General features: G+C 33.6%; 56 protein-coding genes and 2 tRNA genes (1 of these 58 running past the window's edge). 30 read left to right on the forward strand and 28 right to left on the reverse strand.

Going from position 1 to position 57,671, the window contains the following annotated elements; all coding sequences use genetic code 11:
- Nucleotides 1-16 precede the first annotated feature (16 nt).
- The 3 genes from OH814_RS10895 to OH814_RS10905 form a co-directional block, all read right to left on the reverse strand.
- A complete protein-coding gene (locus tag OH814_RS10895; protein ID WP_115620014.1) occupies nucleotides 17-247 on the reverse strand; it encodes a hypothetical protein in 231 nt (76 codons plus the stop codon).
- A gap of 75 nt (nucleotides 248-322) precedes the next feature.
- Nucleotides 323-913, reverse strand: a complete 591-nt coding sequence (locus tag OH814_RS10900) for an HD domain-containing protein (protein ID WP_308828169.1) — start codon at nucleotides 911-913, stop codon at nucleotides 323-325.
- The gene (locus OH814_RS10905) at nucleotides 891-1,586 is read right to left on the reverse strand and encodes a hypothetical protein (RefSeq protein ID WP_308828170.1); all 696 of its coding nucleotides are present in this window, start codon (nucleotides 1,584-1,586) and stop codon (nucleotides 891-893) included. Before OH814_RS10905 ends, OH814_RS10900 begins: the two co-directional genes overlap by 23 nt.
- A gap of 296 nt (nucleotides 1,587-1,882) precedes the next feature.
- Here OH814_RS10905 and OH814_RS10910 point away from each other — a divergent pair, with 296 nt between their 5' ends.
- The 10 genes from OH814_RS10910 to OH814_RS10955 all read left to right on the forward strand — a co-directional run bounded on the left by OH814_RS10910 (nucleotide 1,883) and on the right by OH814_RS10955 (nucleotide 10,689).
- Complete coding sequence (locus OH814_RS10910) at nucleotides 1,883-2,212, forward strand: PadR family transcriptional regulator (protein WP_066681456.1); 330 nt, start codon at nucleotides 1,883-1,885, stop codon at nucleotides 2,210-2,212.
- Nucleotides 2,213-2,223: 11 nt separating this feature from the next.
- Entirely contained in the window at nucleotides 2,224-3,951 is a 1,728-nt protein-coding gene (locus OH814_RS10915; RefSeq protein WP_308828171.1) for a PspC domain-containing protein, read from the forward strand.
- 312 nt (nucleotides 3,952-4,263) lie between these two features.
- Entirely contained in the window at nucleotides 4,264-4,863 is a 600-nt protein-coding gene (locus OH814_RS10920; protein ID WP_308828172.1) for a 1-acyl-sn-glycerol-3-phosphate acyltransferase, read from the forward strand.
- 154 nt (nucleotides 4,864-5,017) lie between these two features.
- Nucleotides 5,018-5,452, forward strand: a complete 435-nt coding sequence (locus OH814_RS10925; RefSeq protein ID WP_308828173.1) for a PaaI family thioesterase — start codon at nucleotides 5,018-5,020, stop codon at nucleotides 5,450-5,452.
- A 117-nt stretch (nucleotides 5,453-5,569) separates the two neighbouring features.
- Complete coding sequence (locus OH814_RS10930) at nucleotides 5,570-6,028, forward strand: protease complex subunit PrcB family protein (protein WP_308828174.1); 459 nt, start codon at nucleotides 5,570-5,572, stop codon at nucleotides 6,026-6,028.
- A 63-nt stretch (nucleotides 6,029-6,091) separates the two neighbouring features.
- The gene (locus OH814_RS10935) at nucleotides 6,092-6,556 is read left to right on the forward strand and encodes a protease complex subunit PrcB family protein (RefSeq protein WP_308828175.1); all 465 of its coding nucleotides are present in this window, start codon (nucleotides 6,092-6,094) and stop codon (nucleotides 6,554-6,556) included.
- Between the two features lie 52 nt (nucleotides 6,557-6,608).
- On the forward strand, nucleotides 6,609-7,685 hold the full coding sequence (locus OH814_RS10940) for a hypothetical protein (protein ID WP_201135133.1): 1,077 nt from the start codon (nucleotides 6,609-6,611) through the stop codon (nucleotides 7,683-7,685).
- A 3-nt stretch (nucleotides 7,686-7,688) separates the two neighbouring features.
- On the forward strand, nucleotides 7,689-8,792 hold the full coding sequence (locus OH814_RS10945; RefSeq protein ID WP_308828176.1) for a sigma-70 family RNA polymerase sigma factor: 1,104 nt from the start codon (nucleotides 7,689-7,691) through the stop codon (nucleotides 8,790-8,792).
- 13 nt (nucleotides 8,793-8,805) lie between these two features.
- Complete coding sequence (locus OH814_RS10950) at nucleotides 8,806-9,690, forward strand: outer membrane beta-barrel protein (protein ID WP_308828177.1); 885 nt, start codon at nucleotides 8,806-8,808, stop codon at nucleotides 9,688-9,690.
- A 24-nt stretch (nucleotides 9,691-9,714) separates the two neighbouring features.
- A complete protein-coding gene (locus OH814_RS10955; protein ID WP_308828178.1) occupies nucleotides 9,715-10,689 on the forward strand; it encodes a chorismate-binding protein in 975 nt (324 codons plus the stop codon).
- Between the two features lie 77 nt (nucleotides 10,690-10,766).
- On the opposite strand, the gene OH814_RS10960 is transcribed toward OH814_RS10955, so the two are convergent.
- From OH814_RS10960 to OH814_RS11000, 9 genes are all read right to left on the reverse strand, one after another.
- Entirely contained in the window at nucleotides 10,767-10,961 is a 195-nt protein-coding gene (locus OH814_RS10960; protein ID WP_308828179.1) for a hypothetical protein, read from the reverse strand.
- Nucleotides 10,962-10,964: 3 nt separating this feature from the next.
- Nucleotides 10,965-11,567: a MarC family protein gene (locus tag OH814_RS10965; RefSeq protein WP_074229825.1), complete on the reverse strand. Its 603-nt coding sequence runs from the start codon at nucleotides 11,565-11,567 to the stop codon at nucleotides 10,965-10,967.
- Between the two features lie 43 nt (nucleotides 11,568-11,610).
- Nucleotides 11,611-13,344 carry a BatD family protein gene (locus tag OH814_RS10970; RefSeq protein ID WP_308828180.1) on the reverse strand — a complete coding sequence of 578 codons (1,734 nt, stop codon included), beginning with the start codon at nucleotides 13,342-13,344 and terminating at the stop codon, nucleotides 11,611-11,613.
- Nucleotides 13,344-14,078, reverse strand: coding sequence for a tetratricopeptide repeat protein (locus OH814_RS10975; RefSeq protein WP_076561853.1), 735 nt, complete (start codon nucleotides 14,076-14,078; stop codon nucleotides 13,344-13,346). The genes OH814_RS10970 and OH814_RS10975 overlap by 1 nt, the downstream gene beginning before the upstream one ends.
- Nucleotides 14,079-14,167: 89 nt before the next feature.
- The gene (locus OH814_RS10980; RefSeq protein ID WP_308828181.1) at nucleotides 14,168-15,175 is read right to left on the reverse strand and encodes a VWA domain-containing protein; all 1,008 of its coding nucleotides are present in this window, start codon (nucleotides 15,173-15,175) and stop codon (nucleotides 14,168-14,170) included.
- Nucleotides 15,175-16,167 (reverse strand): VWA domain-containing protein, encoded by a 993-nt coding sequence (locus OH814_RS10985; protein WP_308828182.1) that lies wholly within the window; start codon nucleotides 16,165-16,167, stop codon nucleotides 15,175-15,177. Before OH814_RS10985 ends, OH814_RS10980 begins: the two co-directional genes overlap by 1 nt.
- A complete protein-coding gene (locus OH814_RS10990) occupies nucleotides 16,160-17,056 on the reverse strand; it encodes a BatD family protein (protein WP_374990567.1) in 897 nt (298 codons plus the stop codon). The genes OH814_RS10985 and OH814_RS10990 overlap by 8 nt, the downstream gene beginning before the upstream one ends.
- 116 nt (nucleotides 17,057-17,172) lie before the next feature.
- Nucleotides 17,173-18,036, reverse strand: a complete 864-nt coding sequence (locus OH814_RS10995; protein WP_201135148.1) for a DUF58 domain-containing protein — start codon at nucleotides 18,034-18,036, stop codon at nucleotides 17,173-17,175.
- A gap of 100 nt (nucleotides 18,037-18,136) precedes the next feature.
- A complete protein-coding gene (locus OH814_RS11000) occupies nucleotides 18,137-19,141 on the reverse strand; it encodes a MoxR family ATPase (protein WP_308828183.1) in 1,005 nt (334 codons plus the stop codon).
- A 252-nt stretch (nucleotides 19,142-19,393) separates the two neighbouring features.
- On the opposite strand from OH814_RS11000, the gene OH814_RS11005 reads away from it, so the two are divergent.
- From OH814_RS11005 to OH814_RS11030, 6 genes are all read left to right on the forward strand, one after another.
- Complete coding sequence (locus OH814_RS11005; protein WP_279194880.1) at nucleotides 19,394-19,867, forward strand: DinB family protein; 474 nt, start codon at nucleotides 19,394-19,396, stop codon at nucleotides 19,865-19,867.
- A 121-nt stretch (nucleotides 19,868-19,988) separates the two neighbouring features.
- Nucleotides 19,989-20,729 carry a 23S rRNA (guanosine(2251)-2'-O)-methyltransferase RlmB gene (gene rlmB, locus OH814_RS11010; protein WP_308828184.1) on the forward strand — a complete coding sequence of 247 codons (741 nt, stop codon included), beginning with the start codon at nucleotides 19,989-19,991 and terminating at the stop codon, nucleotides 20,727-20,729.
- A 22-nt stretch (nucleotides 20,730-20,751) separates the two neighbouring features.
- The gene (locus OH814_RS11015) at nucleotides 20,752-21,798 is read left to right on the forward strand and encodes a DUF6263 family protein (RefSeq protein ID WP_308828185.1); all 1,047 of its coding nucleotides are present in this window, start codon (nucleotides 20,752-20,754) and stop codon (nucleotides 21,796-21,798) included.
- An 87-nt stretch (nucleotides 21,799-21,885) separates the two neighbouring features.
- Nucleotides 21,886-22,113 carry a hypothetical protein gene (locus tag OH814_RS11020; RefSeq protein ID WP_074229835.1) on the forward strand — a complete coding sequence of 76 codons (228 nt, stop codon included), beginning with the start codon at nucleotides 21,886-21,888 and terminating at the stop codon, nucleotides 22,111-22,113.
- Between the two features lie 63 nt (nucleotides 22,114-22,176).
- Nucleotides 22,177-24,717, forward strand: a complete 2,541-nt coding sequence (locus OH814_RS11025) for a YfhO family protein (RefSeq protein WP_308828186.1) — start codon at nucleotides 22,177-22,179, stop codon at nucleotides 24,715-24,717.
- A 128-nt stretch (nucleotides 24,718-24,845) separates the two neighbouring features.
- Complete coding sequence (locus OH814_RS11030) at nucleotides 24,846-26,138, forward strand: glycosyl transferase family 1 (protein WP_308828187.1); 1,293 nt, start codon at nucleotides 24,846-24,848, stop codon at nucleotides 26,136-26,138.
- Between the two features lie 50 nt (nucleotides 26,139-26,188).
- Here OH814_RS11030 and OH814_RS11035 read toward each other — a convergent pair whose 3' ends face one another.
- A complete protein-coding gene (locus tag OH814_RS11035; RefSeq protein WP_308828188.1) occupies nucleotides 26,189-26,824 on the reverse strand; it encodes a hypothetical protein in 636 nt (211 codons plus the stop codon).
- 154 nt (nucleotides 26,825-26,978) lie between these two features.
- On the opposite strand from OH814_RS11035, the gene OH814_RS11040 reads away from it, so the two are divergent.
- Nucleotides 26,979-27,941: a YpdA family putative bacillithiol disulfide reductase gene (locus OH814_RS11040; RefSeq protein ID WP_308828189.1), complete on the forward strand. Its 963-nt coding sequence runs from the start codon at nucleotides 26,979-26,981 to the stop codon at nucleotides 27,939-27,941.
- Nucleotides 27,942-28,104: 163 nt separating this feature from the next.
- Nucleotides 28,105-28,992, forward strand: coding sequence for a S41 family peptidase (locus OH814_RS11045; RefSeq protein WP_308828190.1), 888 nt, complete (start codon nucleotides 28,105-28,107; stop codon nucleotides 28,990-28,992).
- Between the two features lie 4 nt (nucleotides 28,993-28,996).
- Here the strand turns inward: OH814_RS11045 and OH814_RS11050 are convergent, their stop codons facing one another.
- From OH814_RS11050 to fbp, 5 genes are all read right to left on the reverse strand, one after another.
- Complete coding sequence (locus tag OH814_RS11050) at nucleotides 28,997-31,027, reverse strand: TonB-dependent receptor domain-containing protein (protein WP_308828191.1); 2,031 nt, start codon at nucleotides 31,025-31,027, stop codon at nucleotides 28,997-28,999.
- 322 nt (nucleotides 31,028-31,349) lie between these two features.
- Complete coding sequence (locus OH814_RS11055; protein ID WP_374990570.1) at nucleotides 31,350-32,519, reverse strand: MFS transporter; 1,170 nt, start codon at nucleotides 32,517-32,519, stop codon at nucleotides 31,350-31,352.
- A gap of 338 nt (nucleotides 32,520-32,857) precedes the next feature.
- Nucleotides 32,858-34,531, reverse strand: a complete 1,674-nt coding sequence (locus OH814_RS11060; protein WP_308828193.1) for a glutamine--tRNA ligase/YqeY domain fusion protein — start codon at nucleotides 34,529-34,531, stop codon at nucleotides 32,858-32,860.
- 343 nt (nucleotides 34,532-34,874) lie between these two features.
- Nucleotides 34,875-35,882: an o-succinylbenzoate synthase gene (locus OH814_RS11065; RefSeq protein ID WP_308828194.1), complete on the reverse strand. Its 1,008-nt coding sequence runs from the start codon at nucleotides 35,880-35,882 to the stop codon at nucleotides 34,875-34,877.
- Complete coding sequence (gene fbp, locus OH814_RS11070; RefSeq protein WP_076561871.1) at nucleotides 35,883-36,899, reverse strand: class 1 fructose-bisphosphatase; 1,017 nt, start codon at nucleotides 36,897-36,899, stop codon at nucleotides 35,883-35,885.
- A 317-nt stretch (nucleotides 36,900-37,216) separates the two neighbouring features.
- Between fbp and OH814_RS11075 the strand changes: the two genes are divergently transcribed.
- The 7 genes from OH814_RS11075 (at nucleotide 37,217) to OH814_RS11105 (ending at nucleotide 42,844) form a co-directional block, all read left to right on the forward strand.
- Nucleotides 37,217-38,455, forward strand: coding sequence for an aspartate kinase (locus OH814_RS11075; protein ID WP_308828195.1), 1,239 nt, complete (start codon nucleotides 37,217-37,219; stop codon nucleotides 38,453-38,455).
- A 22-nt stretch (nucleotides 38,456-38,477) separates the two neighbouring features.
- A complete protein-coding gene (locus OH814_RS11080; protein WP_076561873.1) occupies nucleotides 38,478-40,319 on the forward strand; it encodes a lysophospholipid acyltransferase family protein in 1,842 nt (613 codons plus the stop codon).
- Between the two features lie 108 nt (nucleotides 40,320-40,427).
- Nucleotides 40,428-40,500, forward strand: a tRNA-Phe gene (locus tag OH814_RS11085).
- Nucleotides 40,501-40,617: 117 nt separating this feature from the next.
- A tRNA-Phe gene (locus OH814_RS11090) sits at nucleotides 40,618-40,690 on the forward strand.
- A 110-nt stretch (nucleotides 40,691-40,800) separates the two neighbouring features.
- Nucleotides 40,801-41,976 carry a thioredoxin fold domain-containing protein gene (locus tag OH814_RS11095; RefSeq protein WP_308828196.1) on the forward strand — a complete coding sequence of 392 codons (1,176 nt, stop codon included), beginning with the start codon at nucleotides 40,801-40,803 and terminating at the stop codon, nucleotides 41,974-41,976.
- A gap of 9 nt (nucleotides 41,977-41,985) precedes the next feature.
- On the forward strand, nucleotides 41,986-42,636 hold the full coding sequence (locus OH814_RS11100) for a DUF3575 domain-containing protein (protein ID WP_308828197.1): 651 nt from the start codon (nucleotides 41,986-41,988) through the stop codon (nucleotides 42,634-42,636).
- Nucleotide 42,637: 1 nt separating this feature from the next.
- Nucleotides 42,638-42,844: a hypothetical protein gene (locus OH814_RS11105; RefSeq protein WP_076561875.1), complete on the forward strand. Its 207-nt coding sequence runs from the start codon at nucleotides 42,638-42,640 to the stop codon at nucleotides 42,842-42,844.
- A 55-nt stretch (nucleotides 42,845-42,899) separates the two neighbouring features.
- Here the strand turns inward: OH814_RS11105 and OH814_RS11110 are convergent, their stop codons facing one another.
- Complete coding sequence (locus OH814_RS11110; RefSeq protein ID WP_076561888.1) at nucleotides 42,900-44,096, reverse strand: exo-beta-N-acetylmuramidase NamZ domain-containing protein; 1,197 nt, start codon at nucleotides 44,094-44,096, stop codon at nucleotides 42,900-42,902.
- A 4-nt stretch (nucleotides 44,097-44,100) separates the two neighbouring features.
- Here OH814_RS11110 and OH814_RS11115 point away from each other — a divergent pair, with 4 nt between their 5' ends.
- On the forward strand, nucleotides 44,101-45,330 hold the full coding sequence (locus OH814_RS11115; RefSeq protein WP_123885876.1) for an FtsX-like permease family protein: 1,230 nt from the start codon (nucleotides 44,101-44,103) through the stop codon (nucleotides 45,328-45,330).
- A 520-nt stretch (nucleotides 45,331-45,850) separates the two neighbouring features.
- Complete coding sequence (locus tag OH814_RS11120) at nucleotides 45,851-46,834, forward strand: pyridoxal-phosphate dependent enzyme (RefSeq protein ID WP_308828198.1); 984 nt, start codon at nucleotides 45,851-45,853, stop codon at nucleotides 46,832-46,834.
- Between the two features lie 333 nt (nucleotides 46,835-47,167).
- On the opposite strand, the gene OH814_RS11125 is transcribed toward OH814_RS11120, so the two are convergent.
- From OH814_RS11125 to OH814_RS11135, 3 genes are read right to left on the reverse strand one after another with little or no spacing between them, the layout of a single operon-like run.
- Complete coding sequence (locus OH814_RS11125) at nucleotides 47,168-47,704, reverse strand: hypothetical protein (protein ID WP_308828199.1); 537 nt, start codon at nucleotides 47,702-47,704, stop codon at nucleotides 47,168-47,170.
- 30 nt (nucleotides 47,705-47,734) lie between these two features.
- Nucleotides 47,735-48,037 carry a chaperone modulator CbpM gene (locus OH814_RS11130; protein ID WP_076562613.1) on the reverse strand — a complete coding sequence of 101 codons (303 nt, stop codon included), beginning with the start codon at nucleotides 48,035-48,037 and terminating at the stop codon, nucleotides 47,735-47,737.
- A gap of 3 nt (nucleotides 48,038-48,040) precedes the next feature.
- Nucleotides 48,041-48,955, reverse strand: a complete 915-nt coding sequence (locus tag OH814_RS11135) for a DnaJ C-terminal domain-containing protein (protein WP_201135162.1) — start codon at nucleotides 48,953-48,955, stop codon at nucleotides 48,041-48,043.
- Between the two features lie 170 nt (nucleotides 48,956-49,125).
- On the opposite strand from OH814_RS11135, the gene OH814_RS11140 reads away from it, so the two are divergent.
- Nucleotides 49,126-50,325 carry a dicarboxylate/amino acid:cation symporter gene (locus OH814_RS11140; RefSeq protein WP_308828200.1) on the forward strand — a complete coding sequence of 400 codons (1,200 nt, stop codon included), beginning with the start codon at nucleotides 49,126-49,128 and terminating at the stop codon, nucleotides 50,323-50,325.
- A gap of 138 nt (nucleotides 50,326-50,463) precedes the next feature.
- Nucleotides 50,464-50,994 (forward strand): hypothetical protein, encoded by a 531-nt coding sequence (locus OH814_RS11145; protein WP_308828201.1) that lies wholly within the window; start codon nucleotides 50,464-50,466, stop codon nucleotides 50,992-50,994.
- A 1-nt stretch (nucleotide 50,995) separates the two neighbouring features.
- Here the strand turns inward: OH814_RS11145 and OH814_RS11150 are convergent, their stop codons facing one another.
- Together OH814_RS11150 and OH814_RS11155 are read right to left on the reverse strand one after the other, a co-directional pair.
- The gene (locus tag OH814_RS11150) at nucleotides 50,996-51,382 is read right to left on the reverse strand and encodes a DUF779 domain-containing protein (RefSeq protein WP_076562624.1); all 387 of its coding nucleotides are present in this window, start codon (nucleotides 51,380-51,382) and stop codon (nucleotides 50,996-50,998) included.
- Nucleotides 51,383-51,884: 502 nt separating this feature from the next.
- Entirely contained in the window at nucleotides 51,885-53,414 is a 1,530-nt protein-coding gene (locus OH814_RS11155; RefSeq protein ID WP_308828202.1) for an aldehyde dehydrogenase family protein, read from the reverse strand.
- A gap of 178 nt (nucleotides 53,415-53,592) precedes the next feature.
- On the opposite strand from OH814_RS11155, the gene OH814_RS11160 reads away from it, so the two are divergent.
- The gene (locus OH814_RS11160; protein WP_201135164.1) at nucleotides 53,593-54,516 is read left to right on the forward strand and encodes an AraC family transcriptional regulator; all 924 of its coding nucleotides are present in this window, start codon (nucleotides 53,593-53,595) and stop codon (nucleotides 54,514-54,516) included.
- 2 nt (nucleotides 54,517-54,518) lie between these two features.
- Here OH814_RS11160 and OH814_RS11165 read toward each other — a convergent pair whose 3' ends face one another.
- The 4 genes from OH814_RS11165 to OH814_RS11180 form a co-directional block, all read right to left on the reverse strand.
- Nucleotides 54,519-54,959 carry a hypothetical protein gene (locus OH814_RS11165; protein WP_308828203.1) on the reverse strand — a complete coding sequence of 147 codons (441 nt, stop codon included), beginning with the start codon at nucleotides 54,957-54,959 and terminating at the stop codon, nucleotides 54,519-54,521.
- A gap of 53 nt (nucleotides 54,960-55,012) precedes the next feature.
- A complete protein-coding gene (locus OH814_RS11170; RefSeq protein WP_308828204.1) occupies nucleotides 55,013-56,341 on the reverse strand; it encodes a hydroxymethylglutaryl-CoA synthase in 1,329 nt (442 codons plus the stop codon).
- Nucleotides 56,342-56,479: 138 nt separating this feature from the next.
- The gene (locus tag OH814_RS11175; protein WP_308828205.1) at nucleotides 56,480-57,310 is read right to left on the reverse strand and encodes a T9SS type A sorting domain-containing protein; all 831 of its coding nucleotides are present in this window, start codon (nucleotides 57,308-57,310) and stop codon (nucleotides 56,480-56,482) included.
- Nucleotides 57,311-57,464: 154 nt separating this feature from the next.
- A protein-coding gene (locus OH814_RS11180; RefSeq protein ID WP_308828206.1) for a M1 family metallopeptidase crosses the window boundary here: on the reverse strand, nucleotides 57,465-57,671 show its end. The gene runs 2,304 nt beyond the window's last position; the window shows 207 of its 2,511 coding nt (coding positions 2,305-2,511); its start codon lies off the right edge, out of view — the gene reads right to left on this strand; its stop codon occupies nucleotides 57,465-57,467.

The following is a 57,671-nucleotide window of genomic DNA, read 5'->3' on the forward strand; positions in this document are numbered from 1 at the left end:
TGTAAAAACAACCAATTTATTCCTCTAAAATTTCCAAACGGATGTCTATAGGAATAGTCGTGATAATCAATATATGATTGTCTTCATCTCTTACTTCTACATCAGCATTAGAAAAGCTTCCGTCAGAATTTTTTTTCTTAACTATAATATCTTTAGCACTGAGAAATTTCTTAGGAACGATAAGCGTATAATTGTTTTCACTTTGATGGTATTGTAATTCTTCCCTATTATAATCTTTTGTTTGCATGACATTTTTTGTAAATTAAAAAACAATCTGCAGACCAAAATTCAAAAGTTCTTTTAATTTTAATAATATGTTTTGTTACTTTATTACTTTTTCAGATTCTAGATTAAGATTCATGAGATAATGAAAAGCCTCTCCCATTTCATCAGAAGCTTTGCTGATTGCATTTTCAAGCATTTTTCTGATTTGCAACTCTGTTACTTTAGCTTCCGTCCAGCTTTTTCCTGAAGTATGAGAATTGAGAATGAAAGGCATAATTCTGTCGATTGCGCATGCAAAAATAGCATCGGGAGTTTGTTCTTCTTCAAATTCAAGCCACAGGTTGAAGAATTCTGAGCGAATTGGTTCGTCCAAAATTCCAAAAATATTTTGAGCGGATAGTTTTTCTCGTTCAAATTTGCCAACCATTGCCGCTTCATCAAAAAGAAAAGTATCGCCTGCTTCAATTTCAACCAAATCATGAATGGAAAGCATTCTGATGACTCTCAACAAATCGATATCGGCTCTGTTTTTGGCGTACGGAAAAAGAATTTGAGCCAGAATAATAATCTGCCACGAATGTTCTGCTGTGTTTTCTCTTCTGGAATCATCTGCATTATAATTTCTTCTCTGCACATTTTTCAGTGCATCTACTGCGAGAATAAAATCAATTTCTTTCTGTATTTTCATTTATTTCTTCTTTAAAATATCGTTCTCTGGGATAGATTGTCGTTTTTGCAAACCACTTGTAATCTATAAATTCTCTTTTTACGGTTTTTACTTTTTCAGGATCTCTTGTATCTTCTTCAAATTCTAATACCTTCAATATCCCCCTTTCGGGAACGAAGAGATATTCTGATGTAAGATTCCAGCAACATCCGTTTTTTTGATAGGCTACAATTCTTTTATGTTCTTGATCTGTTTTAAATATTCCGGAATTTGAATGCACCAAATTCGTCAACTCATCACTCAAAACAAACCGCTGCGTAGAAGTATTATTCAAATATACTTCATAAAAAGGACTTTCGTGATTACTGTTTCCGTTTCTAATGGCAACATCTTCAGTTGCGTCAAAATTGAAATCATCAAAAACAACTGAATTTTTCAATGAATCAAAAACAGGTTTGCGGCTTTCATTTAAATCTAAATAAAAATCGTCCGAAAATAAAGTCTGATATTTCCTGGAAATACCTTTATCATAAAGATCTACGGTAGCCTTCCCGTTGCATTTATTCTCATTACAGGTTTCAATAGTAACGATGACATTAAAGCTTTTGGAAACATCTCTCAACTCAAAAATATTTTGCGCACTACAAAGTCCTCCTAAAAGAACAGATGCCATTAGAAATTTATTGTAACTCATGGTAATAGTTTTTATAATTTTTCAAATGAAAAGCTGAAAAATCTATAACAAATATAAAAATTTAAGCTCAAAAAATCAGTTTATTTCTACTATTTAATAATAATTCAAAATTGTTAATTAAAATTATTCAATTGACTACCAATACTTTAGATTAATTCTAAAAATAATTCCACTACTTTGTATTGCATATTACCATTTTAATTACATATCTTTGTAATGTAAAATCGGAATAGGTTCATCTAGCTAGGAACCGAAATCTGAAAATTATATAACTCAATAACAAAAACCTATTAAAGATGAATACCGAAAATACCAAAGCGCAAATGCGAAAAGGGATTCTGGAATTCTGTATTTTGAGCCTTATCAATAATCGCGAAATGTACGTTTCTGATTTGATAGACGAGCTGAAAAAAGGAAAACTGGATGTCGTGGAAGGAACCCTCTATCCTCTTTTAACCCGATTGAAAAATGGAGAGTTTCTCTCTTACAGATGGGAAGAATCTACAGGAGGACCTCCCAGAAAATATTACCAAATTACAGAAAAAGGCAAAACGTTTTTATCTGAACTTCAAATAACCTGGAAAGAATTAACAGATTCTGTAAACCAAATTACCCAAAAACTTTAAAAACAAAAGCTATGAACAAGACACTCTCAATAGGACTCGCAGGTTTTTCTTTTACCATAGAAGAACACGCATACATAAAGCTTAGCGATTATCTGAATGCTCTTAGAAGCGCTTTGGATATTTCTGAAGCTGATGAGGTAATTCACGATATAGAAATAAGAATGGTTGAAATATTCAGAGATTCTTTAGGAAAACGTGAAGTAATCAACGACGGTGATGTAGAAAGGGTAATTGCACAGATTGGTACTCCAGAAAAGATCGAAGAGCAGGAAGAAGCTTATTATTCTGAAAAAAATACAAACTCAAATAAAAACAATTCTACAGGAACAACCTACACAGATAAAAGACAATTGTTCCGTGATCCTGAAAATCATAAAATCGCAGGGGTTTGTGCTGGTTTAGCAGCATATTCCGGAATGGAAATTTCTTGGATGAGATTGATCTGGGTGGGTGCATTTTTATTCTTATGGGTTGCACCGGGATCATCTTTTCTTGTAATTATTCTGTATTTTATTCTTTGGGCTGTTTTACCAAAAGCTGAATCTGCTTCAGATTTTCTAAAAATGAAGGGAAAGCCTTTAAATTTTGATAATCTAAAAGAAGAATCAAGTAAAATTGTACAGTTTGCCAACGAAACAAGTACAAGAGCTGGTGAAATTTTCATCGAAAACAAACCGTACATCAACAATGCAGGAAACGGAATCTGGAATGTTTTCAAATATATAATCGGTGCATTTTTCGCCTTCATGGCAATAAGCAGCATCATCGGTGTATTTGTAGTATTCGGTTTATTTGGAATTGATTCTAATTTTCCAGGAGCAAATGAAATGAAATTCCTTTTTGATGACGATGGCCTTTACAATGTTTTGGCAGCATTAATTATCATTGGATCTTTGATACCGGCTATACTTTTCAGCCTGTTGAGCATTAAAATCTTCTCACCAAAAACTAAGTTGAGAAATATCGGCTGGGTTTTAGGAGTATTATTTTTAGCAGTAATAGGCTTAGGAACATTCTTCGGAGTGAGTATGGCAAAAAGAGAAATGCTTTTTAAAGGTCATAAAGAAGATACTGAAGAAATTGCAATCAATACAACATCAGACAGTCTTTATGTAGATGTAAAACAAATTTCTATTCCTCAGAACTTTACGGGATATGATGACGACATCTATTCAGATAAAAAATCGGTGTACAACAAAGATTACATTTATGTAGAAGTGACAAGAAAGGAAAATGTAAAAACACCTTACCTGATCATCAAAAAAGAGGCAAAAGGATATAATATACCATTGAATGTAAATGTTCCTGTAGAAATTTCCGGTAATAAAGTATTACTTCCGAATTTTATTAAATACCCGTACGACCACAGATTCAGAGATTATCACATTGATTATGAACTGGTAATTCCTCAAAACATGATTGTAATTCCTGTAAAAGATCACGGGATAGATTTCAAAGGAGACCTGGATAATAACGGTATTAATGATAACGAAGAATCTGACGACAATGAAGAAGGAAATATCAGCATTGAAAAAAACAAAATTTCAATCAACGGTTCTACCATCGAGTACAATTCGGATGATAAAGACAGTGTAATCATTAACGGAGTAAAAGTTGCCGAAAGAGATGCCAAGAAAAAGATAGACTCTATCAAAAACATCATCAAGCAACAAGAAACCGAGATAAAAAATATCAAAATAAAAGACGGCGATAAAGAAATTTCTATTAAAACTAAATAAGTAACCTCTGAGAGTGTTGGAAGGTGTGGATGAAAGACAACCGTTTGAAATTCACACTCTTCTTCTCTCAAAAATTTACAAAAAATTTCAATAGAAAGTGTTTTATCTCAAAAAAAGCTTTATATTTGTATATCCAGATTCTATAAAAACAAACACGAAAAAAATTTAAGCCATGGTACAAGTAGTTTTAGAAATTGCAGTAAAAATCGCAGATTTAATCAGCAGTTTATTTTAAGAGCGACAATATTTCAATATATTTGTAAAGTATAACCAAAGTTTGGTTATACTTTTTTGTTTTAAATATAAAATTACATGAAAAAGCTAATAGGTAGTCTAATGCTAAAAATTCTGGGTTGGAAAGTCGTTCTGCAGGGCGATGTCAGCAATCTGGACCGTTGCATTCTTGTTGTTGCACCACACACCCATAATATGGAATATCTATTGGGAAACTTAGCCTACTGGAAATTAGGAAAAAAACTTAAAATTATCATTAAAGACGCTCATACTAAAGCCTGGTACGGTTCAGTAGTAAGAGGTTTAGGTGGAATCGGTATCGACAGAAGTCAGAAAAACGATCTTATTAATTTTGTGGCTAATGAGTTTAAAAAAGATGATTTCAGCTTAGTGATTACGCCGGAAGGAACAAGAAGCTGGGTTCCGAAATGGAGAAAAGGCTTTTACCACATGGCTTTAGCAGCAAAAGTTCCTATTGTTTTGGCAGCGGGTGATTTTAAAAGAAATATTGTTTATTTAGGATATCAAATTCCTTACGAGAGATTGGAAACGGCAAGTTTTGCTGAAGTAATGAAGGAAATTCAGGATTATTATATTAAAAATGATATCGGTCCAAAAATTCCGGCAAACTGGAATCCGAATATTATGGGAAATGACGCTGAAGGAGTTAGGAGTTAGGAGTTAGGAGTTAGGAGTTAGGAGTTAGGAGTTAGGAGTTAGGAGTTAGGAGTTAGGAGTTAGGAGCAAAATTACTTTTTACTTTTTACTTTTTACTTTTTACTTTTTACTTTTTACTTTTTACTTTAAAAAATTACTTATTACACATAAAAATATGTACACAAAAGATAAAACGAAAGAAGAAATATTAGAATTCATCAATAACTGGGGTGAAGAAACTTTTGCGAAAACGATTGGTATTCATTTTATCGATATTGATATTGAAAACGAAACGCTGACTGCAACAATGCCTGTTACACCAAACATCCATCAACCTTTCGGAATTATGCATGGTGGAGCAAGCTGTGTTTTAGCAGAAACAATGGGCTCTAGTCTTTCTAATATTTTCATCGACGGAAGCAAATATTTTGGTGTAGGAACCAACATTAATTCCAATCATTTAAGAAGTAAAAAAGATGGTATTGTGACTGCCGTAGCAAAATTTATCAGAAAAGGAAAAACGATGCACGTTTCCGAGATTGAAATTCGTGACGAAAAAGGTCAGTTGATCAATCATACAACGATGACGAACAATATTATCAACCAATAAGAAATTTATTTTAAATAAAATTTAAAGGCTCAAATTTTTGAGTCTTTTTTATTATGTTACAACAAAATTTTTAGATTTTCATTTATTATGTAATTGAAAAACATAAATTTACACAGTATGAAAAAACATTTAATTATTCTGTTATATTCCGTATTATTCATTCTAACTTCATGTCGTAATAATGATGAAAACATTGAGAATAAAAATCAAATTAACTTTCAATTGATTGGAAAAGGAAATTTGATAGGAAATTACGTTAATCCTCAAAACAACATTATTACAAACTCTATACAATGGAATAATTTTCTTAATCAAATAGACAGCACAACTTATCAAACTTCTGCTAGTTTTATCACAACTTATATTGATTTTAACGAATTTATAGTTATCATTGTAGTAGATGAAACTTATCCAAGCGGTGGACACTCAATCGAGATTACGAAAATGGAAGAATACCCTAAGTATATTACTATCAATGTAGAAAAATCGTTAAAGGGAAACGTCACATCTTTTATCACTCAGCCTTATCATATTGTGAAAATTCCTAAAACCGCTAAATCTTTAATATTTAATTAAAGCCTCCTGCAACCTTTTTATTTTTTTTTATCTTATATAAAGAAACCCTTAAATTTATATATCATGAAAAAACATTTACTCCTTTTACTATGTTCCATCTTTTTTGTTACGATTTCCTGTCGTAATAATCATGATGATGAACCATTGGAGAATAAAAACCAAATTAATTTTCAGTTGATTGGAAAAGGAAATTTGACGGGAAATTACGCTGCCCAACAAAATACAGTGATTACAAACGCAACACAATGGAATAACTTTCTAAGTCAAATAGACGGTCAAAACAATCATCCTTCGGCAGGTTTTACAGAAACAAATATCGATTTTAATCAGTTTATGGTAATTGTTGTTATTGATGCAGTTTATCCAAATGGTGGACATTCCGTTGATATTATGACCGTTGATGAAAATCCGCAAAATATTGAGATTGATGTTGAAAAATTACTTCAGGGAAACGTAACAACAGTTGTCACCCAACCTTATCACATCGTGAAAATACCTAAAATTTTAAAACCTGTGATATTTAATTAAAATCTACTGCAACCTTTTTACATTTTCACATCTTAGTAAGAAAAGAATAACCATGAGAAATTTAATTTTACCATTTATTTTATTGCTGACGTTTGTATTCTCTTGTCGGGAAAATGATATTGATGAAGGGCTTGAGAAAAAAAACACTTCATACGATGTATACATTGCCGGTAAAGAAAATAATAAAGCCTGTTTTTGGAAAAACACTATTAAAACTGATCTAAGTAATGGTGATGGTATAAGCACAACTAATATTAAAGTTGAAAATAATGATGTGTATGTTACGGGAGTTACTCTGCCAAATACAGCAAATAATGGGATAGAATATTTTTGGAAAAACAATGTGAGAACTACCGTTAAACAATATCTTAACATTCCAAATAACGTTCAATATTATATTAAATCTTTTACCGTAAATAACGGAGATATCTATTTTGCCGGTTATGTAGAAAATCCGACAACAACAAGTGCCTTCGATAAATTTGAAATGTGTTTTTGGAAAAATGGTGTAAAAACAATACTTTATAAAAGCCAATATTACTCTTCAGCAGAAAGCATCCTGATAGATGGTTCAGATGTATATATTTCTACAACAAAAGTTGACAATAATCAAAGTTTAGAATATGGATATTTTAAGAATACAGTATTCACATCAATACCATCAAGTTATGTTTATAATTTCGCAAAAAACAGCAACGGAATTCATTTATTATTTCAAAATAACTTAAAATATTATTCTAAAAATATCAGCACAAACACCGAAACTTTAATTGGTGATTACACACATCCTGTTCATGTATTAGGTAAAATTATTTCTCACAATGCCACTAATGATTTATATACAATACAAAGTTCATCGGGTGGGTTTTACTTTAAAAACAATTTACAAACTATTCCTAACTTCTCTACTTTACCCTATATTCAAGACATGTTTGTTTTAGATAACAATATCTATATGATAAAATATAATAATAATCTTACCCCTGATCCTAACAATCCAAATATGACTTACAATGGCAAAGTATTCATTAATGGTGTGGAATCGCAAAATATAACGAGTATAAGTAATGCAGGAAGTGGTTATTATGCTTTGGGAACTTTCAATTCAATTTTTGTAGTACAGAACTAAAAAATGTCAAAGACAAAACTCAACTGGCAAAAAATCTATCTCGAACATTCCCCAAAACTTTTGGGGATTTGTCGCAGATATATCACCGATCTTCAGAATGCGGAAGATATTGTGCAGGACAGTTTTATGACAGCGATTCAGAAAAATCATCAGTTAAAAGACGAGAAGGCAATTTTTGGTTGGCTGAAAAAAATTGTTATCAATAACGCATTACAGTTCATCCGAAAAACCAGTAAAGAGACCTTTATTACCACCGAACCATCAGAAATCCCAGATAATACATTGACCGAAATGACAACATCTGCAACCGACGAAAAAACACACATTCTATCATACGATTTTACAAGAGAAGAACTGTTGAAATCTATCGATAGTCTGCCTTCTCACCACAAATCAGTTTTCAATTTATATTATATCGAAAACTATTCTCATGCAGAAATTTCAAGTCTGCTGGAAATTCCGGTTAATACATCAAAATCTCATTTGATGAGAGCTAAAAAATCGATTCAAAGCTATTTAATTACACATTTTGTCAACAATGAAACTCCGAAAAATAAAACGGCTCAGCTTTTAGTTTTTTTGGGTTTTAGCGGATTGGTATGGGCTCAGAATTTTCAAACTAAGTTTTTAGATTTCACCATTTCACCATCGAAAAATTTTGAAATTCCTTCTGATATTAATTCAAATACTATTTCGTTTTCTTCAACCCAAAATTTTTGGAAAGAGAAAGCTATTATCGGAACTACTTTCTTCATTATTATCGTTGGTTCAATTTTATTTTTTAGTCCTAAAAATTCTTTAAGCAAAACATTTAATTCAAATATTACTAATTTTAAACCCGTTGAAAATGTTGTAACAACTAATCAAAACAATGCAAATATTTCAAAAGAATTATCTTCAAATAAAGGTTTAGAAAATGTAAAAACGGTTCAAAACTTAGTTTCAGAAAACAATAAAGATTTAAAATCAGAAAATCATTCTATTAAAACAAAAAACATAGTATCTTCAAAGCCTATAACAAAAAAAGATTCTGCTGAAACTGTTTCTCACAAAGTGATTGTTGTAAAAAAAATAATTCAAAGAGATACTATTTTTATAGAAAGATAAAACTAAACCAACCATGCTTTTAAGAAAAATAATTTTACTTTTTTCTGTTATTTTCATTAATTCTACTTTCGCTCAACGCAAAAAAACAGATACCATTTACGTGTATGAAAAAGTGATTGTGTACGATACTATTTATCTGGAAAAAGCAATAAAATTAAAACCTGCAAAACTGATGCTGTCTTCTCTTGAAATTCAGGCAAAAGAAATAAAAAGCATTCCACAAAACACAAATAAAGAAGAAATTGAAGAACAATTAAATAAAATTTCAGTCAATAAATTTAAATACGGAATTCATGCAGGAATTGGTGTAAAAAAAGCAAGTTGGGCAGAAAATATCTCTGATAAAAATCAACAGTTTGGACAAAACTTAGGAATATGGATTTCTAAAAGAATTATCGATCCGAATTTTTCATTAATGCTTTCTGCAAATATCTATTCTTGGAATTCTACGTTTGATTTGGATGCCAATAAAGAAGAAACTTACCTCGACGGATTTTACTTTTCCAAAGACAACCAACCTCTACTTTTTCAAAGGTTTAACAACAAACATTTTGAATATATTTTGCAATTAAAAGCACTTTACGAATGGAAAAATCTCCGTCCGTTTGTTGGCTTCTTATCGAATAAAAATAATTACAAAATGCAGTTTTTAGTTCCTGAAAATAATGTTCTAGACAAATTGGATGATTTTAAAAACAATCAAGTCAATTTCGGATTTTCTTTAGGCTTACAATACCGATTGTTTAACCGATTTTTGATCGATGTAGAATATCAACATTTTAAAATTAAAAATCTTTCGTTAAAAAACTCATCATTTGATTTTGACATTTTTAAGACTAGTAATACCTTTGCTGAAAGAAAAATCAGTTTAGGAATTTCTTATTTTATTTCTAAATAATGGTTTTCTGAAAGATTCAAAATTATGATCTATTTCAAATTTCCTTTTGACGAACAACTTTACTCTACGGACGAAAATTCTAACATAAATTCAATCAATTTCCATTCTTTTAATAACATTGAAAAAATTGATATTGCCGGAAAAGTTATCAAAAAAAATCTATTGGAATTTGAAGATTTAGAAATGATTTCGCAAATTTTACCCGAAGATGAAACTCAGTTTATTGCAGAAACTCAAAAAGAATATTTGCAAAAACTGGAAGAAGTAATTGAAATTATCAAAGAAAACAACCTCCCGAAATTGGTGCTTTCCAGAAGAAAAATTTTCACTGATTTTGCTGAAATAGATCTGAAAGAAAGTTTCAACAACCTTTGCAGAAATTATCCTAATGCATTCAAATATCTGTTTTTCGATGGCGAAACTTCATGGATGGGTGCTTTTTCCGAAGTTTTAGGAAAATTCAATAAATCGACTCATGAGTTTGAAACCATGAGTATTGCAGGAACAATTCCTGTGTCTGAAGAATGGACTGAAAAAGAGATTGAGGAACAGAAGCCTGTTTCATCTTACATTAGAAATACTTTAACGAAATATGCCACTCTGAGCGAAGTTCAGGAGTCTGAAACGTACGATCATATTTCTGGAAATATCAAACATTTAAAAACTGATTTTAAAATAAAAATCAATCCTGAAGATTTAGATTCTATTATTCAGGAGCTTCATCCGACGCCAGCAGTTTGTGGAATTCCAAAGGATTTTTGCAGAGAAGTTATCGAAAAGGTTGAGAAATTTCCTCGTGAATTGTATGCAGGATATATTAAGATTGAAACGGAAGATTACATACAATATTTTGTGAATTTACGTTGTGCAAGGTTATATAAAAACTCAGTTCATCTCTTTGTAGGTGGAGGGATTACCGCTCAAAGCAATCCTGAAAAAGAATGGCAGGAAACTGAACTAAAATCTGAAGCTGTACTTAAAAATTTGGTTGTAATTTAATAATTATTCATCATTTTTTAGACCAATAAAAAACCTCTTTCAAAACGAAAGAGGTTTATATATTTATGTGCAAAGCATTACTTCTTCGCTCCTATTTTGCTCCAAGTATTAAGGATGAAAAGTAAACCAACACCCAACAATCCACAAGCGATTGAAATTAAGAATTTAACATTATCATCAGATGTAATATCTGAATTCCAGTCTATTGCATACGTATTGATAGCGATAATTACGATAAATACGATTAAAAACACTTTATAAAACTTCTGCATGATCTAAAAATTTATATAATTCTGCACCAGCTGCGCAAAATTTGCGGTAAATAATTTAATTGAAATTGCCAGTAGAATAATTCCGAAAACTTTCTGAAGAATTGCCAAAGACGCCTCTCCCATTTTCTTCTCGATCCACTTCGCAGATTTCAGCACCAAATATACGAAAATTGTATTGAGAATGATCCCACAAATAATGTTAATATCATGAAACTCTGCTCTTAAAGATAAAGTAGTCGTTAAAGTTCCGGCACCTGCAACCAAAGGAAATGCAATCGGAACAATCGAGGCTGATTTTGCTTCGGTCGTTTTGTTGATTTCAATCCCTAAAATCATTTCAAGTGCAATGATAAAAATAACAAAAGCACCTGCAATAGCAAATGAATTGACATCTACACCGATGAATTTTAAGATCTTGTTTCCTACAAAAAGAAAAACAATCATAATCAATCCGGCTGTAATTGACGCTCTTCCGGCTTCAATTTGTCCGAATTTCTGTTGCAAGCTTACCACAATCGGAACCGAACCGATGATGTCGATGACCGCGAAAAGTACCATGAAACTGGTAATTACTTCTTTAAAAGAGAAACTGTTGAAAACCTCCATTTCTTACGATTATTAATTTCGCAAAAATATAAATAAAAAATGATTATTTACTAATAAGAGAATATAATTTAACAATATCTTTTAACAGATCGTTTATAGAATCTTCTGAGGTGATAGGAGAATACTTCTCAATCTGCACTTTTTGCAATAATTCCTGATAACTCTCAGCAACAGAACTTCCATTTTGTCTTTCAAGGAATACTTTAAAATCCTCTTTAGAACTTTGGAAATACTGATTTCTCACTTCCGCATCCATTTCATCAAATGTTTCAAAAAACTTAGGATAGTCACCTGAAATTTTCAGATTTTCAAGATATGCAAAATAATCACTGATATCTGTTTTTAAACTTTCTCTGATTTCTTTTTCTGTTTCAGCAACAGAACCCAAAGGTTTCGGAGTTGGCTTTTCTTTAATTATAGTTTGTTTTTTTTGCCAATATTTAAACAAGATATAGGCGATGAATAAGCCAATTAATATAGCAATATTCACGAAGAGCACATTCCAGTTGAATTTACTTTTCTCTTTTACTTTAAAAGAAGTGGTTTTCAACACTGGGCTGTCAACGGTTTCCAGAAAAGTATTGGTATATTCATTTACTTTTTCTACAGTAGATCTTGCTTCTAAAACCTGATCATGCGAAAAGGCCGTTAAACCAAGTTTTTCCTGTCCAAGATTTACATATTCTTTTTCCGCCGGATTGAAGAAAGCAAAAGCTTCTGTTTTAACGATCAGTTCACCTGCTTTTTTGGGAATCAAGATATATTTAGCCAAAATTTCCCCTTTCATTCCTGTAAGACCGGGATTTAAGCGTGAAGTAATTTTGGGTGCAAAAATCTCATAATCGGGAGATTCTTCAATTTTAGGAAGATTCATGTCAGCAAGATTACCTTCACCAGATACTTTCACCGTTACATTAACAGGTTTTTTAGCCTCAATTTTTTCTTTTGTCGGGCAATAAATATCCACTTTAAAATTACCTACTGCATTTTTAAAAGATTGAGGTGAGCCTTCAGGAAGTTTTTTTACATTCAGCCTTACTTTATTGGAAGCTATTTTGCTTTTGGTAGAAAAAGTATTTACCGAAGCAGAAACCGAAGGAACTTCTACGTAACCCGACTCGTTTGGAAACACCATAAAAACAGCCAAAACCTGTGATGCCATATTGGCGTAACCGGAAGGATCTATCTCTGATCTTTTTAAACTTACTGCATGTACATTAAGGTTTTCCTGCTGTGGAAGCCTTATATTTTTTACTCTTCTAAGGTTGTCGATATTTTTGGAATAAACACGCAAAACAGCAATTGTAGGCTGATCCTGATACACTTCGCGGTCTTCAATTTCCATATTGAGATAAACATCGTTGGCAAGATTTGCGATTGGTTTTTTCTCAATATCTTTTATGAAAATATCGAAAGGTTCAGTTTTATAGATTTTATTATTGACGTTTACCAAGACAGAACCAATTCTTACTTTCCCTTTTTGTTTGGGCTCAAGCGCAATTCTTGTGATATATTGATCGATTGCCGTGTTTGTATCGGAGTCGTTAACGATTTGATTGAATGATCCGCTACCGATCATATTAAACTTTGACAAATCCGGAAGCATGATTTTACTTTTCTGTTCCAGATTATTTCCGTTTAGTTCTAAAACAATCGTAAGATTTACGACTTCTTTACCGTTGTAATCCGTTTTGTCAGATTTCATAGACAGCTGTACCTGTCCGTAAGAAATTACAGATATGAGGGTAAATATTGCGTAAATAATTTTTTGTTTCATCACCAATCTTTCTCGTTGCTTTGCGGCTTTGAATAAGATTTTTCGTCTAAAATTCTTTTGGCAGTTTTTTTCTCTCTGCCGTTGATACTATCAAGGATGGCTTTTTCTAATTCTTTGGGAAGTTTTCCTTCGCCGCCTTTTCCTTGGGGTTTGTTTTCCTCACCTTTATTTTGTTGAGGACCCTCACCCTGATCCTTTTGTTGATTTTTAGAATCTCCTTTCTCTCCTTTGTTTTTATCTTCTCCGCCTCCGTTTTTACCGGAGCTTTTGTCCTTCTTGCTGTCGTTTCTCTCTTTTTCTTTCTGCTTCAGCTTAGCAATCTCATAGTTTTTTCTGGTAGCCTCATTATAAGGATCTTGCTTCAGAGATTGTTTGTAATAATCAGCTGCTTTATCCGGCTGATTCATCTGCATCATTGTGTTTCCCAAATTGTGAAGCGTTGCCGCTTTATCGGGTAAAGTCTGAGAAAGTTTTTCTGCTTTTGCATACTCTTCTTTCGCTTCCTGATACATTTTTCTTTTGTACAGAGCATTTCCCAAATTATAGTGTGCTGTAAAATCACCAGAGTTTGATTTTATAGCTTCCATATACTTTGAAGAAGCGCCATCATAATCATTAGCATTAAATTTTTTGTTGCCTTCAAAGACTAAAGTCTTATAACTTTCCTGCCCAAATAATGCACTTGAGAACGAAAAAGCAAACAATAACGCTAAAAATACAATTTTAGTATTCATCTCTTGCAAAATTATCCCTTTATATGTTAAGAAACAGCGTCTTATTTGTTAAAATTGGGTTAAAGTATTCAATGAAAAACCGAATTACTTTAAACATTAAAATCTCTTTTAGGATTAAACAGAAAAATCATCAAAAAGAAAAATATAGAAACGCCTAAAAAGTATTGGTAATAGTGATTGGCATTCTGAGAATTGACCGTTGTGTTGCTGTCTGATGCTTTTTTGTTGATTTCGTCAGCAATTCTTTTGGGAGCATCGTTCATATTATTACCGTCAATGTAGCTTCCGCCAGTAGATTCTGCCATTTTTTTCAGAGCCCCGGTTTGTCTTTTAGAGATAACTGTTTCACCATTTTGATCAAATTTATATCCGATAAGCTGTCCAAACTTATAAACTGGCACCGGCGCACCTTCATCAGTACCAACACCTACAGAAGTAATGCTTATTCCTTCTTTGTTTGCCAAGCGTATCGCTGCATTGTCATTGCCTTCATTATCTTCACCATCGCTTATTAAAACTACTTTTCTCGAACCTTTATTTATATTTTTAAATTTGGTTGCTGTAGTTTCCATTGCGAGAAGAAAATCTGTTCCCTGAATCGTTATATTGTCTGTATCTAAATCTGAAATATAGTTTTCTACCGAGCTATAATCTGTCGTTAACGGCATTATAGAAACCGCTTCACCTGCAAAAATAACGATGCCTATCTTATCATTTTTAAGCTCATGCATGGTATTGATGATCAAATTCTTAGCCTGAGTAAGACGGTCTGGATTAATGTCTTCTGCATTCATAGAATTCGAAACATCCAAAACAAACATCACATTGTTCATCTTTTGCTTGGTTTGTATCTTTTCGCTTCCGCTTAAAAGATCAATGATTGAAAATACCAAGAAAAGTGCTGCCAGAAAATAAAGCACCGGGAATATTTTTAAAAATCCCGAATTCTTTTCAAACAAACTTTCGTGAAATTTTGATTCTGCAAATAATTCTCTTTTCCTTTTTTTCCAACGCAGATAACGGATCAGAAAAAATGATAATAGCGGCAGAAGCAGCAATAACAAAAGATACCAGTAATTTCCTAAATACCAATCCATCAGCTTAAAAATTTATAAAGTACCCAACGTAAAACAGCATCAAAAACCAGCATTCCTAAAGCAATCCAGAGAAAAAGTCTAAAATATTCGTCATAATTGTACATTCTTGAAACATTGATATCCGTTTTTTCAAGCTTATTAATCTCAGCATAGATTTCCTGTAATTTACTTTCAGAATCTGCTCTGTAGTATTTGCCGTCTGTGGTTGCAGCAATTTCTCTCAGCATATTTTCATCAATAGAAACTTCTCTTTCGTCGTAGATATATCCAAACTCATCGTAAGTAACGGGCATTAAAGCATAACCGTTTGTTCCAATTCCTATACAATATACCTTTATATGATTATCTTTAGCGAGAACAGCAGCAATCTCCGGTGGAAAGAGATTCCCTACAGGACTGTTTACTCCGTCAGTCATCAGGATAACCACTTTGCTTTTTGCTTTACTTTTCATCAGGTGATTTACAGCAACCGCTAATCCGTCTCCTACAGAAGTACCGTCTACCATTTCACGCTGATTCATGTTTACAATTTCTTCCTTTACGGCATCATGATCAAACGTCAATGGAACTTTTAGAAAAGCTTCCATTTTATACTTTACCAGACCAAATCGGTCATTAGGTCGTTTATTAATAAAGTCTACCGCAATATTTTTCAGCACTTCATAGCGATCAGGTTCAAAATCTTTTGACAACATACTCAGTGAGACGTCTACAGCAAGCATTATATCAATTCCTTTTGTTTCATCCCTGTCCTGCGAAACCGAAAACGTTCTCGGTCTTGCCATAGCAATGATTAAAGCAGAAAGAATGATATATTTTGATAGTTTTAATAAGAAAAGCACGGGAAGAATTCCACTGTTTCCGTTCATTTTTTTTGTAGTGGGAACTTTAATCCCTTTTCTTTTTTTCTGACTTAAATCTTTAAATAAAAGCGGAATAAATACCAAAAATAAAAGAAAAAACCACGGACTGTAAAATTCAAAATCAAACATCTTTTCTCAGGTTTTCAAATTCAATATCCTTTGATGAGCGTTGCACAAAGGCTCTTATTTCGGCAAAATCTTTTTCCATCACCTCTTTATCAGGAAATGTTTTGGCAAATTTCACCAAATCACCTCGTAAAAAAACATCTTCTACAATCTTTTCGTTATCCTGGGAAATGGTATTGTTTTCTTTCATCAAAACTATCAAATCATCTGTCAGTAAAATATCTGCAGGAATTCGGTACTGTTTAGTTATAAATTTTCTTGAAATATCGATTAACTCTACATAAAACGACCGGTAATTCCCTTCTTCGATATATTTTTTCTTCTTTAATGAATCTAATTCTTTTAAAGTCTGATTTGTTGCTACAACAGGTGAGCTTTTGCGTCTTCTTCCGTATTTCACAAACATTACAATAGCAAAAATTAAACAGATAAAAGCGATTGCCGCCAAAACATACCATTTATACAGTTGCCAGTAATCAATTGCCTCCAAATCAACTTCCTTATTCTTCATAATGTCATTTATCTGGTCTTCTTTCAACGCAGTATTGATCACTTCAATTTCGTAAGGAATAGTTTTTAAAAGCTTGTCCCCTACTTTAAATTCAAGCTCCGGAATTTTATAAACTCCTTCTTCATAAACAGCAAATTCTATTTTTCTTTCGTACGTATTGGCGTTGATGCTGATGCTGTCTGAAATTTCTTCAAAATGAAAAGGCAGCAACTCATCTTTTGGCGCTGTAACAACAGCACTACTTTTAAGATTATCTATTTTTATAACGAAATGATTAACTTCTCCCAAAGCGAGTGTCGTTTTCTCCAGTTTAGAAGAAAGCAACTGTGCAAAGGAATTCACACAGATAAAGAATGAGAGTAATAAAAATATTTTTTTCAATTTTATTTCTAAATTTTTAGCATTTTGTTGTCATTCTGATGAAGGAAAAAGCTCGTATAACAAGTCGATTCTGCTTTACATTTCATTTCGCTCAGAATAACAGAGCAAATTCTATTTTATTTTTTCTGAAAATAATTATACAATAATTTTGAATAATCTTCGCCCGTGTTTATATTCAAAAATGAGGCTGAAGAATTGGCAAAATCTTCTTCCAAGTTTCTCTGCTTCTGTTTTTGTGCCTCAGCAAAAGTGTATCTCCATCTCGCACTCGAAGTATTTGCCCAAACCTGATTTCCTGTCTCGGCATCGTACAACAAAGTATAACCGACATCGGGAATTTCGTTATCCTTTTCGTCATAAATTCTCATTCCCAAAAGCTGATGTTTTTTAGATGCTACTCTCAGAATTTTAGAATCGTAATCATCCTCAAAATCGGAAAGTAAAAATACAAGAGATTTTCTTTTAAAAATCCCCATCATATATTCTAAAGCTTTATCGATTTTTGATACTGCAGGAATATATTCAGCGGTCAAAATATGACTGATCATCGATAAAATATGCTTCCTGCCTTTCTGAGGCGGAATTACTTTGTACACTTTATCCGCAAATAAAATCAATCCTACTTTATCATTATTTCCTGCTGCAGAAAATCCTAAGCTTGCTGCAATTTCTGCAACATATTCTCTTTTAAGTTGGGTTTTTGTACCATAATCCATCGAAGCAGAAATATCAACGAGTATCATCATCGTCAATTCTCTTTCCTCTTCCATTACCTTAACGAAAGGTTCACGGAAACGAGCTGTTTTATTCCAATCAATTCTACGGATTTCGTCTCCGAACTGATAAGGACGAACTTCGGAAAAAGTCATTCCCTGACCTTTGAAAGCACTGTGATATTGCCCCATCAAAGTAGCTTCCGTTTTCCTTCTGGTACGGATTTCTATTTGCTTGACTTTTTTTACAATATCTTTTATTTGCATGGTTTCCAATATAAATGATAATTGATAGATGATGATTGATAATACAAAATGATATCATTTATAAATCATCATTTATAAATCATCATTTATTAATCATATTTTAAGGTGCTTGAATTTTTGCTAAAATTCTATTTACAATTTCCTCAGAAGTAATCTCTTCGGCTTCAGCTTCAAAAGTAAGTCCGATTCTGTGTCTTAAAACATCCTGTGCCAAAGCTTTTACATCTTCAGGAATTACAAAAGCTCTTCCTTTCAAAAACGCATACGCTCTTGATGCAATGGCTAAGTTGATTGATGCTCTTGGCGATGCTCCGAAACTGATGTAATTTTTCAGTTCAGAAAGACCATATTTTTCAGGGTAACGGGTGGCAAAAACCATGTCCAGAATATATTTTTCAATTTTTTCATCTAGATAAATCTGATTGACAATTGCTTTTGCCTCAACAATATTCTGTAATGAAATTACCTGTTTTATTTCAGGTTGATGTGAGGTAGAAACCATTCTCATTACTTTTCTTTCATCTTCAAATTCAGGGTAATCGATTTTACATTTCAGCATAAAACGGTCGCTTTGTGCTTCAGGTAAAAGATAGGTTCCTTCCTGATCGATCGGGTTTTGAGTAGCTAAAACCAAAAAAGGTTTCGGTAACGGCATTGTTTCGTCACCAATAGTCACCTGCTTCTCCTGCATTACTTCCAAAAGAGCCGATTGCACCTTTGCAGGAGCTCGATTGATCTCATCTGCCAAAACAAAATTTGCAAAAACAGGACCTCTTTTTATAGAAAAATCATTTTCTTTGACATTATAAATCATTGTTCCCACCACATCTGCAGGAAGCAAATCTGGCGTAAACTGAATTCTTGAAAAATCGCCGTGAACCGCTTCTGCCAAAGTCTTTATCGCTAAAGTTTTTGCCAAACCGGGAACACCTTCCAGCAAAACATGTCCGTTTCCTAAAAGACCGATCAAAAGCCGATCGATCATGTAATGTTGACCAATAATCGCTTTATTGATTTCCTGCCTTAGAAGATTAAAAAAATAATTTTGTTCTTTAACCTTTTCGGTCAATTGACGGATGTCTTCTGCTTGATATGAATCTGACATTAGTTTGAATTAAAATAATGGGTAAATTTCTGATAAATACTTGCACTAATCAACACAATTAATGCCATATTTGAGTTAAAGTTTGTTAAATATTCTCTCTTAAATATAAGAATAATAATTGAACTTTTACTAAATCTACCTCAGGGAAACTCTTACTTTCATAAAAATTTATAAATTTTCATTCATTGATTCGGTCAAGAATTGTCATTTTCAGTTTATTAAACTATTTTTGAAGATTAAAAATATTGCAAAATGAATTATCATTTTCAAGCTCACAGACAGGTCAGAAAAAATCTTTTGGATATTCTTCAGAACACTTCTCACCAGGATCTGTTATTAATTCCGGATGGTTTTAATAATAATATCTATTGGAATATTGCCCACACCGTTGCTACACAGCAATTGCTGCATTATTACCTGAGTGGAAACACGTTCAGAATTGATAAATACTGGATTGAAACGTACAAAAAAGGAACGTTACCGAATCTGAATGTTCAAAAATCTGAAGTCGAGGATTTGGAATTTTTACTGACCGAAACTTCAAAAACTTTGATGAAAGATTTCGACAGTGATTTCTTTTCAGATTACACGCCTTACACCACAAGTTTCGGAATGGATTTGAAAAGTATTCAGGATGCTATTATTTTTAACAACATGCATGAAAGTCTGCACTACGGCTATGCAATGGCGCAGAAGCGAGCAATTTTAGGAGAAAAAGGAAGATAGTCAGTTTGTAAATTTTGCTTCGCAAGTTAAAATCAATTGTGAATTTTACACATAGTTGAAAATTGATTTCGAAGAAAAGTTGACAATTGACCATTCACCATATAATTTTTATGACAAATCAATGAAAGACGATTTTATTTTTGGGCTTCGTCCCGTATTGGAAGCTATTGAAGCTGGAAAAACTATTGACAAAATTTTTGTGCAAAATGCATTACAGGGTGAGATTTACGCTGAACTGAAAGCTATTTTAGCAAAAAATAAAATACGTCCCAACTACGTTCCGGTAGAGAAACTTAACCGTTTTACAAGGAAAAACCACCAAGGTGTAGTGGCTTTTATATCTGATGTTCCGTTTCACAGAATAGAAAATATTGTTCCTGAATTATTTGAAGAAGGTAAAACGCCATTCATTTTAATTTTAGACAGATTAACTGATGTAAGAAACTTCGGAGCAATTTGCAGAACTGCAGAATGTGTAGGAATTGATGCGATTGTAATTCCTGAAAAAGGAGGTGCACCGGTAAATTCTGATGCGATAAAAACTTCAGCCGGAGCGATGTACAACATCAAAATCTGTAAAGAATCGAATTTGGCTCACGTTGTAGATTTCCTACAGCAAAGTGGGATTGCAGTATTTTCTGCAACCGAAAAGGCACAAAAATTGATATACGACGTTGATTTTACTGCGCCTTGCGCCATTGTAATGGGAAATGAAGAGACCGGGATTTCTAAAGAAGTTCTGCATCATTCAGACGAAAAAATAAAACTTCCGATAGAAGGAAAAACACAGTCTTTGAACGTTTCTGTAGCTTGTGGAGCAATATTATATGAAGCAATGAGACAGAAAATCACAAAAATTTAATTCACCTTTTTAAAATTATTTAATGAAAAACATAGCAGCATTAGCGCTAATCTCAATAGCACTTGTTTCATGTAAAAAGGAAACAGCAACCGTAACAAAAATAGATCCTAAAACAGGAAAAACAATCACCGTAGAAGTTCCTGCAGACTCTGTAAAAGAAGTAAAAGCAGATGCTGCAATTAAAGATTCTGTGGGTATTTTCAAACAGACTTTTAAACTTGAAAAAGGAAAAACTTATCCTTTGACAACGTACCAAAGAGATACAAAAACGATGACTGATCCGCAAGGTAAAACCATGACCGGAACCAGCGAATCTACTGACGAAATGAGTTTCACAGTGAATGATATCAAAGGGAATGTTTATGATCTTACCATCAACCTGATTGGAAAGAGAAACTCTCAGTCTGCACAAGGAAAAACGGTTATTGTAGATACCAAACTTCCTCTTCCTAAAGAAGATGATCTGAAAATGATCTGGAATGTGAACAAAGCACTTACCGGAAACAAACTGAACATGAAGATGGATACGAAAGGAAACGTAATTTCTATCACCGGATTTGAAGCTGTTTACACAAAAATTTCTGATGCGCTTAAAAACATCGTCAAGGATGCTAACCAGAGAGCTAGTGTTGTAGCAAGCCTTAAAGAAAGCTTTAACGAAAAAGTTCTGAAAGATCAGTTTGAAAAAAACCTTTCTGTAATTCCTAAAAAAGGAGCAAAAATCGGTGAAAAATGGAGTACTTCTGAAAGCGCAGATGAAGCAGGAAAAATCAAAGTAACATCAAACTACACCCTTAAAAGTGCAGGAAACGGAATTATAGAAATTGCAATCACTGGCGGAATTCCTAAAAAAGAAGAGAAAAAATCTCAAGGTCCGATGACTCACAGCATGAGCAGTGAATTGTCTCAAAACGGAACGATCAAGTTTGATCAAAATACAGGGTGGATTAACAACCAAAACATCAGTGTAAAAACAACGCAGGTGGAAACTATTTCAGACGGAAAGCAATCACAGTCGATGAAAAGTGTTTCTAACTCTTCTGTAATGGTAAACCCTTCATCTAAATAAGTTTTAGGGTTTGAGTGTCTGAAAGTTTTAGAACTGAAATTTTAAAACTTTAAACCTTGAACTTTGAATTATTAAATAAAAAGTAATATGTCTTTTATCAAAGGAATTTTTGAGATCGTTCTCGCAACTATTGTTATTTTTTTTGTCTGGAATATTTTGAAGAGAATTTTCTTCAAAAAGTTTTATAATTTCATGGGATTCAAACCCAATAACAATCAGCAGCAAGAAACCAAAAACTCAAAAACGAATATTGAAAAAAAAGTAAAGTGGGACGCAGAAACTGTGGACTATGAAGAGGTGAAAGAGAAAAGATAATTATCTTTAAATATTATTTAATTCTCTAAACATCTAAAATAAAAAATCTACTTAATAACCAAGATGGCAAAAAACAAAAACTTAATATATATTGCAGTTTCTTTAATTGCATTTTTAGTTTTAGCATTTTTATATTCTACTCCTGTTTTTACAGGAAAACAGCTTTTCCAGCATGATATTGTACAGTATCGAGGTGGAGCAAAAGAGTTGATCGATTATCGTAACAATTATGATAAAGAAACATACTGGAGCGACTCTATGTTTGGCGGAATGCCCACTTATCAAATGGGAAGCCGTTTTGAAGGCGACATTATCAAAAAACTAGACAGCTATCTGAATATTCTGCCAAGACCGGTTAATTATCTGTTTTTACTGTTCTCAGGCTTTTTCCTTTTAGGAATGGTTGCCGTTCGAAACTGGAAATACGCCCTTTTGGGAGCCACATTTTTCGGGCTCTCCACTTATTTTTACATCATTATTGCAGCTGGACACAACGGAAAAGTAAACACCATAGAATATTTCGCACCGCTTTTAGCCGGGATTTTATTGGTTTATATCAGAAAAAAATACGTCCTCGGATTTATTGTAACCACCCTTTTCTTCGGATTACAGGTTGCAGCAAACCATCCACAAATGACCTATTATTTATTCTTAGGCTTAGGATTTTTATTTATTTCTGAATTAGTAAGAGCGATCAAAAAGAAAGTTCCGATGAAGCATTTTTTGATTTCATCAGGAATTATAGCTTCTGCTTTGGCAATCGGAGTTGGGATGAATTCTCAGCGAATCATGGCTAATTCTGAGTACATCAAAGAAACAGTAAGAGGAAAACAAATTCTGAATACCGAAACGCATACTGCCGGAAATTCTGGAATGGATAAAGAAAGCATCCTAATGTGGAGCTACGGTAAACTGGAAACTTTAAACCTATTTGTCCCAAGATTAATGGGCGGCGGAAGCCAGGAGCCTGAAGGAGCTGCAATGATGGAGAAAGTACAGCAGATGGTTCAGGACAATGTAACTTCCCAGGCAGAAATGGATAGAGTTTCAAAAGGATTTGGAAGCTTGACATATTGGGGAGATCAGCCCGGAACTTCAGGACCAGCTTATCAAGGAGCCATTGTTTGTTTCCTGGCAATTCTAGGATTCTTTTTTGCCTCAAAAAAATACCGTTACTGGATTTTAGGTGCGACAATTCTCACCATATTATTGGCTTGGGGAAGCAACTTTATGCCACTTTCAGATTTCTTTATCGATTACGTTCCTTTTTACAGCAAATTCAGAGCGCCATCTTCGATTTTGGTTGTTGTGGAATTATTATTTCCATTAATTGCTATTATCGGATTATACAGATTCTTCAATAGCGAAACGTTGGAAGAAGATTACAAAAAGAAAATTCTTACTTATGTTGGAAGTGGAACTTTAGGTTTAACTTTAATTCTAATTATTTTCGGAAAATCAATTTTAGGTTTTGCCACGGATAATGAAAAAGTATATTTACCACCTTTTCTACTCGATTATTTGGTTGATGAACGTTTCAGTATGTTCAGAACAGACGCTATCAAAGCATTATTATATGTTGGGATTACGGTAGCCGTTTTATTCTTTGCTTTAAAACAAAAGCTTAATCAGAATATTGCTTTAATTATCATCGGATTGGTAAGTTTATTTGATCTTTGGTCTGTAAATAAGCGTTATCTAAACGATGATAATTATGTAGATAAAATCTTTGCTGAAAACCCTTTCCAAACTGAAGGTTCAGATTATTTAGCTGAAAAAGTAGGTGAAAACCCAAACCTACAGTCTATTTTAGCGAGTATTCCTGTCAACAAAACATTAGAAACTATTGCTGAAAATGACAAAAAACATTACCGAATTTACAATCAGGTTTTAGGAACAACGAGCGAAACTAATACTTCTTATTTTAAAGCTTCAATCGGAGGCTATCATGCGGTGAGATTGAGACGTTATGATGATTTGCTTAATGAATATATTTCTAAAGTTGATAGCGTAAAAACTCCAAAAATTTTAAATTTACTGAATACAAAATACATGATTTTCGGAAATCCGGGAGAGCCACAAGTTGTTCCAAATCCTAAAGCAAACGGAAATGCATGGTTTGTAAGTGACTTGAAATTTGTAAATACTCCGGACGAAGAAATTAAATATATCGGGGAGATCGACAGCAAAAAAACTGCGGTCATCAATGTTTCCGACAAATCATATTTTAATAACAAACAAGTTCAGGCAGATTCTACCGCAACAATTAACCTGACAAAATATGAGGCCAATGAGTTGGAATTCAAATCTCAGTCGAAAACTCCGCAATTAGCCGTTTTCTCTGAAATTTATTATCCTCATGGCTGGAAAGTTTTTGTTGATGAAAAAGAAGTTCCGTACATCAAAGCTGATTATTTATTGCGTGCAGTACATGTTCCAGCTGGAAATCATCATATCAAAATGATCTTTGAACCGCAAGTCATCGAAACCGGAAAATGGATTTCTCTTCTTTGCTTTGGATTGTTTATTGCGTTGAGTGCTTTTGGAATTTTCTGGCTGAATAAAAAGAAAAAAGAGAACGTTGTAATTAAAGAAAAAATCTAATAAGCGAAGCTTAAAAACTTAATATTCTTAACTTCTTAAATTAAGTCTTAATGATAAAAATAATTCATTAAAGTCTGAGTTAAGAAGTTAAGATTTTTAAATTTTATTCCTTTTGAATTCTTAATTTCATGGAAGATAAAAAAATTCTTATCATCACCTATTATTGGCCACCTGCAGGAGGACCAGGTGTTCAGCGTTGGTTAAAATTCGCAAAATATCTTCCTGAATTTGGCTGGAAACCCATTATTTACACGCCTGAAAACCCAAGCTATCCTTTATTGGATAATAGCTTAATGAAAGATGTTCCTGATAATTTGGAAATCGTAAGAACAAAAATCTGGGAGCCTTATCAATTAGCTGAAAAGCTTAATAAAAGCAATAAAAAATTCAAAGCAGGGCAGTTTGATGTGGGCAACAATCAAAGTTGGAAATCTAAGCTTTCGATTTGGGTGAGAGGTAATTTTTTCATTCCCGACGCGAGAGTTTTTTGGGTTAATCCTTCCACAAAGTTTCTTGAGCAATATTTGAAAATCAATAATATTGAGACGATTGTTACTTCAGGGCCGCCCCACTCAATGCATTTGATTGGTTTAAACTTAAAAAAGAAATTTCCCGATTTAAAATGGATTGCCGATTTCCGTGATCCGTGGACCGAAATTTCGTATTATAAACATTTAAAACTGACCAACAGATCAGACAAAAAACACCGCCAATTGGAATCTGAAGTTTTTAAAAACGCAGATATTACTCTGGCAACAAGTTATACCGATGCTGAAAATTTCCGTAAAAGCGGAGCGAATGCATTTTGTATCACCAATGGATTTGATGAAACAGACTCAAACCCTCAAACCCTTCAACCCTCAAACTCTCCAACCCAATTTACACTAAGTTATATTGGTGTTTTAGAGCAGTTAAGAAATCCAGAAAATCTTTGGAAAGCACTCGATAATTTAGTGAAAACCAATTCAGATTTTGCGGAAAATTTCAACCTTAAATTTGTCGGAAGAATTGATGATAAAATTTTAGAAGTTATTGAGAAGTCAAGCTTAAAAGATCATATTCAGAATCTTGGTTATCTTTCGCACGATAAAGCGGTTGATGAAATGGCGAAGTCTTCCCTTTTATTGATTACTAATTTTCCAAATGACTCTTCAAAAGGCATTATTCCTGGAAAAATATTTGAATATTTAGCAACTGGAAAACAAATTATTTCTTTCGGTCCTAATGAAGCTGATGTTGCAAAAATTTTAGATGAAACAAAAGCCGGAAAACATTTTGGGTACAATGATTCCAGAGAAATTGAAAATTTTATTTTAGAAAAATTCGAACTGTGGAAAAATGGAAACCTTTTAGAAAACACTCAAAACATTGAGCAGTTTTCTAGGAAAAATTTAACGAAACAGTTGGTACAAATTCTGTAAACTACCCCGTCTTCAACTTCGTTGAATCTGCCCTTTATAAAAGGGGAATTTTAAATTGTCCATTCGTCATTGATGACAGCGATTACGTAATATTTCCCTTCAAATTCTTCAAACACAAATCGGAGTGCATTCCAATCCATTCCGCCATTTTTTTCAGATCCGGGAATATAATTTTCTGTAAAATTGGTATTTGGATATATTTCTTTTAAATTATTGAGAGAATTACCTGTGCCTAAAAATGTATCAAATGCATAGTCAGATTTTGTGAAATCTTTTTTAAATACCCAGTTTTTGAGATATTGCTCAAGAGTTGCTTTATAAATTTCACCCGACCCATCTCTGGAGCCCCAAGTAAAAATAGTTTTTGTAGGCAGATATTTCTCGAAATCGGTTTTTGAGAAATGCTTGTCTTCATTTCGGTTAACAAAAGCATACATCGAAAATCTCACCCCTTTTTCAGGATGAATATAATTGGCAAAAACATCATAATAACCTACTTTTAGCGCTTGTAAAAGCTCATCATTAGTCTTTTTCAACGCTACTTCTTTTGAAAACGCTTCAGGTTTTGTATCGGTTCTTTCATTTGATCTTTTCAGATTATCCGTAGAAACTACGGGACTTTTATCTTGTTTTTTTTCACACGATAACGCTGCTAAAAGTAAGATTGCTAAAAAAGATTTTCTCATTATAAAATTTTCGTGAAAAGTTCAAAAGCGGTGCCAGTTTTGAGTTTGAGAGTTTTAGTGTTTAATTGAATAGATAGAGTTTAAATATTATAAGTATTGTTTTTGACTTATTACTAAAAGCCGCTTGCTTCGAGCTTTTTTGTATTTTTGTTATATGGAAATTTTAGATATTCTGATTATCGGAGCCGGGCCGATTGGTCTCAACTGCGCACTCGAAGCCAAGAAAAACAACCTGAATTATTTAATTATAGAAAAAGGAACGATTGTAAATTCGCTTTACAATTATCCTTTATACATGAAGTTTTTTTCGACGGCAGATAAGCTTGAAATTGCAGAAATTCCTTTTATCTCGGCTGCACCAAAACCGGGAAGACAAGAAGCGCTGGAATATTATCAGGGAATTGCAAGGCAGAAAAATATCAATATAAACCTTTACGAAAAAGTATTAAAAGTTTCTAAAACCGGAAAAATATTTGAAATTGAAACTTCCAAATCAAAATATACTGCCAAGAATGTCATTATCTCGACCGGGTTTTATGACATTCCGAATCTGATAAAAATCCCGGGTGAAGATTTGCGTAAAGTAAAGCATTATTATACCGAACCTTATCCGTATGCAAGACAGAAAATCGTAGTTATCGGATCGAGTAATTCTTCCGTTGATGCCGCTTTAGAAACTTATAGAAAAGGTGCTGAAGTGACGATGATTATTCGTAATTCTGAAATTTCTGAAAATGTAAAATATTGGGTAAAACCAGATATTGAAAACAGGATTGCAGAAGGAAGTATTAAAGCTCATTTTAATGCTGAATTGATAGAAATTAAAGAGAAAACGGTTATTTTTAAAGATAAAGAATGTGAAATTCAGGAAATTGAAAATGATTTTGTCTTGGCAATGACTGGTTATCTTCCTGATTTTAATTTTCTTAAAAATTCAGGTATTGACTTACAAGGTGAATGTTTAAATCCTGTCTACAATCCTAAAACAATGGAAACCAATATTGAAAATTTATATTTGGCAGGCGTTGTTTGTGGTGGAAAAGACACTCACCTTTGGTTTATCGAAAACTCAAGAATTCATGCGGAAATGATTGTGAAGAATATTCTTTCAAAGTAAATTATTAATCGGAAATAGATCACAAAATATTCCTACTTTTGGATTATTCAATCTTCCCATGAGAAAAAATATCATTTTCGCCTTACTTACCACATTTTTTTCAATTACAATTTCAGCTCAATCGGATAGCATTCGAGTGTATGTTAACAAAGCGCTGAAGATTATGAAAAGTAAATCGGTGAATAAATCAAAGCTCAATTGGGATGAAATATTTGATAAAACTCTTGCAGAAGCATCAAAAGCTAAAACGATAAAAGAGACCTATCCTATTATTAAAAATGCTTTAAGTTCATTAAACGATTCTCATTCTAATTTTTATCCCGCAGAAGTGGTAAAAGCCTACACTTTAGGATACAAAGCAACGGGTCAGGAGTTTCCGGTCATTAAAAGTGAAATGCTGGAAAACAGCTATGCTTACATCAGTTTACCAGATATTGGCTCGTTCAATAAAGATGACTGGAACCAGTACATTGATACTTTTTATGCCAAGGTTAATGACTTGCAAAAAAGTAAACCTAAAGGCTGGATCATTGATTTGAGAGGAAATTTTGGAGGAATGCTTTATCCGATGTATGCTGCAATAGCTCCTTTTTTAGACACTAAAAATGTAGTCGGCACAAAAGATGCGGAAGGACAAATTGAGTATTACAATTATAAAGACGCTAAATTTTATGAAGGTTCAACAGCTACACAGATGTTTCAACTGACACAAAAAGAACCAAAACAAACTAAAAAGCCAGTTGCCATATTGGTAGATAAAGTCACCGGAAGTTCGGCAGAATTTATTACCGCTGCATTTGTTGGTCAAAAAAATGTAAAGATTATCGGCACCAACACGCAGGGTTTAACATCAGGAAATCAGGAATACAAATTATCCGATGGGTCTTTCCTTGTACTTACGGTTGGTAATATCGTTGACAGAACAGGAAAAGAATATGCTAAAATTGGCGAAGGAATTCCACCAAATATCATCATTGAAAAATCAGCTGACAAAGCAAAAACGAATGAAACTTATTTAAAAGAAGCGTTTAAGTACATTGATGGCAAATAAAAAATTAAAAATCAACCTTCATTCCCAAAATAAAATTTCTTTTCGCTGCAGGATTATAATATCGGTTTCCAAAAGCATTGATGTCAAAACCTAAAACATACTCTTCATTATATAAATTCTGAATTTGCAGATATAAATTCACTCTTGTTTTCTCAAAATCTACCGGAAATCTGAATTGAATATTTCCTACCAAACTGGAGTTTGACCAAACAGAATTTGCATCATTTAAAGGTATTTTTGAAGTATAAAAATGAGAATAATCAACAGAAAGTTTTTTGAAAAAAGTAAAATTCAGCAAATTGTTTATTGTTGTTCCCGGAACTCCCGTCAAATCATTTCCTGAAAAGTCATTTTGATTTTGCTGATAATTTTTAAATTTAGAATCATAAAAACTTCCTGAAAATCTGAATTTCAACTGGCTGAAAAAATCATTTTTAAGATCAAAGTTTTTAGACTCCAACAAAACTTCAAAGCCTTTCTGAACAGTTTTCCCTGAGTTGACAAAATATTCCTGTCCGGCTTCGTTTTGTCTTCTTACAATTGCATCATTGAGTCGAAAATCAAAATAGTTTGCTTCCGCAAAAAAGAAATTTCCGAATTGTTTTCGGATTCCAACTTCTTTATTCCAGCCATATTCCGGATTGAGATTGACATTAAATTCTTGTGTGGAAGAACGGATTTCCTCATTCGTTGGCGCAGAATTTCCTTTACCGATTTTCCCCCTAACCGAAAAACCTTTTTCTAAAAGATAAGTTATTCCAAAATTAGGAAGCCATTGATTTTTAAAATGTTTATTTCCGTTTTCTGTTCGTGGATAAAGCCTTTCCCAATCGTAAGAATTGGAATTTAAACTTACCGAAATATCGCTAAAAAGTTTTTCATTAATATTTAATTTCTGCGATAGAAAATAAAATCCTGAAGTGTTTTTAATCTGATCAAAATTTTGTGGATTCCCTTCAAAACCTTTGTTATTATCATAGTTTTTAACGAAAATATCATTAATTCCACCTTCGAAACCCAATCGGTAGGCTAATAAAATTTTATCCCAATTTTTCTCATAATTAAAGTGTGTTCTCAAAGCAAAATTCTTTTCAAAACGATTTTCAAAATTGGTAATAAACGGATTTTCAAAATCTACGTAAGAGCCCTGAACTAAAATGAAATGCGAAAAATTATTATTCAGTTGATATTCATTTGAAAGCCCCGCAAGAATCATTTTATTGCGAATTCCTGCGTTCTGTTCTTCAGCACCCTGAAGTGTTGCAGTTCCCGGTCGGGCTTGCTTTCTTTCAATATTCATTTGTTCCAAAGTCAGTCCGCCTGGAGTTTGATAATCAAGATCAGAATACATTACCATCCCTTTTAAAATTCCTTTTTCTGAATATTGAAAATTATCTTTTATAAAGATTTGCTTTCTTTTTACTTTCGACTGTTCACGATAAGAATCGGTTTGATAATAATTTTGAAAAACTTCCAAAAAATGTTTCCCGATTTGTTTAGAAAAATTAAAACTCTGGTTAAACGTTCCATAACTTCCGGTGGATAAATTAGTTGATAAATTGTCTGAAGATTTTGTTTTTAAAAGCACTGTTCCTCCTGTTACCGCTCCATAATCACCACTTTCCGGACCTTTATAAATTTCCATTCGATCAATCAATTCTGGAGAAATCACATTAAAATAAGTATTTCCGGAAGCATCTGACAAAATAAAATCATCCAGATAAACCTTTACATTCCGAACTCCAAAAGGTGAGCGTAAAGTGCTTCCACGAAGCGAAATCCTGTAACTTCCGGGGGAACGTTCTTCCATTCTTACTCCTGCAATTTGATTGATCGATTCCAGCATTCTTTCTGGAGTATTTTGATTCAGTAAATTTTCTGAAACTACCGAAACTGATTTTGTGGAAGCAATAAAAGTAGTTGGCTTTTTATAAGCATCAATTTTTACTTCTGAAATTAAGTTGACAGAATCTTTTTTCTGAGAAAATAAAATTGAAGCTGATAAAAAAGGGAAAACTAAGTAAATCTTTTTCATTGCGATATGCTATGCAAATATTGTACTGTTTATGCGTGATAATGACATAAAAAACCTTGTCAGGAACCAAAACTCTGACAAGGTTGATGTGTATAAAAATTTTCTTTCGAAATCTTCTTTTGTTTTATCGCTGTTTTTGCGTGAGGGATACGGCGGGCGGCGACGAAGGAGCCGGTACGAGTGAGGCACGAACGAGTACGGTAGCGAAGCGGACCCCAGAGCAGCCCGACCCAAAGTTTTAGAGGTGGAAGAAAGCTCATAGGTTTTGAAAACCTATGAGCTTTAGCCTTGGGAAACGTAGGGGCACGCCCAAAATGGACTTTTAAAGACTCTCTTTTTTATCATCAATCATCCATGGAACAATAAAATAGAATGCAATGGCAATCAAGGTTGCCAACACTCCGGTACCAATCCATAAAACGGTAAATCCTAGTTTTTCAGCAATCAAAGTTCCCAGATATGGGGTCACAATAAATGCGATTGAAAAAGAAATTCCATTCAACCCCATATAAGCGCCTTTGTTGTTTTTTCCTGATCGTAAGGCGGTGATGGTCGACATAAAAGGCAATGCCCAAATCTCACCAATCGACAATAAAGTCATTGAAATTACTAAAGTGATAATACTGTAATCGAAGCCCAACATCGCATAAGAAAGCCCACAAATAAAGGTTCCTAAAAACATGGTTCTAGCTAAGCTCAGATATTTTTCTGCAATCTGAACCAATCCCATTTCTAATAACACAACTATAAATCCGCTGTACCCTAATAAATAACCGATATTTTGCTGACTTAAGTGTGCAGTATCTTTATAAAAAATTGTCAACGTACTGAATAGCTGGAAAAAACAGATTGAAAAAAGCATACACAAGAAACAGTAAATTAAAAATTTATTATCGCGATATGGCGAATTTTCTTTTTTAATCTCAATCGCTTCTTTCACTTTTCTTGCTTTCAGTTTTGCGAGTTTATTGCGTTTTCGAAAGAATATAATGTATAAAATTCCTGCTAATAAAGCTGCTAAAGCATTTGAAAAGAATAAAAACTCATAAGAGATTGCCGACAAAATCCCACCTAAAGCCGGACCGATAGAGAATCCTAAATTGACCGCCATTCGGTTTAATGAAAATGCTCTTGTAATGTTTTCCGGTTTCGCATATTTGGTAATCGCAACTGAGTTTGCCGGACGAAAGGAATCACTGACAATACTTTGAATTAAAATAATGGCAGCAACTCCCACTTCTGTTTTAAAAAGTGGAATTAAACAAAACAGCGGAACACTTAGTAACAAACTAAGGTATTGAACTTTGTATTCTCCAATTTTATCGGTGATAAATCCGCCTATCCAAGAACCAATTACAGAACCGATCCCGAAAAAGCTAAGTACAATTCCTGTATGTTCTATACTGAATTTTAAATGTGCAGTCATATAAACTCCCAAAAATGGGAGCACCATCGAACCTGCACGGTTGATGAGCATTACCAATGCAAGCATCCAGCTTTCTTTCGATAGCCCTTTGTATGAACTGGCGTATATATGTAATAGTTTCACAATTTTCTAATTTTAATTTGATGATAATTCGTTGATAATTTTTGATAGAATTTCATCTTTTATTTATTAAATTATCTTTTTTCATTGATAGGATTTTCATCCTATCCTTTATTAAATCGTCTCTTCGGGACTTTTAAACACAAATAGCATTAATATTTCTCATTAATAACACAAAAAATATTCAAGTATTCGTGGCATTTTATGGTACAGTAATATTTAAAAACAAAAAACAGAGCTTAAAAATTAAGCCCTGTTTCATTTATATGATATAAATAAATTTTTTACTCCGGCTTATAAGAGTCTTTTAACGTCACAGTTCTATTGAACACAAAATTTGTATCTGTAGAATCCTGATCTTTCGTAAAGTAGCCAATTCTCTGGAACTGTAGCGGTTCACCCACAGCAACATCCTTTAAACTAGGCTCAGCAAATCCTTGAATTGTATTGACAGATTCAGGGTTAATGAAATTTAAAAAATCTACATCTTTCTCGGCATCAGGCTGTTCAACAGTAAATAATTTTTCGTAATTTCTTACTTCAATAGGAATTGCATGCTGCGCAGAAACCCAGTGAATGGTACCTTTTACTTTTCTCAAACTTTCTTCAGTTCCGCTTCCAGATTTAGATTTTTCGTCATAAGTAGCGTAAATGGTTGTAATCTCACCATTTTCATCCTTCTCTACTCTTTCACCTTTAATGATGTAAGCAGATTTTAAGCGGACTTCGCCACCCAGTCTTAATCTAAAGAATTTATTGCCCGCTTCTTCCTTGAAGTCTTCGCGCTCAATATATAATTCTCTTGAGAAAGGAATTTCTCTTGTTCCTGCATCTTCCTGCTCATTATTATTTTCGGTAGTCAACCATTCCTCTTGACCTTCTGGATAGTTTTCAATGACCAATTTGATAGGATCTACAACGGCCATCACACGTTTAGCCACTTTATTAAGATCTTCACGAACACAAAAATCTAATAATTGAATTTCAATTAAATTTTCTCTTTTTGCAACCCCAACTTTATCAATAAATTTTCTGATTGCATTAGCCGTGAAGCCTTTTCTCCTCATTCCGGAAATTGTAGGCATTCTAGGATCATCCCAACCATTGACTACATTTTCAGCGATTAGCCTTTGTAGTTTCCTTTTGGAAGTGATCATATAAGAAACGTTCATTCTCGCAAATTCTCTTTGCTTATTTTTAACCTTACCTTCTTCGTATACTTGGTCTAAATACCAGTTGTAAAGTGGTCTGTGGTTTTCAAACTCTAAAGAACATAATGAATGCGAAACTTGTTCTAAATAGTCAGATTCACCATGCGCCCAGTCGTACATTGGATAAATTTTCCAGGCAGTACCTGTTCTGTGGTGAGGCTTATTCAAGATTCTGTACATCACAGGGTCACGCATGTTCATATTTGGTGAAGCCATGTCAATTTTTGCACGAAGAGACATCGAGCCACTTTCAAATTCGCCGTTTTTCATTCTTTCAAATAAATCTAAAGATTCTTCAACAGGACGATTTCTAAATGGAGATTCTACTCCCGGTTCTGCAGGATTTTTTCTCTGCTCGGTAATAACCTCAGAAGGTTGCTCATCAACGTAAGCTTTTTCTTCCTTAATCAATTGTACAGCCCAATCGTAAAGCTGCTGGAAGTAATCGGATGCGTACAATACTTTATCCCACTTAAAACCTAGCCACTCGACATCTTTCATGATAGAATCTACAAATTCCTGCTCTTCTTTTTCAGGGTTTGTATCGTCGAAACGAAGGTTTACGGGAGCATTGTATTTTTCACCCAAACCGAAGTTGATGCAGATCGCTTTTGTGTGACCTACATGCAAATAACCGTTTGGTTCAGGCGGAAAACGGAAACGGATCTGATCTTGTTTCAAACCGCTTGCCAAATCATCTTCGATAATTTGCTCAATAAAATTGAGTGATTTTTTTTCTTCTTCCATTAAAATTCGCTTTAAAATGTCGTATTATCTGACAATCTGCAAATTTAAGAAATTTAATGGGTTTTAAGAAATTATAGTTTAAAAGCTAAATTAATAAATTTTCATTTCAATTTGGCACAATATTTTCTATGTATAAAAACGCATTTAGTAATTATAACATTAAATCTTTAGTAATTACTTAATTAATAAAGATTATTGCTAAAATATTGTATTTACAAACTTTAACAAAATCATCACCATGCAAAAAATTAGAAGACATATATTCTATTTTTTAGAATATATAAAGAAAGCAATCTTCATTGAAGACGTTGTATAATGTCTTTTAAGCAATTTGATTTTAATACTAATTGATTTTGAAAAACAATTTGTCGCCAATCAGATCAAGATGTGTTTCAAAATTATTAGTAAACAGATTTCCTGTGCCCAATCCCTGAGGAATAAAATTATCTTTCGTAAAAGTGTACTGCGCAATAGCGTTTAACCCAATATTACTTTCTAAAGCAGATGTAATCCACCACCTGATATTTTGCTGCTCAGCTAGAAATATCCATTCGTCAGAACCTGCAAAACCTCCGACCAAAGCTGGCTTCAGAATAATGTATTGTGGTTTTATCTTTTCTAAAAGTTTTTTCTTTTCGTTTAAATTAAAAATTCCGATCAGCTCTTCATCAAGTGCTATTGGAGTCGGGGTGTGTGCGCACAAAACTGCCATATCATCCCAATTTCCAGCTTTTATAGGCTGCTCGATAGAATGAATATGTAAATCTGAAAGCTGTTGCAATACAACTTGAGCCTCTTCTTTAGAAAATCCACCATTGGCATCAACCCGTAATTCTAATTGTTCTTTTGAAAATTTTTGTCTCAGTTTTTGAAGAATAGCATGTTCAGATTTCCAATCGACACCGATTTTTAATTTGATACAATGAAAGCCTTGTTCAAGTTTTTCCTGAATCTGCTCTTCCATAAAATCTATATCCCCCATCCAGATTAAACCATTAATCGTCATTGAGCCTTTCTCATTTGTAAATTTACTTGGAAAATAAATTTTACCGCCGTGTTTTAAATTTAACAAAGCCTGCTCGTAGCCAAACCAAATTGATGGAAATTCTTTTAATTCTTCTTTTAAAAATTTAAAATCCCGGTTCATGTTTTCACAGAGCCATTGCATTTTTTCTTCATACTCTGGCGTGTCATCATAACTCAACCCTCTGAATAGTGCACACTCTCCTACTCCTTTGTTTCCATTTTCAAAAATTTCAAGAATGTAGGTTTCTTTAGTAAGCAAAACGCCGCGAGATGTTCCACTCGGGCGCTTGAATTCTAATATATATTTGTAATATTCTGCTGTCATTTATTTTACGCTGTCAATTCGCATAAATTCTTCTGCCTTTTCCACCATCTCAACACTTCCACAGAAAAAAGGAATTCTTTGGTGAAGCTCTGTCGGCTCAATTTCCATAATTCTTCTGAAACCATCTGTAGCCTTTGCACCAGCTTGTTCTGCCAAAAATGCCATAGGATTACATTCATATAACAATCTCAACTTTCCATTTGGTGATTGGCCGTATGACGGATATATATAAATTCCGCCTTTTAACATATTCCTATGAAAATCAGCTACTAAAGAACCAATATATCTTGAAGTGTAAGGACGATCGCCTTCCTCCATCTGACAATATTTCAGGTAATTTTTAACTCCTTGCGGAAACTTGATATAATTTCCTTCGTTGATTGAATAAATTTTACCTGATTTCGGGAATGTCATATTTGGATGGGATAAATAATATGTTCCCAAAGAAGGATCCAAAGTAAATCCGTTTACACCGTTACCAGTGGTATAAACAATCATTGTAGAAGATCCGTAAATAACATATCCTGCAGCAATCTGGTTAATACCTTTCTGTAAAAAATCTTCCAGCTGCACCGGAGTTCCCGGCTCTGTAACTCTTCTGTAAATCGAGAAAATAGTTCCCACAGAAACATTTACATCAATATTCGAAGAACCGTCTAATGGATCGATGAGAACGACATATTTGCTTAAATGCCCATTTTCTCCGCATTTAATATCAATAAAATCATCGTTCTCTTCTGAAGCAATACCGCAAACAACTTCTCTTTGAGAAAGTGCAGTGATAAAAATATCGTTGGCAATCACATCAAGCTTCTGTTGCTCTTCACCCTGAACATTTTGGTTTCCTGCAGCTCCTGCAATATCTACAATTCCTGCTTTGTTTACTTCTCTGTTTACAACTTTGGACGCCAGTCTTATAGCACTTAGAAGGCGCGAAAATTCCCCAGTGGAATACTGAAAATCTTCCTGCTTATCAATTAAAAATTCTCCTAGGGTCTGTAATGGTTGATCTGACATTTTTATGTTTTTACTTTACTGCCAAATTTCGTAAATTTTATCACATTAAAAAACATTTTCTCACAAAAGACCTTAGACACTATTAATCAACACTATATCAATCAAATTTCCATATACACAGCATAATTTAATCATGGTAACTATTCCCAATTGTACCATCAAACAGCAAATATTACCTGTACTTTACTTCAATTTTAAGCAAATCTTAATTCAATCCCGGTTCAACGCTATTTCATATCTCATCGTAATTCCATAATTTTGACCTCCGAAAAAAAAACCAATCTTTTTTATCTAACAATTTTATTCTTAACAATTTAATGAAAATTTTCAAGTTTGGAGGCGCATCGGTGAAAGATGCCGAGAGTGTAAAAAATGTATCCATGGTTCTTAGCAGCCAGGGTTTTGAAAAATGTCTACTTGTAATTTCAGCAATGGGTAAAACAACCAATGAGCTGGAAAAAGTGGTAGAAATGTATTTCAAAAAAGATAACTATCAAACTGAAATAGAACATATAAAACAGAAACACATCGAAATAGCTAAGGGGCTTTTCTCGGAAAATCATGCAGTTTTTGCAGAAATCAATTTGTTTTTTGATGACATTGTTTCATTTTTAAGAAGAAATAAATCTCCAAATTATAATTTTGTTTACGATCAGGTAGTAAGCTGCGGAGAAATGATTTCCACTAAAATTGTGAGCGAATATCTGAACGATATACAATTTACCAACCAGTGGCTTGATGTAAGAGATTATATAAAAACAGACGATTCTTATAGAGACGGTATCGTAAACTGGCAGAAAACTGAGGAATTTATCTCAAATCTAAATCCTGACATCTGCTATGTAACCCAAGGTTTCATTGGCTCTGATGATAATAATTTTACAGTAACTTTAGGAAGAGAGGGCTCAGATTATTCTGCTGCTATTTTCGCTTATTGCCTTAATGCAACGGCAATGACTATTTGGAAAGATGTTCCGGGAGTGATGACAGGTGACCCTAGAATCTTTAAGGATGTTACTCTTTTATCTAATATCTCTTACGAGGAGGCAATAGAGTTGGCTTATTTTGGTGCAAGTGTTATTCATCCAAAAACTTTGCAGCCACTTCAACAAAAAAATATTCCTTTTTATGTGAAATCTTTTGTAGATCCTACAAAAGAAGGAACTAAAGTAGGTGCTTCCGATAAAAATCAAAGTGAAGAATCTTATATTTTAAAGGATAACCAAACATTACTAAAAATTTACACAAGAGATTTCTCTTTCATCGCAGAAGATCACATGAGTTTGATCTTCAATAATTTAGCTAAACACAAAATCAAAGTTTCTTTGATGCAGAATTCTGCAATTTCGCTGGCACTATGTCTGGAAGATAAATTCCTTAAAATTGAGGAACTTAATAATGAACTTCAGAAAATTTTCAAGACAGATGTTATAAAAAATGTATCTTTATTTACTGTAAGAAATGCAAAAATGGAGAACATTGACAAGTTTTACCAAGAAAAAAATGTATTATTGGAACAGATTTCAAAAAATACACTTCAAATGGTAACATTATAAAACTAATTCGGACTAAACACACATGAGCTTAATATCGAAAAATGATTTAATCAAGGCTTCCGGCTTGCATAAAATAGGGTTTCTTAAAAATCCTGTGGCATCTGCTGTTATGAGCATTGCAAAAATAAATGAAGTCAACAGACTTTATGATAAGCTGAAAGACAAAGAGGGAAAAGATTTTTTCGATTCTTTTGTAAGAGAGAGAAATTTGAGCTATGTTGCTTTTGAAGAAGACTTGGCAAAAATACCGAAAACCGGTCCTTTTATTTTGGTTTCTAATCATCCTCTGGGTGCTATCGACGGGATTTTGATGTGCAAAATTCTTTCCGAAGTTCGCCCGGATTTTAAAGTGATGGGGAATTTTCTTTTAGAAAAAATAAAACCCATGGAACCGTTTGTGATTGCTGTAAATCCGTTTGAAGGAAGAAGGGAAGTGCGAAACAGCTCAACCGGAATGCGCGAAACTTTGAAGCATCTTGAAAATGGAGGCTGCGTAGGAATTTTTCCTGCCGGAGAAGTTTCAAATAAAAACAATCCTTACGGAGAAATTCTGGATAGAGATTGGGAAAAACCTGCTTTAAAGCTTATAAAAATGGCAAAAGTACCGGTTGTTCCGATGTATTTCCATGCTAAAAACAGCACTTTATTTTACCAGGTAGCCAAGATTCATCCTAATTTGCAGACGATTATGCTTCCTGCAGAAATGATGAATGACCGCGAGAAACCAATTCGAATAAGAATAGGAAAACCTATCACGGTAAAAGTGATGGACGAAATGGAAAACATTGAGGAGTTGGGCGAATTTTTGAAACGTAAGGTTTATATGATGAAATCTTATTATGAAAAAAGAAAATCTCTTGCGCAGGCTATTAATCTTAAAAATTTATACGTAAAATTCCCTTTATTAAGAGAAGAAAATATTGTTCAGAATATCATTGATGAGACTCCGAAAGAAGATATTATAAAAGACATCAATAAACTGAGAGGCACAGATAAAATGCTTTTCAGTAATGGTAACTACGAAATATATTTCACTCCGTATGAGCAGATTCCTTCAGTAATGCGGGAAATAGGAAGACAGAGAGAACTTACCTTTCGTGCGGTGGGTGAAGGAAGTAATCTTCCCTTTGATCTTGATGAATACGACAAACACTATCATCACCTGTTTTTATGGGATAATGCTGCAGAGAAACTAGCCGGAGCATACAGAATGGCTTTGGGTAAGGATGTGATGAAAAAGTTTGGTATTAAAGGCTTTTACACAAGTTCTCTTTTTGAATTTGAACAAGATATTCATCCTTTTTTCAAAAAAGTGATTGAAATGGGACGTGCTTATATCTGCGAAGAATATCAGCAAAAACCACTTCCTTTATTCCTTTTATGGCGTGGAATTGTACATGTTTGCTTGAGAAACCCGGATCATAAATTTTTGATGGGAGGCGTAAGTATTTCTAATAAATTTTCAGAGTTTTCTAAATCTTTAATGATTGAGTTTATGCGATCTAATTATTATGATTCTGCTGTCGCACAATACATTACCCCACGAAATGATTTTAAAGTAAAGCTTAGAGATCGTGATAAAAATCTTTTTTTAGATGAAATGGAATCTGATTTAAATAAATTAGATAAAATCATTGACGATCTTGAGCCTGAATTAAGAATGCCGGTTTTAATTAAAAAATACATCAAGCAAAATGCAAAAGTGATCGCTTTTAATGTAGATCCAAATTTTAACGATGCGATCGACGGCTTGATGTATATCAGAATAAGTGATCTTCCGGAAAGTACCATTAAGCCTGTTTTAGAGGAAATGAGTGAGCAAATAAGAAAAGAACAGGAAAATAATCAGACTGAAAATCAGTAGGTTTAAATTTATTGGCAAAAAATTTTAATTAATACTTGCTTCATATACCAAAACTTCCTACTTTTGCATCACTTTAAAACAACGAAGTAAATCATAGAACAATATAATGGTTTCTTAGCTCAGTTGGTAGAGCAATGGATTGAAAATCCATGTGTCCCTGGTTCGATTCCTGGAGAAACCACTTAAACCGCCTTTCATTAGGCGGTTTTCTTTTCAAAATTGTTTAAAAGTAAATTTGCAGAATTTAATATTTATTATTACTTTTGCATCACTTCAAAAACGAAGTACAATACCAAATGGTTTCTTAGCTCAGTTGGTAGAGCAATGGATTGAAAATCCATGTGTCCCTGGTTCGATTCCTGGAGAAACCACAAACCGCCTTTTATAGGGCGGTTTTTTTTGTTTATTATTTTAATGAAAGTTTCATTATTCATATAAAACCAAAATTAAGTATCTTCGTTTCTTTAAATTTATAATGAGAATGAGAAAGATTATCTCCGGGTTATTTATTTTTATCAATGTCTTTATTTTGGCTCAGGATGAGATTAAATTTCAGGATATCCCTTTTAAGGATCTTATCGCAAAGGCAAAAAAGGAAAATAAGCTCGTATTTATCGATGCATACGCTTCTTGGTGCGGACCCTGTAAAATGATGGAGAAAAATATTTTTACCAAAAAATCTGTGGGAGATTTTTACAATAAAAACTTCGTCAACGCAAGAATTGACATGGAAAAAGGTGAAGGACGAGAAGTTGCTCAAAAATTTGGCGTTCGATCGTATCCTACTTATCTATTCCTAAATGGCGATGGCGAATTGGTTTCACAAAATTATGGTTACATGGAAGAAAGTTTATTTCTGGCAATGGCACAAGAAATAAACGCTCCGAATAACAAAAAAGGTTCTTTGAAAGAGCGTTTTGCAAATGGTGAAAAGGACAAAGATTTTTTAATCAATATCATGAAGTTGAATTCAAGTTCAGATTATGAATTTGCTAAAAAAGCTTCTGAAAGATATTTTGAAAATAAAAGTAAAGACGAAGAATTCACAAAAGATGAGGCCGGACTTTTATTCTATTTTCTGAAGTCATCTGATGATGCAAATTATAAAACTTTTGTTGCTAAAAAGGCTGAAATCCTAAAGTTTTTACCCGAAGAAAATTACAATGAATTTAATAACCAACTGGTTTTAGGTAAAGTTGTTGAGGAATCTATTGATGACAAAGCTAAAAAAATCAATGACGCTTATTTTCTAAAAACTGCGGAACCTTTAGTGGGAAAAGAAGCTGCTCTTACAAAACTTAACCAGACCAAACTGGCTTACTACGAGCAAAATTCTAATTTTCCTGAATATGAAAAAGTAGCTTTAGATTACTATAAAAATGCTGATACATTTGAACCGAATGAACTTTTAAAAGCAGCATGGATATTTTCAGATCATATAAAAACGCAATCTTCTTTGAAGAAAGCTGCAGAATGGGCTGAGAAGTCTGTTATGCGTGGTGAAACATCGGAGAACACTTATATTTTAGCCAAACTTTATTTTAATTTAGGAAGTAAAGATTTAGCCAAAAACTTTGCTGAGCAATCTAAAAACATTGCCAATCAATCGGGTAAAGACGCAAGTTTAGCACAAGCATTATTAAACCAAATTAAATAAGAATACATTTTGAAATATAAAATTTTTAGCGCTGCTTTAAGCTTATTTTCAATAATACATATTAGCGCGCAGGAAAATCAGACTGAAGAGATAAAATCAGAAACTGACAAAAAAGTATACATAAAAGGAAATGCTTTATTAATTCCGATCGGAATTATTAATTTGGGATTAGAGCATCAAATAAATAAGAAAATAACAATACAGGGAGATGTTTTAATATCTCCCTGGAAGTCATTTTCTGGTCATGAGCTACAATATTATTCTGCATCGATAGAAGGAAGATATTATTTCAGAGAAGCATTTGACGGGTTGTATTTAGGTGCAAATATTGGAGTGTCATCTTTTGTCTTACAGAAATGGAATTACTGGAACGATGATCCATACCCAAGTAAAAATGAAGAAAATGTAATTTTTACAAAATCAAATCTTTATCAAAAAGGATATTCATTTTTAGCTGGAATCACTGCAGGGTACCAGTTTAAATTATCCGATAATTGGAGAATGGATTTATATGGTACGATAGGAACTTCACAAGATTTTTACAAAGGGTATGATCGAGTATCAGGTAAAAGATATGATGAAAAGCCAGACGGTTACAACAGAAGCGGCGAAATAATTCCTTACAGAGGAGGAGTAATGATTTCTTACAGACTAAAATAAAATGAAACTACTAGGAAGAAACCATATTATTATATCGGTTATCACATTTGCAATATTATTCCTGATGAATTATCTCGGGAATCATGAAGCTGATAAATTAGAACGTGCATTAATGACTGCTTGTGCTGGCGTTATAGGCTTATCAATCGGACTATTTATTTTGAATAAAGGTAAAGATGATAAGAATCCGCCTCAGAATTTTGATTAATAAATAGAGAACATAAAAAAAAATGTCAACTGTAAAATTTACAGTTGACATTTTTTTAATCTTGATAAATAATATATTTACTCCTGATTTTCGAAAACTTCTCTAAGTTTGATTTCCAGGAAGATTTGATTTCTTTTTCAGATTTACCCGAGATAATTTGTTTTCTCAACTCATCACTTCCTGCCAAAGTATCAAAGAAAAGATTTTTAAGAAAGAAATCCTGCTGCGGATTTTTATAATTTTTATACGCTTTGAGTAGCCATTCTAAATTGATTTCCCTTAAATCTTTAGAATAATCGGAAAGATTTTCACCATAACATAATTTACCATTCAGGAAAGGATCTTTTGCTCCGAAATTGGGTTTTGGAGTAAACTGATAAGGCAGATCTTTTGTCCACGGAGAGCCATAAACCTGAAACGGAATATCTGTTCCTCTCCCTACAGAAACCTGAGTTCCTTCAAAAAAACATAAGCTTGGATACAAATTTATCGATTGGTCATTCGGCAAATTAGGAGAAGGTTTATCTAAAATTGAATAGCGCTGTTTCTTATGATAGTTCTGCATTTCAATTAAGGTATATTTTGCGTGAACTCCATTTTTCAACCATTTTTCACCATTTACCATTTTTCCGTATTCTCCGATGGTTAAGCCATACACCACAGGAACTTCATGCATTCCTACAAAACTTTCCCATTTTTTCTTTAAAACAGGGCCGTCAATATATCCATCGTGAGGATTTGGTCGATCGAGCACCATAATTTCAACATTATTTTCAGCTCCGGCTTCCATTAAATAAGTTAATGTTGAGATATACGTATAAAATCGTACCCCAACATCCTGAATATCAAAAACAACAATATCAATTCCTTTTAACTGTTCCGGTTTCGGCTTTTTGTTCGGTCCATAAAGCGAAACAATAGGAATTCCTGTTTTAATGTCTACTCCATTTTTCACTTTTTCACCAGCATCAGCATTCCCCCGGAAACCATGTTCAGGAGCAAAAATAGTTTTGATTTTTATATTATTTTTCACCAGAAAATCTACCAGGTGAGTCTTGTCTTGTAATAATCCTGTTTGATTGGTAACAATACCAATTGTTTTATTCTTCAGAAGCGGAAGATAGAGTTCCGGGCGGTCTGCACCAGTTTTAAAACCTTCTTTATTTGATGTTTGAGAATAATATTGACTGAATACTCCTAAAAAAATTAGGCAAATAAGAACTAAAGTTTTAATTTTGAAATTTAAATTCATAAGCTTGAAATTTCCATTATATTTTTCCCGAAAAATAGCGTTTTCCAAAGATAACAAAAATAACCTTTCTCGGGTTATCATCTTCATCGGCAGGCTGTCTGTAGCGCTGGGAATTATCGTTTCGCTCATCACTGTTTCTACAGGATTGGGTTCAAAAAAAGCGATTAAAGAAAGATTGGGAGATTTCAGTGGTCACATTACGGTAAGATCTACCAAATCAAATTCATCTTACAATACTTCGGTTCTCGATAATCAAGGATTGGATATTAAAAAAATCAAAGCTCTTCCCGATGTTGCGACAGTACAGGGATATGCAATGGTAACCGGAATTATGCGTAATGAAAACAGCTTTGCCGGAATCATTTTTAAAGGTGTAGGTAAAGATTTTGACAGTTTGAGGTTCAAAAAATTTCTGACTGCCGGAAAAACTCCTTTTCTGAATGGAGAAGGCTACAACAACGGCGTTGTCATTTCAGAAAAAATCGCTAACGACCTTCATCTGAAAGTAAACGACAGCATTGTTACTGTTTTTTCAAAAGCTGATCAAAAACCTATTTACAGAAATTTTGAAGTTGTAGGAATCTACAAAACCGACATCAAAATGATCGATGAACAGTTTGTGGTCGGCGATATCAATCACGTACGAAGAATTATGGATATGAAGCCTGATGAAATTGGCGGGCTAGATGTATTCTTCAAAAATATTAATAATGTTGACGAAGACGCTCCCGAAGTTGAACAATTCATCGGATATAAAAATTATGCAGAAAAAGCAACCGATAAATATCCACAAATAAACGATTGGATCGGGCTTTTTGACACCAATATCGGTATTATTATTTCAATCATGCTTTTGGTGGTCATCATCAATATCATCATGGTATTGCTGATTCTTATCATCGAAAGAACCAATTCTATTGGCTTACTTAAAACATTGGGTGCAACGAACGGACAGATTCGTGCGACCTTTATCAACTATACTTTGATTATCATGGTTCCGGGGCTTTTGTGCGGAAACCTCATCGGTCTTGGACTTTTAATTACCCAAAAATATACAGGAATTATAAAACTAAATCCTAATAATTACTATGTAAGTGTAGTTCCTGTTGACCTTAACGCGTGGATTATTATTTCTATTTCGATAGGTGTTTTAATTATTTCCGGAATGGCTTTGGTGATCCCCAGTTATCTGATCAGTAAAATTTCTCCTGTAAAAGCGATTAAGTATAATTAGTGAATTGTCAATTTAGCTTCGCTAGTGAATTGTGAATTATTAATTACAAATCTTGCTTTGCATAGTGTTTGTCATTTCGTAGAAATCTAAGCGGGCATTTGTGATTCGACTGTGGAGATTCTTACAGAATGGCAAAATGAGTGGAGTGGACATTTATTATAAAATACTTTTGAGATTTTTACGCTACAAGACAACGTTCGCAGACTTGCAATCTGATCGCAATGACAAATAATTGTAATGTGACAAATATCTTAGCCCTGATTGCAGTGAAAATCCTTTTTTGAAAAAAAAGATTGTAACGAAAAGCGGAAAAAGCTCCTGATTAAATTGATGGGTATAGCATTGAAAAGTTTTATTGAAACGCTCTTAATTCTTCATTTTTAATTATTAATTATTTGAAAACCGTATCTTTGTCAGGCATAAAAAAAACATTTGTGGAATCGCTGTGTAGACTTTTAAATCGCATAAGTTTACGAAGATAAGCGATAACATATGACCATAAAAAAGAATAAAGCTACATATGAAATACGCAGAAAATATACTTGAAACCATTGGAAATACCCCTCTTGTAAAGCTTAATAAAGTTTTGGGTGAAGATTTTCCAGCATTGGTTTTGGCAAAAGTAGAAACTTTCAACCCCGGAAATTCGGTAAAAGACAGAATGTCCGTAAAAATGATTGAAGACGCCGAAAAAGACGGAAGACTAAAACCAGGGGGAACGATCATTGAAGGTACTTCAGGAAATACAGGGATGGGATTGGCTTTGGCAGCCATCATCAAAGGTTACAAATGTATTTTTGTAACAAACGCTAAACAGTCAAAAGAAAAATGTGATATTCTTCGTGCCGTTGGAGCTGAAGTAATCGTTTGTCCTACAGACGTAAAACCTACTGATCCTCGTTCTTATTATTCAGTTTCAAAGAGATTGGCAAAAGAAACGGAAAACGGATGGTACGTTAATCAATATGATAATTTGTCTAACAGAGCGGCTCACTACGAGTCTACCGCTCCTGAAATCTGGGAACAAACGGAAGGAAAACTGACTCATTTTGTTGTTGGAGCCGGAACGGGCGGTACCATTACAGGGTGCGGAACATTCTTTAAAGAAAAAAATTCTGATATTAAAATAATCGGAGTCGATACGTATGGTTCTATCTTAAAAGAAATTCACGAAACGGGAGAAATTAATCTAGGAAACGCTTACAGCTACATTACAGAAGGTATTGGCGAAGATATTCTTCCTGAAAATTACGATATGTCTGTGATCGATCATTTCGAAAAAGTGACCGATAAAGACGGTGCTATTTATGCAAGAAAACTGGCTAAAGAAGAAGGTATTTTCTGTGGGTATTCTGCAGGAAGCGCAATGGCAGCTTTGGTACAGATGAAAGATCAGTTCACAAAAGATGATATCATTGTGGTACTTCTTCACGATCACGGATCAAGATACGTTGGGAAAATCTACAACGACGAATGGATGAAAGAAATGGGTTGGTTAGAGTAATCAGCTTTTCATTATAAAACAAAACTCAGAGTGTTTGCTCTGAGTTTTGTTTTATTTAAATTGTCTAGTCATGATGAAATAACAATACACAACAAACCATTTAAAAAATACTAACAATTAGCTTTGTGCATTCGTGGCTATTAACTTTTATACGCATATTTACAAATATATCCTTCTCAATCATTTACGAAAATCCATATCAGTATTAGTTTAGCATCCTGCTTTTGCCACGAATGCACAAATTTTATTTATAAACAAGTTTTTGATGATTACTTAAAAGCATTAAATTTATTGAGGAAGCAAAAATTTTAAAGCAAGCTATTTTTCTAGGTTCTATTTCAAAACATTCGTTTGCACTGCCTGTTTCAACAATTCGAAATCTGCTTCCCGCATTGATTTTTTTGGAAACATATAATTGAATTTCCCTTCTAAACCGATAAATTTATCACTGATCTCTGCAGCCGTAAATTCTGTCCAAAGACTGGTTTCTTTACTATCATTAAGGTTTACTTTAAAAACTTTAGCATTAAACTGAATTTGATAAATATCTGTATTTTCAAGTGTTTTAAGATATTTAACCACTTCCTTTTTCCATTTTGAAACTTTATTGATCGCTAAAGACAAATAGACCGCACAAAGCAGAAAAAGGAAACTCACAAAGTATAAAATCCCGAATTTCTCTTTACTTAAATCATCTTTAAAGTAAAATAAAACCAACAAAATCACAGCTACTACGATTGTGGTGATCAACTTCCCTTTCACAGTTGGTGAGAAAAAAAGGCTTCCCTGGTCTCCATGAAGGTAAATCTCTTCAAAATCTTTTTTGTTGATCTGTAAATCAATGATCTTATCGTCGTTGAGTCTGGCCATATATTGAGTTTTATAGTTTACAAAACTAAATTAAATATCCTCATATTTATCACTTATCGCCGAAAGTTTTTGCATTAACTCACGGTTGATCTGATTTAAATTTTCCATTTTCTGAAGCATATTGTGGATTACTTCCAGACCGGGAAGATTAATTTCCAGATCGTAATGCCAATTGGTAAATCGCTCAAATGTGGGAAGATCTTCATACATCAGATAACGAATTTCATTATCCGTCTCTATATTCAGCAAACCCGAATCTACCAATTCATCAAAAAAAGTAATTTCAATATTATAAATCTGTACGAGCTCTTCGCGTGATATTCTTTCACTCATAGCTTAGGAATTTTTAAGTTGTTCAAAAAGTTCTTTCTGCTTATCTGTAAGATCGGTCGGCAATTTTACATCATACGTCGCAAATAAATCACCAAATTGACCGTCTTTTTTATAGATTGGAAAGCCTTTTCCTTTTAGTCTTACCGTTGTTCCGTTTTGGGTTCCGGGTTTTACTTTCAGATTAACGCTTCCTTCTAAAGTACTTACATTCACTTCCCCACCTAAAACTGCCGTGTAAAGATCAATTGTAACTTTAGTTTTCAGATCATCTCCTACTCTTTCAAAATTGGGATCAGGATTGATATTAAAAGTAATATACAAATCTCCGCTCGGACCGCCATTAACGCCCGGATTACCGTGACCTTTTAATTTTATTTGCTGTCCATCATAAACTCCGGCGGGAATTGTGATTCTTACCTTTTTACCATTGATATCAAAAGTCTGCTGATGCGTTGTTGCTGCTTCTTTTAAGTTTAAATTTAATTCTGCCTGAACATCCTGACCTTTAAACTTTCCGGAGGCACTGCCGCGTGAACTTCTTCCGAAACCGCCACCTGCTCCGCCAAACATGCTTTGGAAAAAATCTGAAAAATCTTCACCTTCTCCAAAATCGGCACCAGAAAATCCACCGCCGTAGTTTCCGCCTTGATATTGCTGTCTTTGCTGTTGTTGGGCTTTTTCGTATTCTTCACCATGTTTCCAGTTTTCACCATACTTATCGTACTTGGCACGGTTCTCAGGATTACTGAGCACTTCATTGGCTTCATTCAGCTCTTTGAACTGTTTTTCGGCCTCTTTGTCGTTCGGATTAAGGTCTGGGTGGAGTTTTCTTGCCTGTTTGCGATACGCTTTTTTAATAGCGTCCTGAGTTGCGCTTTTGTCTACGCCTAAAATTTTGTAATAATCTATATAAGCCATAGAAACGAATGTTTACTCAAATTTAGAAAAATTAAGGCGAACATGCATCTAAGAAATTGTTAAAAATAAATCTATCTTTGATAAAAATCAGGCTGAACGTCGCCATTACTAAACTGAAGTTCAAATACTGATTAATACAATAATTAATCAGAAACAAGAAATATCCACCTATGAAAGAGGTCTTAAAAAACTATTCCGGAATTTTGCTTTTACTTCTGGGAATCACCGTGGGAAGTATTATCGGTATTATTGCTCCACAAATCGTGGAATACATAAAACCTCTGGGAGACATTTTCCTCAACCTTCTTTTCGTAAGTGTAGTTCCGCTTGTATTTTTTGCCGTTTCCAATTCCATCGCTTCTCTTGAGCAGGAATCTAAGTTTGGTAAAATCCTTCTGGTTATGTGTTTTACATTTCTCTTTTTTATATTGACTGCAGCAGTTTTTACGATTAGTGCGGTCTATCTTTTCCCCGTTTCATCCATATCAGGAAGTACAGAACTAATTGCAGAAACTACCAAAGAAGAAAATTGGGGCGATAGAATTGTAAGCTTTTTTACCGTTGGTGAGTTTACCGAATTGTTTTCACGAAAAAATATGCTCGCACTTCTTATTTTTGCGTTCCTTACAGGTTTTGCAGCCAGAAAATCAGGCGAAAGCGGGAAACCATTCAGGGTTTTTATTGCTTCAGGCTATGAAGTGATGAAAGAACTTCTTTTAATGATCATGAAAATTGCACCCATCGGTTTGGGAGCGTACTTTGCATATCAGGTTGCTACATTGGGACCTCAACTTTTTGGTTTTTATGCTAAACCGCTTGGTCTATATTACGTTGCAGGAATTATTTACTTTTTCGTGTTTTTCACGCTTTATGCTTTTATGGCAAACGGACAAAACGGAATCAAAAGTTTCTGGAAAAATGCCATTCTTCCTACCTTAACCGCACTGAGTACCTGCAGCAGCTTTGCAACAATGCCCACCAATTTGGTAGCCGCATCACGGATAGGAGTTCCAAGTTCGATTGCCAATCTGGTGATACCGATTGGGACGACATTGCATAAAAACGGTTCGTCAATGTCTTCGATTATTAAAATATATGTAGCTTTTCAGATTATCGGGAGAGATTTTTTTGAACCTTCCAATCTTTTGCTGGCTTTAGGAATCACTGTTTTCGTAAGTATCGTTGCCGGTGGAATTCCGAATGGTGGTTATATTGGGGAAATGCTGATGATTTCTGTTTACAGTTTGCCACAGGAAGCTATTCCCGCCGTGATCATTATCGGAACTTTGGTAGATCCTTTGGCGACGGTTTTAAATGCGGTCGGAGATGTTGTAGCGGCGATGTTTGTGAATCGGTTTGTAAAGGTTTGATTTAATTTAAACACAAATATCATTAATTATTAAACATTGAAATCTGTGCAATCCGCAGGAGAAATGTTTAAATGATTTTACAAATTTTTACAATTGTTTGTTCTTGCTGATTTAGCAGATTTAATTTGATAATAGATTATGACTTCATTTTTTAAAACTATCGGGCTTTATGATGATTTAAATTTCAATATTGAGATCGATAAATCCGAATTCATTGAAAGCTTAAAAAAAGTTACCTACGAAACAAATACAAGCTTTATATCTTTAATCCCAGATCATGGAATCCCTACCAGATTTGAATACAGGGGATTAATCAATTCAGACAACTTTATTATAAAAAGAAGAAGACATTTATTTGATATCAATATTTATCATTCTATTATAAAAGGAAATATTTTAGAAGAAAACAATAAAGCAGTCATTAAAATAGAATTTATACCCTTTATTTATCCCTTTATAGCTTCAATTTTAGGAATTCTTCTTTTCTTTTTCATAGCATCACATGAAATTCAAAACAACGAAAATTATTTCTTAATTGCCATTCCGATATTATTAACCATCGGTCAGTATTTCATTTTAAAAATAAGTATAAAAAAATGTAAATATGATTTTGAAAGAGAGTTAAACTTTATTGCTCAGAAAAACAATCAGTTTAAAAGCTATCGATAAATTATTCACTTCGTTTTACCTCTTCTAAATTCTTCAATTCATCTGCCGTGAAAAGTTTGTAATGCACTTTAAATGTTTTTCCTAAAGGAGTCTCCAGAGAAAACCCGCCCGGACCGAAACCTTCTAAAATATCTAATGTAAAATGCGAATACTGCCAATATTCGAAAAGGTCGCGGTCGATCCAGAATTCATGTCCGTTGATGGTTCCGATCATTGCATCGTTCATTCTTGGAAAATAACCTCCTTTTTCAAAACATTGTGGCTGCGTTCCTTCACAACAACCTCCGGCCTGATAAAACATCAGATCACCATACTTTTTCTCTAGCTCCCAGATTACCTCCAATGCTTTTTCTGTAACAGAGAGTCTTGATATTTTTTTTGTTTCCATAATGATTTTTTTATTATTCTTTTGTCTTGAAACAAAAGAACCAAAAGTTCAAGACCTGGATTCTTTCGCTGAAAATTAATTCAATTCACTAAAAATTCTAAACTTGCACGAGAGCTTATTGTTCCCTTCGGTTGAACATTTGTATCGCGCTTCAGACAGAAGAATTTTCTTAACGTTCATCGAAATAATTTTCTTAACGCTTCAGACTCCTAAGTCATTTTAAAGTCTTTCAAACAAAATTTGGTTTATTAAAACTTTGACTAAGTCGGGCTTAGTCTTTGTCTATTTTATAAAGTTAAAAAAAGCCTGACAAAACAAGCATTGTCAGGCTTTACATAAACCAAATATAGAGACGTGTTTTTCACACCACTTCTGCGTGAGGGATAGGAAGGGCGGCGACGAAGGAGCCGGTGCGAAGCACCGAAACGAAGTGCAGCCCTGGATAGCCCGACCGTTTTCCCCGTGACAAACGGGGAAAACGGGCACGCCCTAAATATTTAAATTAAAAGAAACCTAATTTATTTTTGTTGTAAGAGATCAACATATTCTTCGTCTGACGGTAATGATCCAACATCATTTTATGGTTTTCTCTACCAATACCCGATTGTTTGTACCCTCCAAACGGCGCACCTGCAGGATATGAGTGATATTGATTAACCCAAACTCTACCCGCCTGAATCTGACGCGGCACATTGTACAACTGGTGTGCATCTCTCGTCCAAACTCCTGCTCCCAATCCGTAAATGGTATCGTTGGCAATTTTGATTCCTTCTTCTTCGTCTTTAAACGTCGTGAAAGCCAGAACCGGTCCGAAAATTTCTTCCTGGAAAATTCTCATTCTGTTGTTTCCTTTGAAAATGGTCGGCTGAATGTAATATCCTTCATCTAAACCTTCTCCAACATGGTTCACATCACCACCCACTAAAACTTCTGCACCTTCTTCTTTACCCAATTTGATATAAGAAAGAATCTTGTCTTTCTGAATTTTTGAAGCCTGAGCGCCCATCATCACCGTTTTATCTAAAGGATTTCCTACTTTGATTGCTTTTACTCTTTCGATAACTTTTGCAATGAAGGCGTCTGCAATATCTTCCTGCACCAATAATCTTGACGGACAAGTACAAATCTCACCCTGATTTAAAGCAAAAAGTACTGCTCCTTCAATCGCTTTATCTAAAAATGCATCATCTGCATCCATCACTGAACTGAAGAATACGTTTGGAGATTTCCCTCCCAATTCTAAAGTCACCGGAATAATATTTTCTGTCGCATATTGCATTACCAAACGACCTGTTGCTGTAGAACCTGTAAATGCTGCTTTGTTCACTTTCGGATTTGTTACCAAAGCTCTTCCCAATTCTGCTCCAAAACCATTAACGATATTCACAACTCCCGCCGGAAGCAAATCGCCAATTAATTCCATTAAAACCAAGATAGAAACCGGTGTACTTTCTGCAGGCTTTAAGACCACGCAATTACCTGCAGCCAAAGCCGGAGCTAGTTTCCAGACTGCCATAAGGATTGGGAAATTCCAAGGAATGATTTGAGCAATTACTCCTAAAGGCTCATGAACGATTAACGAAACCGTGTCTTTATCTAATTCGTTGTGAGAACCTTCTTCTGCTCTGATGACCGATGCAAAATATCTGAAGTGATCAATTGCCAAAGGAATATCTGCTGCTAAAGTTTCTCTTACTGCTTTACCATTGTCAATGGTCTCAACCGTTGCGATATATTCTAAATTCTGCTCAATTCTATTTGCAATTTTATTCAGGATAATGCTTCTTTCTGTAGAAGAAGTGTCTTTCCAGGTTTGAAATGCTTTTTCTGCAGCATTTACCGCTAATTCTAAATCTTCTTTGGATGAATGTGCTGCCTGCGTGAAAACTTTCCCGTCAACCGGAGAAACCACATCAAAATACTGCCCGTTAACCGGTGCTGTAAACTTGCCGTCAATATAATTATTGTACTGATTTTTAAACTCCGGCCACTGTAAAGTGGTAGCCGATTGCTGTTCTGCTGTTGTGCTCATATTAATATGTTTAATTTTTATCTAAAGCCAAATTACATACAGCAAAGAGAATTGAATAGCAGAATCCTACAAAAAAATATTAAAATAGTACACCGTTCTAATTTTTATCGTTTCATTAACAAATAAATAGTCAATTAATCTTTATATTTGAATAGATAGGTCTCGAAAAATGTTAGAAATGAATGATAACAAGTTTTTATTAAATACTCCTGAATTAAAGAAGGAAAGCCAGCTTTTGAACATGGTCGAAAACCAGACATTATTCAATCTAAACAACTGTGAATTTAGCATTTACGAAACCCACAAGTCTGCTTACGGCGTAAAACTACATTTTGACAACATTGCATTTACAGCAATGCTCCGCGGTAGAAAGCACATGAAGCTGGAAAATAAAACCAATTATTTTGATTACCATCCCGGAGAAAGCATTTTGGTAGCTCCCGGAGAAACGATGGTCATCGATTTTCCTGATGCAGACGAAACTCCTTCTCAATGTATTTCTTTAAGCTTAAACCCAGAATTTATTGAAAATTCTCTGAATCACCTCAACTACAATTTTCCAAAAGTGGACGAAACCGCAACATGGAATATACAGCTGGATGAGTATTTTCTGTTTAATAATAAGTCTTTGGCTTCTGCAACCAACAATATTATGAGAATTGCAATGGATGACAATTCACAGAAAGATATTATGGCAGATTTTGCTTTGAAGGAATTACTAATAAGGCTGATGCAAACTCAGGCAAGAACTATGGTAGAAAAAAATATTGCTAAAAATAAATCGAGAATTGGTTTTGTGGTAGATTACATTAAGAAAAATATTCACCAAAAACTTTCTATTGACAGCATAGCGAAACTGGCTTATGTAAGCAAATCAAACTTCTTTAAAATGTTTAAAGATGAACTAGGAACTTCGCCTAATGATTTTATTCTTCAGGAACGTATTAACAGGGCAAAAGAACTTTTAGCTTTAAATAACAGCATCAAGGAAACTGCCTTTCAAACCGGTTTTTCTGATACCAATTATTTCACAAGAGTTTTTAAACAATTGGTTGGAGTGACGCCGAAAAGTTATCAGAATAAGATTATGTGTCATATTTAATTCTAATGACGATAAGTTCTTGTTGAATTAATATCAGTTTCATAAACATATTTTCCTTTATCTTTTTTAAGTAAATAAATCGTTAAACTTTTATCTGAACCACAATTTTCATCTACAGCTAGAAGTATTCTTTTTCTATCCTTTGAAAATAAAGGTTTCGATATTCTTGTTTTACACAAAATAGATTTTGAATCGGTATATTTATTTTTCACTAAAGAGGTATCAATCTGATATTTTTCATTAATAATTTCAAAATTCAAATCTGTAAACTCTTTTTCTTTCCAGTATTCTAATCCTTCTTTTAGATAAAATGGTTCTGAAGAAAGATTCTTCACACTTATTTTATGCTCATCAAAAAAGGTATTTATAATTTCGTAATCATTCTTTTTCTCAGTACATGAAGTGAAAGCAAAAATGATAATCAGATAAATTAAATTTCGCATATTATTTAGTCTAAAAACAAAGCACCTCAAAAGAGATGCTTTATTTATTATTTTTATCCTTTATAACCGTAATACCTCGCTCCTTTCAACACAGGATTTTCCAATTCCACAGATTCTAATCCAAATCCGGTGTAATCAGGATTTACAGAATGTTCCAACTGTTTTCTATGAAGCTTTTCGTAAGTATCGAAATCAATCGCTAAACGGTTTTTAAGATTTTCAAATAAATCCCATTTTGCAACGACAGTTTTCCAGTTTTCAGAAACTTTTCCGGCAAAAACTTTTGATTTTGAACCGCTCCCGTAACCTAAAAATCCTATTTCTTGACCTGATAATTCTTCATTTTCATTAAAAGAAGTCTGTAATGCTGAAAGTAAGGCCATAAAAATCGAAGCGGTATACATATTTCCTATTTCAGACGATGCACGCTGTGTTTTTTCAATTTTATTATTGATGAACTGAATATAATTTTCAGACTTTGCAACAGATTTTTGTTCTTCAGCATTTGAATATGGAAGTCCGTTTTCTAAGCTGTAAATTTCTGTAAAAACTCTTTTGCCATGAAATGCATACGGAAGGTGGAAAATAAGATATTTCCAGTTTTCTGAAGGCTTTGTTTTACCAGAAACCTCTTCATAATGCTGATAAGCTTCTCTGATTCTATCCTGATAACATTGGTTGGAATATTGCCCGTCAAAAACAGGTTCATCCGTAAAAATTTCTATTTTGTCTGGAAAAGATTCAGTAGCATTCTTTAAATCTTCTTTTTTGAAATGTCTTCTGGGTTTAAAAAAATCAAAAACAGATTCTGTAGCAATTCCCCAATTATTTTCAATTTCGATTAAATCTGGTTTCGCAGAAACGAGCAAAGCAACCGCACCTCCACCTTGAGTATATTCACCAGAAGAAGCCAGTTCGTACTTAGCATAATCACTTGCAATAACCACTGCTTTTTTATCAGGATTTACCCTTACAAAATCTAAAGAATTGTGAAGCGCATCTACTGCTCCGATGCAGGCAAAAGTCATATCTACCACATCACAGTTTTTGAAGCATCTTTCTCCGAACTCCGGTTCCAAAACTTTTTCTACCATCTGCATTGCATAAGAAGCTGTTGGTTTAGCGGCATCGATTGCGCTTTCTGTTCCCAAATAAATACGGGAAATTTCTTTGGGATTGATTTTGTAGTCTTTTATTAATTTCAGCAATGCTTCCGCAGCAAATGTTGCAGCATCTTCATGTACATCGGGGAAACCCATTTTATGTAAGCCTAATCCTTTTTCCAGTTTTGCAGGTTCAATTCCTCTTTTTTCTGCTAAATCCTTAATTTCCAAATACAAAGAAGGCACATAATATGCTGCTGCCTCAATTCCAAAACTCATAATCGTCAAATTTTAAACTAATTTATGAAAGATGTTGCAAAAAATACTGGATAATCGTCTATTTTTTTATTGATTAAACAAAAAAAGCATCTCGTTGGAGATGCTTTGAAATGATATTGTTGATTGATTAAATTTTAATTACTTTTTAATCATTTTGAATGTTTCTGTTCCTAATGCTGTTTCACCAGTTACAATATATGTTCCGCTTGGTAATGCAGAAACATCTAATCGACCTTGATCTGAATCTGTTTTGTGATACTGAATTTTTTGACCTACACTGTTATAAACTGTAATTTGACTCACTTTTTCACTGCTCTTATAATTCAATACATTTTGCGCAGGATTTGGATAATAGCTGATTGATGATTTCACAGTTTTCTTAACATCACTTACACTTAAATTAGCTCCTGAAACAACTACTGCATCTACTAATGTAGAATATCCGTAATCAGTCTCACACTCAATAGCAATTTGATACGTTGTAGGAGGAAGCCCTATTGACCCTGAAGACGTCCAAGCAGTAATATTAGAATGGAACTCAGCAAGCTGAACCCAAGCCGAAGTTGCTGAAGTTCTGTAAAATACTCTCAACCAGTTTTGATCAGAACCCCATAACTTATTTATATAATAAAAGCTAACTGTTGGGCTATTAACGCCCGACAAATTTAATACAGGGCTTACCAATTTTGTTTTATCAAAATTATGTGAAGTTCCGGGATAATTTGCAAATTTTGTTCCTTCGTACGCGGTAATTCCAGTTCCTCCCGTAGAAGCTGTGGAAGCAAATGTCCAAGACATATTATTTACCTCATAAATCTGAGTCCAGCTGGCTCTTGTAGGTGAGTTGTCTTCAAAAGTTTCTGTCCAGGGAAATGTAGTAATCTGTGCATTCATAAACGAAATCCCAAGAACCGCAATGGCAAGATATGTACGTTTTAATACAAATTTAGAAAATAGTTTTGTTTTCATAAAATCTTATTTTAAAGGTTTATCAACAAATATACTATTTATGTATTAAAATAACATAAAAAAAGCAAATACATTAACAAATATCCAAAAAGATATTTTCTTCAAATAAAAAACCACTGTCTAAACAGTGGTTTTTGTAAACATAAATTTTTATCTATTTAAAATTTTCAATCGCTTTATTGATTGCGTCAATTTGCGGATTGATACTTGATGCTTTTTGCGGATTATGCTTAAGAAGTTCCATTTTCTTATTGAGACCGTCTTTCAGCATTTGAGTAATCATCATTTTTACTTGCGGATTATTTCCCATCTGATCTTTTGCCTGCCCAAGAATCTTTGTGATACTTTCTGTAGCTTTTAA

This window comes from Chryseobacterium sp. CFS15 (assembly GCF_031118795.1).
GTDB lineage: Bacteria > Bacteroidota > Bacteroidia > Flavobacteriales > Weeksellaceae > Chryseobacterium > Chryseobacterium indoltheticum.

What these genes read in the sequence shown, in the direction of transcription:
- OH814_RS10895 (WP_115620014.1), bottom strand. Translation starts at nt 247, where the DNA reads ATGCAAACAAAAGATTATAATAGGGAAGAATTACAATACCATCAAAGT.
- OH814_RS10900 (WP_308828169.1), bottom strand. Translation starts at nt 913, where the DNA reads ATGAAAATACAGAAAGAAATTGATTTTATTCTCGCAGTAGATGCACTG.
- OH814_RS10905 (WP_308828170.1), bottom strand. Translation starts at nt 1,586, where the DNA reads ATGAGTTACAATAAATTTCTAATGGCATCTGTTCTTTTAGGAGGACTT.
- OH814_RS10910 (WP_066681456.1), top strand. Translation starts at nt 1,883, where the DNA reads ATGAATACCGAAAATACCAAAGCGCAAATGCGAAAAGGGATTCTGGAA.
- OH814_RS10915 (WP_308828171.1), top strand. Translation starts at nt 2,224, where the DNA reads ATGAACAAGACACTCTCAATAGGACTCGCAGGTTTTTCTTTTACCATA.
- OH814_RS10920 (WP_308828172.1), top strand. Translation starts at nt 4,264, where the DNA reads ATGAAAAAGCTAATAGGTAGTCTAATGCTAAAAATTCTGGGTTGGAAA.
- OH814_RS10925 (WP_308828173.1), top strand. Translation starts at nt 5,018, where the DNA reads ATGTACACAAAAGATAAAACGAAAGAAGAAATATTAGAATTCATCAAT.
- OH814_RS10930 (WP_308828174.1), top strand. Translation starts at nt 5,570, where the DNA reads ATGAAAAAACATTTAATTATTCTGTTATATTCCGTATTATTCATTCTA.
- OH814_RS10935 (WP_308828175.1), top strand. Translation starts at nt 6,092, where the DNA reads ATGAAAAAACATTTACTCCTTTTACTATGTTCCATCTTTTTTGTTACG.
- OH814_RS10940 (WP_201135133.1), top strand. Translation starts at nt 6,609, where the DNA reads ATGAGAAATTTAATTTTACCATTTATTTTATTGCTGACGTTTGTATTC.
- OH814_RS10945 (WP_308828176.1), top strand. Translation starts at nt 7,689, where the DNA reads ATGTCAAAGACAAAACTCAACTGGCAAAAAATCTATCTCGAACATTCC.
- OH814_RS10950 (WP_308828177.1), top strand. Translation starts at nt 8,806, where the DNA reads ATGCTTTTAAGAAAAATAATTTTACTTTTTTCTGTTATTTTCATTAAT.
- OH814_RS10955 (WP_308828178.1), top strand. Translation starts at nt 9,715, where the DNA reads ATGATCTATTTCAAATTTCCTTTTGACGAACAACTTTACTCTACGGAC.
- OH814_RS10960 (WP_308828179.1), bottom strand. Translation starts at nt 10,961, where the DNA reads ATGCAGAAGTTTTATAAAGTGTTTTTAATCGTATTTATCGTAATTATC.
- OH814_RS10965 (WP_074229825.1), bottom strand. Translation starts at nt 11,567, where the DNA reads ATGGAGGTTTTCAACAGTTTCTCTTTTAAAGAAGTAATTACCAGTTTC.
- OH814_RS10970 (WP_308828180.1), bottom strand. Translation starts at nt 13,344, where the DNA reads ATGAAACAAAAAATTATTTACGCAATATTTACCCTCATATCTGTAATT.
- OH814_RS10975 (WP_076561853.1), bottom strand. Translation starts at nt 14,078, where the DNA reads ATGAATACTAAAATTGTATTTTTAGCGTTATTGTTTGCTTTTTCGTTC.
- OH814_RS10980 (WP_308828181.1), bottom strand. Translation starts at nt 15,175, where the DNA reads ATGGATTGGTATTTAGGAAATTACTGGTATCTTTTGTTATTGCTGCTT.
- OH814_RS10985 (WP_308828182.1), bottom strand. Translation starts at nt 16,167, where the DNA reads ATGTTTGATTTTGAATTTTACAGTCCGTGGTTTTTTCTTTTATTTTTG.
- OH814_RS10995 (WP_201135148.1), bottom strand. Translation starts at nt 18,036, where the DNA reads ATGCAAATAAAAGATATTGTAAAAAAAGTCAAGCAAATAGAAATCCGT.
- OH814_RS11000 (WP_308828183.1), bottom strand. Translation starts at nt 19,141, where the DNA reads ATGTCAGATTCATATCAAGCAGAAGACATCCGTCAATTGACCGAAAAG.
- OH814_RS11005 (WP_279194880.1), top strand. Translation starts at nt 19,394, where the DNA reads ATGAATTATCATTTTCAAGCTCACAGACAGGTCAGAAAAAATCTTTTG.
- rlmB (WP_308828184.1), top strand. Translation starts at nt 19,989, where the DNA reads ATGAAAGACGATTTTATTTTTGGGCTTCGTCCCGTATTGGAAGCTATT.
- OH814_RS11015 (WP_308828185.1), top strand. Translation starts at nt 20,752, where the DNA reads ATGAAAAACATAGCAGCATTAGCGCTAATCTCAATAGCACTTGTTTCA.
- OH814_RS11020 (WP_074229835.1), top strand. Translation starts at nt 21,886, where the DNA reads ATGTCTTTTATCAAAGGAATTTTTGAGATCGTTCTCGCAACTATTGTT.
- OH814_RS11025 (WP_308828186.1), top strand. Translation starts at nt 22,177, where the DNA reads ATGGCAAAAAACAAAAACTTAATATATATTGCAGTTTCTTTAATTGCA.
- OH814_RS11030 (WP_308828187.1), top strand. Translation starts at nt 24,846, where the DNA reads ATGGAAGATAAAAAAATTCTTATCATCACCTATTATTGGCCACCTGCA.
- OH814_RS11035 (WP_308828188.1), bottom strand. Translation starts at nt 26,824, where the DNA reads ATGAGAAAATCTTTTTTAGCAATCTTACTTTTAGCAGCGTTATCGTGT.
- OH814_RS11040 (WP_308828189.1), top strand. Translation starts at nt 26,979, where the DNA reads ATGGAAATTTTAGATATTCTGATTATCGGAGCCGGGCCGATTGGTCTC.
- OH814_RS11045 (WP_308828190.1), top strand. Translation starts at nt 28,105, where the DNA reads ATGAAAAGTAAATCGGTGAATAAATCAAAGCTCAATTGGGATGAAATA.
- OH814_RS11050 (WP_308828191.1), bottom strand. Translation starts at nt 31,027, where the DNA reads ATGAAAAAGATTTACTTAGTTTTCCCTTTTTTATCAGCTTCAATTTTA.
- OH814_RS11055 (WP_374990570.1), bottom strand. Translation starts at nt 32,519, where the DNA reads ATGCTTGCATTGGTAATGCTCATCAACCGTGCAGGTTCGATGGTGCTC.
- OH814_RS11060 (WP_308828193.1), bottom strand. Translation starts at nt 34,531, where the DNA reads ATGGAAGAAGAAAAAAAATCACTCAATTTTATTGAGCAAATTATCGAA.
- OH814_RS11065 (WP_308828194.1), bottom strand. Translation starts at nt 35,882, where the DNA reads ATGACAGCAGAATATTACAAATATATATTAGAATTCAAGCGCCCGAGT.
- fbp (WP_076561871.1), bottom strand. Translation starts at nt 36,899, where the DNA reads ATGTCAGATCAACCATTACAGACCCTAGGAGAATTTTTAATTGATAAG.
- OH814_RS11075 (WP_308828195.1), top strand. Translation starts at nt 37,217, where the DNA reads ATGAAAATTTTCAAGTTTGGAGGCGCATCGGTGAAAGATGCCGAGAGT.
- OH814_RS11080 (WP_076561873.1), top strand. Translation starts at nt 38,478, where the DNA reads ATGAGCTTAATATCGAAAAATGATTTAATCAAGGCTTCCGGCTTGCAT.
- OH814_RS11095 (WP_308828196.1), top strand. Translation starts at nt 40,801, where the DNA reads ATGAGAAAGATTATCTCCGGGTTATTTATTTTTATCAATGTCTTTATT.
- OH814_RS11105 (WP_076561875.1), top strand. Translation starts at nt 42,638, where the DNA reads ATGAAACTACTAGGAAGAAACCATATTATTATATCGGTTATCACATTT.
- OH814_RS11110 (WP_076561888.1), bottom strand. Translation starts at nt 44,096, where the DNA reads ATGAATTTAAATTTCAAAATTAAAACTTTAGTTCTTATTTGCCTAATT.
- OH814_RS11120 (WP_308828198.1), top strand. Translation starts at nt 45,851, where the DNA reads ATGAAATACGCAGAAAATATACTTGAAACCATTGGAAATACCCCTCTT.
- OH814_RS11125 (WP_308828199.1), bottom strand. Translation starts at nt 47,704, where the DNA reads ATGGCCAGACTCAACGACGATAAGATCATTGATTTACAGATCAACAAA.
- OH814_RS11130 (WP_076562613.1), bottom strand. Translation starts at nt 48,037, where the DNA reads ATGAGTGAAAGAATATCACGCGAAGAGCTCGTACAGATTTATAATATT.
- OH814_RS11135 (WP_201135162.1), bottom strand. Translation starts at nt 48,955, where the DNA reads ATGGCTTATATAGATTATTACAAAATTTTAGGCGTAGACAAAAGCGCA.
- OH814_RS11140 (WP_308828200.1), top strand. Translation starts at nt 49,126, where the DNA reads ATGAAAGAGGTCTTAAAAAACTATTCCGGAATTTTGCTTTTACTTCTG.
- OH814_RS11145 (WP_308828201.1), top strand. Translation starts at nt 50,464, where the DNA reads ATGACTTCATTTTTTAAAACTATCGGGCTTTATGATGATTTAAATTTC.
- OH814_RS11150 (WP_076562624.1), bottom strand. Translation starts at nt 51,382, where the DNA reads ATGGAAACAAAAAAAATATCAAGACTCTCTGTTACAGAAAAAGCATTG.
- OH814_RS11155 (WP_308828202.1), bottom strand. Translation starts at nt 53,414, where the DNA reads ATGAGCACAACAGCAGAACAGCAATCGGCTACCACTTTACAGTGGCCG.
- OH814_RS11160 (WP_201135164.1), top strand. Translation starts at nt 53,593, where the DNA reads ATGAATGATAACAAGTTTTTATTAAATACTCCTGAATTAAAGAAGGAA.
- OH814_RS11165 (WP_308828203.1), bottom strand. Translation starts at nt 54,959, where the DNA reads ATGCGAAATTTAATTTATCTGATTATCATTTTTGCTTTCACTTCATGT.
- OH814_RS11170 (WP_308828204.1), bottom strand. Translation starts at nt 56,341, where the DNA reads ATGAGTTTTGGAATTGAGGCAGCAGCATATTATGTGCCTTCTTTGTAT.
- OH814_RS11175 (WP_308828205.1), bottom strand. Translation starts at nt 57,310, where the DNA reads ATGAAAACAAAACTATTTTCTAAATTTGTATTAAAACGTACATATCTT.